Below are 52,008 nucleotides of genomic sequence, written 5' to 3' on the forward strand. Positions count from 1 at the left end.
ATATAATATGTCTGGTGGCGATAGCGAAGAGGTCACACCCGTTCCCATACCGAACACGGAAGTTAAGCTCTTTAGCGCCAATGGTAGTTGGGACTTTGTCCCTGTGAGAGTAGGACGTTGCCAGGCTATTATTATTCCACAGTAGCTCAGTGGTAGAGCTATCGGCTGTTAACCGATCGGTCGTAGGTTCGAGTCCTACCTGTGGAGCCAACTGGCCCGTTGGTCAAGCGGTTAAGACACCGCCCTTTCACGGCGGTAACACGGGTTCGAATCCCGTACGGGTCACCATTTATTTTTATCTACATAATAGCGGAGGATTAGCTCAGCTGGGAGAGCACCTGCCTTACAAGCAGGGGGTCGGCGGTTCGATCCCGTCATCCTCCACCACCGTGCCGGTGTAGCTCAACTGGTAGAGCAACTGACTTGTAATCAGTAGGTTGGGGGTTCAAGTCCTCTTGCCGGCACCATTTATATCGGAGGGGTAGCGAAGTGGCTAAACGCGGCGGACTGTAAATCCGCTCCTTCGGGTTCGGCAGTTCGAATCTGCCCCCCTCCACCATTTTTATTGGGCTATCGCCAAGCGGTAAGGCAACGGATTTTGATTCCGTCATGCGTTGGTTCGAATCCAGCTAGCCCAGCCATAGAGAGCCATTAGCTCAGTTGGTAGAGCATCTGACTTTTAATCAGAGGGTCGAAGGTTCGAGTCCTTCATGGCTCATTTTAATAAGCGGAAGTAGTTCAGTGGTAGAACACCACCTTGCCAAGGTGGGGGTCGCGAGTTCGAACCTCGTCTTCCGCTCCATTTCTATATAAAAAAAGAGATATTGGGGCCTTAGCTCAGCTGGGAGAGCGCCTGCCTTGCACGCAGGAGGTCAGCGGTTCGATCCCGCTAGGCTCCACCATACATATAAACGTACAACCTTTAAGCAAATTGCTTAAAGGTTTTTTTATGTAGTTTCTACAAATTAGAATTGTATATATATTCAAAAAAGTGTCGAGTTGAGCCATCGCTCATTTAGCCGTTACAATAGGAGAGTAGCAACATTTGTGATGGGGGGACATATTATGAATAAGCTTTCAATTATTGGAGTACCAATGGATTTAGGTCAAACTCGCCGAGGGGTCGATATGGGGCCAAGTGCGATACGATATGCAGGTGTTATTGAACGCATCGAGAATATTGGATATAGTGTAGAAGATAAAGGGAATATTGAAATTGCCTTAGCTGAACGAGTACATAGCGATGAAAATACCAACTTAAAGAATTTAAAAGCTGTAGCTGATGCTAGCGAGCGGCTTGCTCAGACCGTAAGTGATGTTATCACAAATAAAAGGTTTCCTTTAGTGCTAGGGGGAGATCACAGCATTGCTATCGGAACACTAGCAGGAGTAAGTCGTCATTATAAAAACTTGGGCGTGATTTGGTATGATGCACACGGAGATTTGAATACAGCAGATACGTCTCCTTCAGGAAATATTCACGGTATGCCATTGGCGGCAAGTATAGGTATAGGAGACGAAGCATTGACTCGAATCGGTGGTTATACACCTAAAGTTAAGCCTGAAAATATTGTGATTATCGGAGCACGTTCTTTAGATGAAGGAGAAAAAGAGCTAATAAAGGAAAAAGGGATTAAAGTGTATACGATGCATGAGATAGATCGAATGGGTATGACAAAAGTAATGGAAGAAACAATTTTATATTTGCGTGATAAAACAGATGGCGTTCATCTATCACTCGATTTAGATGGACTGGATCCACATGATGCACCTGGAGTAGGAACGCCAGTTATCGGTGGAATAAGCTATAGAGAAAGTCATTTAGCTATGGAGATGTTGGCAGAATCTCAGCTAATCACTTCTGCCGAGTTTGTGGAAGTGAATCCTATTTTAGATGAACGGAATAAAACAGCTACCGTAGCTGTTGCATTAATGGGCTCACTTTTAGGAGAAAAATTAGTATAAAACATTAGTACCTACCAAAAGGCACATCAAACATATATGAAGATAAAAAAAAGAAGCTCTTAGTTCGGATTCGAGAGCTTCTTTATATAGAGAAAAACTTTTCATATTCATTTAATAAACCATCTAGCTCTGAACTTACTCTCACCACTGTTAGTGATGATAAAGGGTTTTCTGCTGCAAGAGTGACCATGTTATTTCTACATTCTTCAATTTGATTCAAAAGGTTCTCTTTTGTATGAGTCAAGCTTTCCACTCCTCTTCTTTTCATCTATACTAATTACATAACCTACGTACGATCTTTTTAAACGTATTTGACAAATTTTTGTTAAAATAATTAAGCATAAGTGAAACTTTATGATAAAGTACACGTATATATACTATCCCGCAATGGGCGGAGGTAACCGTTACATGGATTTATTATTAAAAAGGAAAATAAAAAAAGTAAAAAAAGGTGACCAGGATGCGTTTGCTGACATAGTAGAATATCACAAGGATAAACTTTTTCATCTATGTTATCGAATGTTAGGAAACCGGGAAGAAGCGCAAGACGCTGCCCAAGAAGCGTTTATTCGAGCCTATGTAAATATTCATAGCTATGACACGAGTAAAAAGTTTTCCACCTGGTTATATCGAATTGCTACAAATCTTTGTATTGATCGAATTCGTAAAAAAAAGCCAGACTATTATTTAGATGCAGAAGTAGCCGGGACCGACGGGTTAAATATGTACTCTCAAATAGCTGCCGATCAGGCCTTACCAGAAGAAGAACTAGAGCAAGTAGAATTGCAAGAATTCATTCAGTCGGAAATATTAAAGCTACCTGAGAAATATCGAACTGTCATTGTCCTAAAATATATAGATGAGCTGTCGTTAAAAGAAATCAGCGATATTTTAGACCTGCCTCTTGGTACGGTAAAGACTAGAATTCACAGAGGACGTGAAGCTTTAAGAAATCGACTTCGCCACTTGTAAGGAGTGAACTAAGAATGAAATGTCCAAAAATGTATGTAAATCTCATTCATGAGCATTTAGATGGAGATATTACAAAAGAAAATGAACTGTTATTAAAAGAGCATTTGCATCAATGCAAAGGTTGTCAGCAGCATATGCATCAGTTAAAAAGAACCATTGCATTTGTGCAAAGCACTTCTCATATAGAATTACCTATGAACTTTACAGCAGGTGTCATGGCTGGGTTACCACGTGAGAAGAATCGAATTCGAATGAATAGATGGTTTACAAACCACCCGATTCTTAGTGCAGCTGCTGTATTTGTGCTGTTAATGTCCGGCACCGTGTTTTCAGCTTGGGAAACGGATGAAGACTTTTCTGTTTCAAAGCAGCCGAACTTGGTCATTCACGATAAAACAGTCGTTGTACCAAAAGGTGAGACCGTCAAAGGTGATATTACTGTGAGAAATGGCGATATTAAAATTGAAGGAAAAGTAGATGGAAACGTTACTGTTATACATGGTGATAAGTATCTAGCTTCTGCAGGAGAAGTGACAGGCAATATTGAAGAGTTAGACAAGATTTTTGACTGGGTATGGTATAACGTCAAAACTCATGCCAAACAAGCTGTTGACTTTTAATAGTTGAAACATAAAACCGTCCGCTTATCTTGTTAGAGAGGAACAGTGGACGGTTTTATTTATTTAAAAAGAAGGCTACATTATATAGGAACAAGGATTTAAAAATAAGATGTAATTTACAGTGTAATTTTGTTTTATGGTATAATAAAACGGTTATGTTATCTTTATTACATATATAGAGGAAGTGAGAAGATGCCTATTGGAGACCTGCCAATCCTCTCATATTTAGGAAAAATTGTTGATGTTCTCCTGGTATGGTTCGTCATATATAAATTAATTATGGTCATAAGAGGTACAAAAGCAGTACAGCTTTTAAAAGGAATCACGGTGATTTTAGTTGTCCGCTTTATAAGTAACTTCCTTGGACTAAATACGCTGCAATGGTTAATGGACCAAGCGTTAACGTATGGGTTTTTAGCTATCATTATTATCTTCCAGCCAGAGCTGCGCCGAGCGCTTGAACAGCTTGGGAGAGGACGTTTGTTTTCACGCAGTAATTTGCCTGAAGAAGATGAACGTACCGTTACGATTGAGGCGATTATAAAAGCAACGCATTATATGGCTAAAAGACGCATAGGTGCATTGATCTCAATCGAAAGAGAGACGGGTATGGGTGATTATATTGAAACAGGTATACCGCTCAACTCTAATATTTCTTCTGAATTATTAATCAACTTATTTATACCAAATACACCACTTCATGATGGAGCGGTTATTTTACAGCGGGATCAAGTAGCCGCTGCAGCATGTTACTTACCTTTATCTGAAAGTCCTTTTATTTCAAAAGAATTAGGTACTCGCCATCGTGCTGCTGTAGGAATAAGTGAAGTAACAGATAGTGTGACTGTTATTGTATCTGAAGAAACTGGAGGCATTTCCGTTACCAAAAATGGTGAATTGTATCGTGAATTGACAATTGATACATTGAGAGAAATGCTAGAAAAAGAATTAGTCACAACTTCTAAAGCAACTTCTTCCACTCGTTGGCAATGGAGGTTGAAGAAGAATGGATAAATTGATGAATCGATCGTGGGTTATGAAAATTATCGCGTTGCTGTTAGCCTTCATGTTATATTTATCTGTTAATTTAGATGATGGTGCCAGTTCATCAAATAAGATTCTGAACCGAAGCAGTTCTGCCAACACTGGAGTAGAAACATTAACAGATGTTCCGGTTCAAGTATCCTATAATGAGAAGAACAGAATTGTAAGAGGTGTTCCGGATACGGTTATTATGACACTGGAAGGTCCTAAAAATATTTTGGCTCAAACAAAGTTACAAAAAGATTATCAAGCTTATATTGACCTTGATAATTTAAGCTTAGGGCAGCATAGAGTCAAGGTTCAGTATCGAAATATCTCTGATAATTTAAACGTAGTGGTTAAGCCTGATATTGTAAACGTAACAATTGAAGAACGCGATTCAAAACAGTTTTCAGTAGAGGCAAGCTATGATAAAAACAAGGTCAAGAATGGATATGAAGCAGGGGAAGCAACCGTTAGTCCAAGAGCCGTCACGGTAACGGGCGCATCAAGTCAATTGGATCAAGTTGCTTATGTGAAAGCTATTATTGATTTAGATAATGCTTCAAAAACAGTGACGAAACAAGCAACTGTTGTCGCACTAGACAAGAATTTAAATAAATTGAATGTAACAGTTCAACCAGAAACGGTCAATGTAACAATCCCAGTGAGAAATATTAGTAAAAAAGTGCCGATCGATGTGATTCAAGAAGGCACGCCAGGCGACGGTGTCAACATTACGAAGCTAGAGCCTAAAACAGATACAGTAAAAATTATCGGTCCATCTGATTCTTTAGAAAAAATCGATAAAATTGATAATATTCCAGTCGATGTTACCGGTATTACGAAATCTAAAGATATTAAGGTGAACGTCCCTGTTCCAGACGGAATAGATAGTGTAAGTCCTAAACAAATTACCGTTCATGTGGAAGTAGACAAACAAGGTGATGAGAAAGACGCAGAAGAAACGGATGCAAGTACAGCTGAGACTAAGTCATTTAAGAATTTACCGGTTTCTTTAACTGGTCAATCCTCAAAGTACACGTATGAACTGCTTTCTCCTACTTCAGTAGATGCGGATGTAAAAGGACCCAAATCTGATTTAGATAAGTTGACGAAAAGCGGCATTAGCTTGTCAGCGAATGTAGGGAATTTATCTGCCGGGGAGCACACGGTTCCTATTATAATAAATAGTCCCGACTCCGTTACATCAACTCTATCGACTAAACAGGCAAAAGTTCGTGTAACAGCGAAAAAACAATCAGGGACAAATGATGAGCAAACAGATAAAGAAACAAGTGGAAGCACGAGCGATAAAGAAACAAAGCCAGACACGGGAACTGGATCAGGAACAAATCCTGGGACGGGAAATTCAGGTGATTCAGGTGATTCAGGTGATTCAGGTGATTCAGGTGATAAACCAAGCGAAGAGACTGATACACCTGAAGACAATACAGATAAACCAACAGATAGTACAGAAACTGGTGACGACAGTAGTAATCAAAGTGATGAAAATTCTACACCCGTAGATGGACAGACAGATAATACATCAGGAAACTAAATGTTTTGACATGAAGGAGAGAAAATTAATGGGTAAGTATTTTGGAACAGACGGAGTACGAGGGGTTGCCAATAGTGAATTAACTCCTGAGCTTGCTTTTAAAATTGGACGCTTAGGTGGTTACGTTCTAACAAAAGATTCAGAGCGACCAAAAGTATTAATCGGACGCGATACACGCGTTTCTGGTCATATGTTAGAAGGAGCGCTTGTTGCAGGATTGCTTTCAATTGGAGCAGAAGTTATGCGACTAGGCGTTATTTCAACTCCAGGGGTAGCGTATTTAACAAAAGCACTTGGCGCACAAGCAGGAGTCATGATCTCTGCTTCGCATAACCCAGTTCAAGATAACGGAATTAAATTCTTTGGTCCAGATGGATTTAAACTTTCAGATGCCCAAGAGAATGAAATTGAAGCGTTAATGGATAGTGACACAGATCAATTACCAAGACCTGTTGGGGGAGACTTAGGTCAGGTAAATGACTACTTCGAAGGTGGACAAAAATATCTTCAATACTTAAAACAAACGGTGGATGAAGACTTCTCAGGTATTCATGTGGCATTAGACTGTGCGCACGGGGCAACGTCATCTTTAGCGGCACATTTATTTGCAGATCTAGATGCAGATATCTCTACAATGGGGGCATCTCCAAACGGATTAAACATCAATGACGGTGTAGGATCTACACATCCGGAAGCATTAAGTGCCTTCTTAAAAGAAAAAGGAGCGGATGTTGGGTTAGCATTTGATGGAGACGGAGATCGTTTAATCGCAATCGATGAAAAAGGCGAGATTGTAGACGGTGATCAAATCATGTTCATTTGTGCAAAATACTTGTATGAACAAGGACGTTTAAAGAAAAACACGCTTGTTTCTACCGTTATGAGTAACTTAGGCTTCTATAAAGCACTAGAAGCTAGCGGGATTGAAAGTGCACAAACTGGTGTAGGCGACCGTTATGTAGTGGAAGAAATGAAAGCTAATCGATATAACCTAGGTGGAGAACAGTCAGGTCATATTATTTTCTTAGATTACAACACAACAGGTGACGGTATGCTTTCAGCTATTCAGCTTGTAAACATTATGCAAGCAACGAAAAAGCCTTTATCAGAATTAGCAGCTGAAATGAAGAAATATCCTCAGCTTCTTGTAAATGTAAAAGTAACAGATAAGCATCATGTTACAGACAACGAGAAGGTAAAAGTGGTTATTGAAGAAGTGGAAAAAGAAATGAACGGTAATGGCCGAGTACTTGTACGCCCTTCAGGAACAGAGCCGTTAGTACGTGTAATGGTTGAAGCACAAACACAAGAAGAATGTGAAACTTATGTAACGCGTATCGTAGAAGTAGTAAAAGAAGAAATGGGCTTAGAGTAATTCATTAATTATATGCATAAGCGGTGACGTTTCAAGCCGTTTATGCATATTTTTATATTGTTGAGAAAAATTCTTGGAAATTATCTGATGCTAAAGGCTGTTTTTGCAGATAGTAAAGAAGATAATTGACGTTTTCTCACTTCTTATTGTAATATTAAATCTGTTCGTCTCTTAATTTATGTAAAGGAGTGAACAATCTAGTTTAAAAGTGAATACAAAGCGCCTGAACTAAGTAAAGGGACGGAAACGACTTAGTTGACGAGGAGGAGGTTTATCGAAGTATCGGCGGATGCCTCCCGGTTGTTGATTATCACGGCCGAAAACTTGATGTGAAAAACAATGAGGTGACTTATTGGACAAAAGCATTGAGATGATAATCATTGATGATGAAAAGAGACTCTCTTTTCATACATGAAGGAGGATTTTATCTATGTGCGGAATTGTAGGATATATTGGAACAGAAGATTCGAAAGAAATTTTATTACGTGGTCTTGAAAAGTTAGAATATCGTGGCTATGACTCAGCAGGTATTGCAGTTGTTAACAATGAAGGCGTACACGTTTTCAAAGAAAAAGGCCGTATTGCAGAATTGCGTCAGGCAGTAGATAACAGTGTTGTAGCACCAGCAGGTATCGGTCATACGCGCTGGGCAACTCATGGTGTACCAAGCCAAGAAAATGCTCATCCGCATCAAAGTACATCTGGACGCTTCACACTTGTGCATAACGGTGTAATTGAAAACTATGCTATTTTGAAACGTGAATATTTACAAGATGTAACGTTCAAAAGCGAAACGGATACAGAAGTAATCGTTCAGTTAATTGAAAAAATCGCAGCAGAAGGCTTAAATGTAGAAGAAGCGTTCCGTAAGACAGTGAGCTTGCTTCACGGTTCTTATGCACTAGCTCTTGTTGATAACGAAGATAAAAATACAATCTACGTAGCTAAAAACAAAAGCCCGCTTCTTGTAGGTGTTGGCGAAGGATTTAACGTTGTAGCGAGCGATGCTATGGCAATGCTTCAAGTAACAGATCAGTACGTAGAATTAATGGATAAAGAAACAGTAATTGTTACAAAAGAAGGCGTAACAATTAAAACGCTTGATGGTGAAGTGGTAGAAAGAGCACCTTATACAGCAGAGCTTGATGCAAGTGATATTGAAAAAGGTACGTACCCTCACTATATGTTAAAAGAAATTGACGAACAGCCTTTAGTTGTTCGTAAAATCATTCAAGAGTATCAAAATGAGAACAATGAACTGCACATTGATGCAGACATTTTAGGAGCAATGGATGAAGCAGACCGCATCTATATCGTAGCATGTGGAACAAGCTATCATGCAGGCCTAGTAGGTAAACAATTCATTGAAACGTGGGCGAAGGTTCCGGTAGAAGTGCACGTAGCAAGTGAATTCTCTTACAACATGCCGCTTTTATCTGAAAAGCCATTGTTTATCTTTATCTCTCAAAGTGGAGAAACAGCTGACAGCCGTGCAGTATTAGTTCAAATTAAAGAACTAGGTTACAAAGCGTTAACAATCACAAACGTTCCGGGATCAACATTATCTCGTGAATCTGATTATACGTTATTACTTCATGCAGGTCCGGAAATTGCTGTAGCATCAACAAAAGCTTATACAGCTCAATTAGCAGTGCTATCAATTCTAGCGGCTGTAACAGCAAAAACACGCGGCATTGAATTAGAATTTGATTTAGTTCAAGAGTTAGCAATCGTAGCAAACACAATGGAAGTACTTTGCGACGACAAAGAAGAAATGGAAAGCATTGCTCTTCAATTCTTAGCAACAACTCGCAACGCATTCTTTATTGGACGTTCTGTCGATTATTATGTAGGTTTAGAAGGTGCGTTAAAACTAAAAGAAATTTCTTACATCCAAGCAGAAGGATTTGCTGGAGGAGAGCTTAAGCACGGAACAATTGCTTTAATTGAAAACAATACGCCAATTATTGCATTAGCAACACAAGAGCATGTAAACTTAAGCATCCGCGGTAACGTAAAAGAAGTAGTAGCACGTGGAGCTAATCCTTGTATCATTTCAATGAAAGGATTAGAAACAGAAGAAGATCGCTACGTGATTCCGAAAGTTCATGAAACACTTTCACCACTAGCAGCGGTTATTCCTTTACAATTAATCTCTTACTACGCTGCATTGCACCGCGATTGCGATGTAGATAAACCACGTAACTTAGCTAAATCAGTTACTGTAGAATAATAAGGCTCTAGACACCCTTCTACTATAGAAGGGTGTTTTTGTATATCCGAGAAAGAGAACAAACACTTTTTTTATCATAAGTTTCATTGAGCTAAAAACATATTTGCTTGCTGCATTTATTTTATATAATGAAATAGGTAAAGGAACGAACCTCAGCTATTAAGAAGGATGTGGAAAGCATTAGTGGATTGGCTCAAAGTATAAAGTACGTGTTGCGAGGCATCTTTTTTGTCTTGTATTTTCCCTTTTATTTTGTATTTCAAGTCTTTTGTAAAGTATGGATATATTTCATCGCTCAGCCCCTCATGTGGATAGGGCAAAGAATCATTCAACCTGTCATTTATTTCATTTGGATATACATCATACGTTTTCTGTTCGTCTACCCTATTTCTTGGCTATGGAATGAGATAATATACCCTTTTATTCTCTTTGTTTGGAAACGATGTTTTTTGCCTATAACTAGATTTATATGGAGATATGCCGTCTATCCTGTTTTGTATCTAATTTGCTACCCCTGTTATCTGTTATGGAAATATCTTGTGCTGCCTTTTTACAATGAAATTATTCTTCCTGTGCTTTCATTCTGTCAGCGTATCTTTTTCTGTTTCTGGAAGGGATTTAAGTGGATTGGAATTCATATAATCTATTACCCTTTACGCTGGTTTTGGGTGACATGTATATATAAACCGCTTAAAAAAGTATATATCAAAATCATTCAGCCTGTTCTCAAATGGTTTTCTCGTTTATTTAGTTAACGAAATATACCAAGAGATTGCTTTTCTTTTTTAAGTATTAAACTCGAAAGATAAGAGGGAATTGATGTATAATAAAAACGGATATATCATTGCCTATTTATTTTATTAGATTCAATTTTGAAAGAGAGTGAAACAATATGGGCCGTAAGTGGAACAATATTAAAGAAAAGAAAGCGTCAAAAGATGCTAATACAAGTCGTATATATGCCAAGTTTGGTCGTGAGATTTATGTGGCTGCGAAACAAGGCGAGCCAGATCCAGAATCAAACCAAGCGTTAAAAGTTGTATTAGAACGCGCGAAAACATACAATGTGCCAAAAGCAATTATTGACCGTGCGATTGAAAAAGCAAAAGGCGGATCAGAAGAAAATTACGATAATCTTCGTTACGAAGGTTTTGGACCAAATGGATCAATGGTTATCGTAGATGCTCTTACGAATAACGTAAACAGAACAGCTTCAGACGTACGTGCTGCCTTTGGTAAAAACGGCGGTAATATGGGAGTGAGCGGATCAGTAGCATATATGTTTGATCCAACAGCTGTTATTGGTGTAGAAGGTAAGGATGAAGAAGAGACGCTAGAACTGTTAATGGAAGCAGATGTAGACGTGCGTGACATTTTAGAAGAAGAAGATTCTGTAATTGTTTATGCTGATCCTGATCAATTCCATGCGGTACAAAAAGCGTTCAACGATGCTGGTATTACGGAATTTACAGTAGCTGAGCAAACGATGCTTGCTCAAAATGATGTAACTCTTCCTGAAGATGCACAAGCTCAGTTTGAAAAAATGATTGATGCATTAGAGGACCTAGAAGATGTGCAGCAAGTATATCACAACGTTGATTTAGGATAATAGTGAAAGAGGCAGACCTATCAAAGAGGTCTGTCTTTTTTTATAGGCCATGTGAAAAGCATCTATTGACCCTTTCCCTTCGTTTGGAATATGGTAAGATAATGAATTAAGAATAGAAAATAGTAGAATTTTATAAGAGATAAATGGAGGGAAAGAAGTTGAAAAAATTAATGGTGGGGATGGCGTTAACAGCTACACTTGCAACGGCTGTAACGCCTGGCTTTGGCTCAATTGGGGGAAATCAAGAAAAGGCATATGCAACGACAGTTACATATAAAGTAACGGCAAGCAAGCTAAATGTGAGAAGCGGAGCAGGAACGACGTACGGGATTATCGGCAGCGTAGTGAAAGGTCAAACGCTATCTGTGGTGAGTAAAAGCGGAAGTTGGTACAAAATTAATTACAGCGGTCGCACGGGCTATGTAAGCAGCGATTATGTACAAGCATCAGGAACAACTCCACCAGCAGAAAGTACAACGTACACAGTAACGGCAAGCAAGCTGAATGTAAGAAGCGGAGCGGGCACTAACTATGCATCTATAGGAAGTGTGACAAAAGGCCAGAAGCTGTCCGTGGTGAGCAAAAGCGGAAGCTGGTACAAAATTAACTATAACGGCCGCATGGGCTACGTAAGCAGCGATTATGTACAAGCATCAGGAGCAACAACTCCACCAGCAGAAAGCACAACGTACACAGTAACGGCAAGCAAGCTGAATGTAAGAAGCGGAGCGGGCACTAGCTATGCATCCATAGGAAGTGTGACAAAAGGCCAGAAGCTGTCCGTGGTGAGCAAAAGCGGAGATTGGTACAAAATTAACTATAACGGCCGCATGGGCTACGTAAGCAGCGATTATGTACAAGCATCAGGAACAACAACGCCACCAGCAGAAAGCACAACGTACACAGTAACGGCAAGCAAGCTGAATGTAAGAAGCGGAGCGGGCACTAACTATGCATCTATAGGAAGTGTGACAAAAGGCCAGAAGCTGTCTGTGGTGAGCAAAAGCGGAAGCTGGTACAAAATTAATTACAACGGACGCACAGGCTATGTAAGCAGTGACTATGTACAGGCTTCAGCTACAGCGTCTCCAAAGCTCGTAGTTGATTCTTTTAAAACGTTAGGTAACGCTCAGCAAGTCATCTTGGTTACAGCAGATAACTACGATACGAAGTCTGCTAAAATTCAAACGTTTGAAAAAGTTGATGGGAAATGGAAGCAAGTTTTAACTGCGAACGGTGTACTTGGGCAAAAAGGATTCGCTTTATCGAAAAAAGAAGGAGATATGGAATCTCCGACAGGGAAATATACAATTGGCACAGCATTCGGACGCTATGCAAATCCTGGAACTAAGCTTCCATATCGAAAGATTACAGCAAATGATGTGTGGGTAGACGATTCAAAAAGCTCTCTATATAATACGTGGCAGCAAAAGCCGGCTAATGGCCGCTGGACGAGCGCTGAGAACATGGACATCCCGGCTTACGACTATGGGTTTGTCATTAATTATAATGAATCTAGAACGCCAGGAAAGGGAAGTGCAATCTTCTTCCACGTAGGAACAAATTATACCGCAGGATGTACGGCTACTTCTAAAGAACAAGTTGTCTCTATTTTAAAATGGTTAAATCCAGAGAAAAATCCGGTTATTATTCAATCTCCTGTAAGTGAATTAGATAAATATTAAGTTAGAAAGCAGCTGAACTTTTACAGTTCAGCTGCTTTTTTATGTAATTAAAAGCTTTGTCTGTCTATGGTACGACAAAGTTAGTTTTCCTATTCATTGAATGAAAGCGTTTAATCTCTTACGATTAAAGTATCATCACGTAGAGAAAGGAAGAGAGCAAATGGCTCAATCTAATATAAAAGTAGCTGTACAAAAGTTTGGGAACTTTCTAAGTTCAATGGTTATGCCAAATATCGGAGCATTTATTGCATGGGGACTTATTACTGCTTTATTTATTCCCACAGGCTTTTTTCCAAATGAAAGCCTTGCCAAACTAGTGGATCCAATGGTCAAGTATTTGCTTCCGCTGCTAATCGGCTACACAGGAGGAAAGCTTGTACACGATCAGCGCGGAGGCGTTGTAGGTGCTATCGCGACCATGGGCGTCATCGTTGGATCTGATATTCCGATGTTTCTAGGCGCTATGATTATGGGACCGCTTGGCGGTTATATCATCAAGAAGTTTGATCGGTTTATTGAAGGTAAAGTCAAAACAGGATTCGAGATGTTAATTAATAATTTCTCAGCAGGTATTCTTGGAGGAATTCTAGCAATTCTAGCCTTTTTAGGAGTTAGTCCAGCCGTGGACGGATTTACAGGTGCGCTTGTAGTGGGTGTAGATTGGATGGTTGCACATGGCCTTCTTCCACTTACAAGTATTCTAATTGAACCAGCTAAAATTTTATTCTTAAACAATGCTATTAATCACGGTATCTTATCTCCGATCGGAGCAGAACAAATTCGAACAAATGGACAGTCCATTCTATTGTTATTAGAAACAAACCCTGGTCCGGGGTTAGGAATTCTGTTAGCGTATTGCTTCTTTGGAAAAGGAACAGCAAAACAGTCAGCGCCGGGAGCGGCCATCATTCATTTTATTGGCGGAATTCACGAAATTTACTTCCCTTACGTTTTAATGCGTCCGCTTCTAATCATTGCGGCTATTTTAGGAGGAATGAGTGGCGTATTTACATTTGTTCTTTTAGGCGGAGGCTTACAAGCAGTTGCCTCACCAGGAAGTATTTTGGCTATTTTAGCTGCTACACCAGGTAATGCAGGCAGCTATGTTGCAAATATCTCAGGTATTCTCGTTGCAGCCGTCGTATCGTTTATTGTAGGTTCGTTAATTTTAAAAACAGGCAAGCAAACAGAAGATTTGGACGAAGCAGCTCGCAAAATGCAAGAGATGAAGGGCAAGAAGAGTTCTGTAGCAGGAAGCTTTACAAAACAGCAAGGCGAAGTACCAGCAAGCGTTCAGAAAATTGTTTTTGCCTGTGACGCAGGTATGGGATCGAGTGCGATGGGCGCCTCTCTTCTTCGCAAGAAAGTTAAACAAGCAGATTTAAATATTTCGGTAACGAATACAGCTATCAGTAATATTCCAAGTGATGCTCAAATCGTTATTACACAGGAAGAACTAACGCCAAGAGCTCAAAACAAAGTTCCAGATGCGTATCATATCTCGGTTGATAATTTTCTATCTAGTCCGGAATATGACAAACTAATTGATCAACTAAAAAATGATCATACTACTTCTAAAGCGGAAGAAGAAAAGAGAGTATCTGCAGAAAATAATACAGATAGTAATGATGGTTTATTAAAAGAAGAAAACGTTTTCTTGAATCAGCACTTTTCTTCTAAGGAAGAAGCAATTCGATTTGCAGGAAGTGTGTTAGTAAAAGGCGGATATGTAGAAGAAAACTACGTTGAAGCGATGATTGAGCGCGACAATATGACTTCTACTTATATGGGAAATGACGTGGCGATTCCGCACGGTACGGAAGAAGCGAAAAAGAACGTTTTAAGATCGGGTTTTACAGTGATTCAAGTGCCAGAAGGCGTTGATTTTGATGGTGAGAAAGTTCGTTTGATTTTTGGAATTGCCGGAAAAGACGGCACCCATTTAGAAATTTTATCTGGTATCGCGATTACATGTTCCGATATGGACAATATTGAAAAGATGGTTCATGCCAAATCAGCTAAAGAACTAATGGCTATTATTCAAAGTAACTAACGGGATAGAAAGGCATGAAGATGCCTTTTTATCCTTTGTTTATAAATAAGAAAAGAGTTGATGTTCTTGTTTATTACTTCAAGAGAAAAATCAATCATTGAGTTAATTATTAAAACGGCAGGAAAGCATACAGCACTTACACTTGCTACTTTTTTGAATGTAAGTGTAAGAACCGTTCACCGAGATTTGAAGTCAATTGAATCAATACTTGAAAAATTTGATTTGAAGCTGATTCGTACACAAGATGAAGGACTAATGATTGAAGGTAAAAATGAACAAATTTTTCGTCTTATCCAAGAGCTGATGAAGATTAAAACGACGGATCAATCTCCACAGGAAAGAAAATTAATTCTTTTAATTCTTCTTCTAGAAGAAGGAGATTCATTTAAATTACAAATGCTGGCTAAAGACTTAGAAGTAAGTATTACTACACTAACTGCTTATTTAGATGAATTAACAGAGTGGTTAACAACATTTGACGTTTTCCTTCATCGAAAGAGAGGGGTGGGAGTAGAGGTTCAAGCTACTGAAGCCAATAAACGAAAAGCATTAGCTAATTATTTTCTTGTTTACTTTAATGAAGAGTTAATTGAGTGCTTGTTTTTAGCAGAAAATCAGCAGCATACGGATGAAACGATTTTGCATTATTTTTATCCGGATTATTTAGCAGAAGTAGACCGAATTGTACATCAAGCGATTAATCAGCATCATTCTAAGCTGGCTGACAGCGATTATATAGGGCTCATTGTTCATATTTGCATTATGATACAGCGAACGAAAAAGCAAATGTATCTAGAAGACGACGGCGGCCAAACGGAAGAACTGGCGAGTGAAATGTTCTTAATGAAGGATATTTGCCGCGAAATTGAACGGGTATTTTCTCTTTCTTTTAGAGAAAAAGATATTCATTTCTTAGCAGTGCGGCTGCGTGCAGCAAAGTTCCAAACTACTAGAGACGTATATTACGACAGCGTAGTGGTTGGGCAGATTATTAAGAATATGATTGCTCACGTTTCTGTTCAGCTTAACACCGACTTAACCGGTGATTTTTCCCTTTACCAAGGGCTGCTTGCTCATATGGAACCGGCAATTTTTCGTCTTAAGCAAAAAATGGAGCTTTTTAATCCATTAACAGAAGAGATTAAGAAAAAGTACCCGGTTTTATTTATGGCTGTGAGAAACAGTATCGATCAAGAGCTACCGGATTTAGTTTTTCCAGATGATGAAGTAGCATATCTTGTTTTGCATTTTGGTTCAACGCTAGTGCTAAAAGAAGAAGTCATGGAAATTCAGGCACTGATTGTCTGTCCAACTGGAATTGGCACCTCGAAAATGTTAGCTAGCCGTATTCGTAAAGAGATTCCGGAGATTAATTCAGTTGTCATTAAATCGGTAAAAGAAATCAAAGAAGCCGCGCTTGAAGGGTATGACGTAGTGATTTCAACAGTAAGACTGCCTTTTTTAAATGTCGATTACATTTTAGTCAATCCACTCTTAACCGAAGAGGATATTCAATCCGTCCAGAATTTTTTACAGAAAAACATTCAAAAGTTAACCAAAGATAAGGACTATCGTTCGTTCCAATATAAAAATAAGACCGTTTCTACAGAAAAACCGTCTTTTGAGGAAACGATGAAGCAAATTAAAGATGTGCATGCAAGTATCGAATCAATTCTTCAAAACCTTAGAATGTATCGATTTTCGGATGCAGTGAGTCACGATCAAGTGATTTCACACGTAGTACGCGCCGCTGAAAAAGAACGTTTAATAACCAATGCCAGCTGCGTTATTCATCAGCTTAAGGAACGAGAAAACAAAGGCGGTTTAGGCATTCCGCAAACGAGTATGGCACTGTTCCATTGCCGTGAACATCACGTGAAAGAGCTGATTTTTCAAGTTTCACATTTAGAACAGCCTTGCACAGTTAAAGGTATGGACGGAACAAACATGCAGGCGCGTAACCTTCTATTAATGCTCGCACCTGAAGAGTTGAGTGAAGCACAGCAAGAAATTTTAAGTTTAATTAGTACCAGTTTAATTGAAGACCATGAAGCAATGATGATTTTTTCGTCTTCGAACGAAGAGATAATTCGCAAAAAGCTAGAGGATACGTTTCATGAGTACCTTCGAAATAATTTGATAAAGGAATGATTTTTGTGAAGCAAGCAGTTCATTTTGGAGCAGGCAATATTGGTCGAGGATTCATTGGGGCATTGTTTTCTCAAAGCAACTATCACGTCACATTCGTCGATATTGCTGAAAAGATTATCAATCAGTTAAACACAGATGAAGGGTATAAGGTAATAACAGCCGCAGAGCACCCCGAGACATTAGCTGTTCAAAACGTATCTGGTTTAAATAATCTGACACAAGAACAAGTAGTCATTAAAGCGATTAAAGAAGCAACATACATTACGACGGCCATCGGACCGAACGTTCTGCCCCGCATTGCTCCTTTAATTGCTAAAGGTTTGGCTGAACGTGTAAAAACAAGCGACGAAAATGTATATGTGATTGCATGTGAAAATCAAATCTCTGCAACAGATTTATTAAAAGGCTATATTTTTGACGCGCTGGATGAAGAGACAAAAGCTCATGTGATAAATAAGGTCTTTTTCTTTAATTCAGCTGTAGATCGTATCGTGCCTATTCAGCATAACCAAGGTTCGCTTGATGTTTTAGTAGAATCCTATTATGAATGGGTAGTAGAGGCACCTGAAGATATTCCTTTTGTAGAAGGAATGACGATTGTGCCTGACCTTGCTCCTTTTATTGAAAGAAAGTTATTTACAGTGAATACGGGGCACGCGGTAATTGCATATTTTGGTTATTTAAAAGGAAAAGAAACGATTGATCAAACGTTAAGAGATTCAGATATTTACGAACAAGTACAGCAAACGCTACAAGAGACAGGAAACTATCTAATTAAAAGATATGACTTAGATAGAGAGGAACACGAAGCCTATATTACTAAAATCATTGAACGCTTTAAAAATCCTCATTTAAATGATTCAGTTAAAAGAGTAGGAAGAGCGCCAATTCGCAAGCTTGGACCTCAGGATCGCTTGATTCGTCCAGCGCTAGAAGCAAAAAAAGCGGGCCTTTCTTACACCTGCTTGGCAAAGGCTATCGCCGCTGCGCTTTTATTTGACCCGCAAGAAGATAAAGAGGCTATGAAGCTTCAAGCGAATATTCATGAGTATGGTATTGAGTACGTGTTAAAAGAGGTTAGTGGGTTAGAGGCAAGTGATGATTTAACAAAAGAAATCATTGCTCAATATAATGCTTTAAAGTCGTGAATGAATTTAGTGCGTGTAAACAGTCCATTTTAAATGAGCTGTTTTTCTTTTAGCAGAAAGGGAATGTTTGTGTATAGGAGGATGATAAAATGGTAGCTATTACACACGTTGGGTTAGCTGTGCCTGATGTAGAAGAAGCCGTGCAGTGGTATGAAAAAGTTTTAGGTTTTAAGCTGATTGCTGGTCCCTATACGTTTAATGCGGAGGAAGAACAAGCTGAAAATATGACTCAAGATTTACTGGGGTCTCATATCAAAAAAATGAAAAATGCTCACATGACAGCTGACAACCAGGTAGGCATTGAACTGTTTGAATTTAATAAGCCGCAAATGCCGCTTGTATTAAAAGCCAGCGATGAGCAGTATCAAAGTTATTTTCACATGTGTTTAATAGCCGATGACGTGGGAAAATTAGCGGATAAAATTGAACAATCAGGCGGTAAAAAGCGCAGCCAAGTATGGAATACAAGACCTGGAAAACCTTATTACTTAATTTATTGCGAAGATCCGTTTGGGAATATTATTGAGCTATATTCACACAGTACGGAGCTGATGTATGGGAATAGAGAAGAATAAAAGCTTATCCAGATTTCTTGGATAAGCTTTTATTCTTTCATGGCTGCCCGTAGCCGTATACCTTCGCCAGCTCTTCGAAGGTTTTTGATGAATAGGTAATAGTTACAGATGTTCCTACTGCCACTTTATCAAATAATTCTTCGACATCCGCATTATGCATTCGTACGCAGCCGTGGCTTACATATTTGCCGATGCTATCTTCTGAGTTATTGCCGTGAATAGCGTATGTGTCGCCGGTTGTGCCGTTTGCATTAAGCCCTAGCCAGCGAGAGCCAAGAGGATTATTAGAAGCGCCTCCTGCAATATGCCCTGTATAGTAAGGGCGATTTTTAATTTTGTTAACAATCTTGAAAAAGCCTACCGGCGTATCGCTCCATGTTTTTCCCGTAGCTACTGAATACGTCTTTTCTAACTTTCTATTATGAAAATAAGCAAGCTGATTTGTTTTTTTATTAATAATAATTAAATCTCCACTTGCTGCGTTTTCACTTGCATTCGCCGCACTTGCTGTATAAGAAATGCTGATAATAGCTGCGAGGCATAAAGCAGCTGCTCGCAGTATAATTTTTCTCACGTTCTAGCCATCTCCTCTATTGTTCGTTTACATATTTGATGAATTACATGCTATTAGTGTATAAAAGGAAAATGGACTGAATATGAATCTTTCCTGAATAAAAACTGAAAATGCATTTTATTTATAAGCGAATATAAAGTAAAAATCTGGGCAGAAATACAACTAAAGGTCTGGTACATATCTCATGAAAAAGAGAAAAGTGAAAATGCACCTTGTATGTTTAATTTAGGATGTATTATCATGAAAGTTTGAAATGAAGGGCAGGAGGTGGAAGAAACAGATGCTTAAAGAATTTAAAGAGTTTGCTTTGCGAGGAAATGTATTGGATTTAGCTGTCGGTGTTATTATTGGAGCGGCATTTGGGAAAATTGTAACGTCTCTTGTAAATGATATTATTATGCCGCTGATTGGTTTGTTGTTAGCAGGGATAGACTTTAAAGATTTATCCTTCACGGTTGGAGATGCTACGGTATTATATGGATCTTTTATTCAAACAATTGTTGATTTCTTAATTGTCGCATTCTCGATTTTCTTATTTGTTCGTTTCTTTAATCGTTTTAAGAGAAAAGAAGAAGAGAAAGTAGAGGAAGAAGTGGCTGTTCTGTCAAAAGAAGAAGAGATTTTAACAGAAATTCGTGATCTGCTAAAAGCAGAAGCAGTGAAAGAGCGTTCATAACAGCAATTTTTACATACGTATCAAACGGCTAAGAGGCCCGTCTTTTCATAAGAAAAGTGGGCTTTTTTCGTGTGAAATTTCTCGGGGAATGTTAGTGGTATAATCATGGGAAAATTAGGCGTGAAAGCGAGAGAGATAGGAATGTTAAAATCATATTAAAAGTGTTAAGATATTGTAAATAGGAGGCTTAAGGTTATGTTTAAACATTTGTATCGTTCTTTGCCAATGCTGGCAGCGTATGGCCTGCTTAGCGTTTTTTTATACAGTGTTGTTATGTTTAATGTATCAAATGACACAAAAATGTTGTTTGACTGGGCCCAAATCCATACAGCTGAGTTCGTAGTATTAATAGGGGGATGCTCACTTGTCTTATGGGCGTTCACTTTCTATTTGCTACTTCGATTTAATCAGATAGAGAGAATACAAGGTTCGCAGTGGTATGCCATTTTTACGGCAATTGTGTTTTCAATTGCGGTAGCAGCCGTTTCTGCTATGGTTTTTGTTATATATCATATTGATATACATAATCCAGGCAAAACAATAGAGTGGATGCAAGCATATCCCGAACGCTATCTTTTTACGGTATTTTTACTTTCGCTGTTAACACTAGCGATCATTATGCTAGTAGGGGAAGCTTATTTAGGGGCTGGGATTACCTTTGTTCTGTATTTTATTTTAGCTCTTGTAAACTATTATAAAAAAATCTTTCGAAATGAACCATTGTTCCCGAACGATTTTATACAGGCCAGTCAGTTAAAAGAAGTTATTCCGATGATTAAAGATTCGATTTCAATTCCTATTGTAATAGGAGTCATTGGATCTATTGTCGTACTGATCGCTCTTTGGTTTTTCTTGCCGAAAATTAAAATTCAATGGTTTCTTCGAATTATTATGATTCTGCCGCTCATCTTTTTAATGAAATCATTTTTATTCTTTGAACACTCGTTTGCTCAAAAATATTATGATCAATATGCTGCGCTGATGCCTTGGAATCAGCAAAATAATTATTACTATAATGGACCTGTTATTGGCATGATTTCAAATGTTAAAACAGATGTGCTGCAAGAGCCGGATGACTACTCACAAGAAGTAATGGCCAAAGTGGCAAAGCGCATTCAGTCAAAGGAAGAGAAAACACAAGAAAGCAAGGCTGAAGTCAAACCAAACGTCGTGTTTGTGATGAACGAAACGTTTTGGGACCCAACAAAGCTTAACGTGACGTTCTCTGAAGATCCAATGAAAAATACAAGAGAACTTCAAAAGAAATATCCTTCTGGGTGGTCTTTAAGCCCTTCATTTGGCGGGGAGACAGCTAATGTGGAGTTTGAAGCGCTGACGAGCTACTCTTTGTCTTTCTTTAACCCTGGAGGCCTTCCTTATCAGCATGTATTAAGTAAAAAAGAATATCCGTCTTTTGTTTCTTATTTAGAAAAACAAGGCTATGCTACAACAGCTATGCATCCAAACAGCGGTATGCTTTATATGAGGCAAAATGTGTATCCAAATTTGGGATTTGATCAAGTGAAGTTTATTGATCAAATGAAGCATACGCAAAAAGATAACAAAGAATTTGTTTCCGATGAAGCGGTAGTTGATGAAGTACTCGATACGCTTAAGCAGTCGAAAAAGCCTGCGTTTGTGCATGCTGTAACGATTGCAAATCATCTTCCTTATTCAGCGGATAAGTATAATGGTCAGGAAACCATTAAAGTAACCGGTAAAGGGTTATCACCGGAAATGCAAAAGGAAATTGAAATTTATGCTGAAGGAATTAAACGTTCAGATGCTGCTTTAAAACGATTGAACGATGAAATTCAAAAGCTGGACGAGCCGACCGTTGTAGTATTTTGGGGAGATCATTTGCCAGCACTTGGACAAAACCTTCAAGCTTACAAAGAAACTGGTTTTGGAAACGAGAAAACGCAGCAAACATCTCAAAAATTTTATGAGACGCCGCTCTTATTTTTATCTAATTACGATACGAAAATAGATAAAAATCTCGGTACGATGAGTCCTATTTATATTGCTCCGACGCTTGTTCAATCTCTTGGTTACAAAAGTAATCTGTTCTACGATCAGTTGAATCAAATGAAAACAGAAGTGCCGGCTTTTCGTTCAAATATGTATATAGATTCAAAAGGAAAGCTAGTGGATGATCCGGCAGCGCTCTCTAAAAAAGCTGCAAAAGACCTTCAAGATTACCATGAAGTTGAGTTTGATACATTATCCGGGAAACAGTACGAAACGCATAAGTTGTATAAATAAAAATAAAAACTCCTTTTAAATAAAAGGAGTTTTTATTTTTTAAGTGTTTAAGGTTGTACTAAAAAATAATTCATGTATAATATTTTAAGGTTAAAAGTAAACTTTAAGTTAAGTAAAACAAAACTTGAGTTTGAAACAGCATGAACAATCATTCATGCTGTTTGCTAATTTTAAATACAGTTGAGGATCGAGAGTATGGAAATAGGAAAGAAAATTAAAAATTTACGATTAAAAAAAGGTTTAACACAAGAAGAGCTAGGAGAACGTACTGATTTAAGCAAAGGCTATATTTCGCAGCTAGAGCGGGATTTAAGTTCGCCGTCTTTAGAAACGTTTTTTAGTATTTTAGAAGTGCTAGGGTGCGAACCGAAAGAATTCTTCGAAATTGATACGCATGTTCAAAAGGTTGTATACAGAGAGGAAGACTACACAAGTTATTGCGAAGATGAAAAAGGTTACCATATTCAGTGGCTTGTACATGAATCAAATGAAAAAGAAATGGAGCCAATTCGTCTTATTCTTCATGAAAAAGGTGCATTTAAGAGATTTGAGCCTTCCCTTTCAGAAACGTTTGGCTACATTTTGCGCGGGTGTGTGAAGGTGAAGCTTGGAGGCAGAATATATGAAGCCAAACAAGGAGAAACCATCTATTTTCAAGCTTCTGAAGAACATCAGATTTTAAATGCTCATGACGGAATAACAGAGTTAATTATCGTGGCGACAGAGTCTTATTTATAGAACAAAAGAGGTGAAGTGAAATGACATCTACGAATACAATTATTCAATTTGAAAATGTGACCAAGCAATATGATAATGATTCAGTTGTATTGGATCATGTAAGCTTTGAAATTGAAAAAGGGAAGTTTTATACTCTCTTAGGTCCATCGGGATGTGGAAAGACAACGATTTTACGATTAATTGCAGGCTTTACGGAAGCCTCAAGCGGAACGATTTATTTTAATGGGAAAAGAATTAATGATGTCCCAGCTAACAAACGTCAAGTTAATACGGTTTTTCAAGACTACGCGCTTTTCCCCCATTTAAATGTATTTGAAAATGTAGCATTTGGTCTTCGAATCAAGAAGATGAAAAATGCTGATATTACAATAAAAGTTAAAGAAGCCCTTCGTTTTGTTAACTTAGAAGGATATGAAAACAGAGAAATAAAGGAAATGTCGGGCGGCCAAAGACAGCGCGTAGCAATTGCACGAGCAATTGTAAACCAGCCCGAAGTCATTTTGCTGGACGAGCCGCTTTCAGCTCTTGATCTAAAATTGCGTACGGAAATGCAATACGAGTTAAGAGAATTACAGCGTCGTCTAGGTATTACGTTCATTTTTGTTACGCACGATCAAGAAGAAGCGCTTGCGATGTCCGATGAAATCTTTGTTTTGAATAAAGGAAGAATTCAGCAGAGCGGGGAACCTACAGATATTTATGATGAGCCAATTAATCGTTTTGTTGCCGATTTTATTGGTGAATCAAATATTGTACCAGGTAAAATGATTGCTGACTTTTTAGTGGAGTTTGGCGGCCAGCAATTTGAATGTGTCGATCAAGGATTAAACCAAAATGAGCAGGTTGAAATTGTCATTCGCCCTGAAGATTTAGCCATTACAAGCTCCGATCAAGGAAAGCTGCAGGTTCGTGTAGATTCACAGCTGTTCAGAGGAGTCCATTATGAAATTTTAGGCTATGACCATGCAGGGAATGAGTGGCTCGTTCACTCTACGAAAAAGGCAACGGTTGGCGAAGAAATTGGTTTATATTTTGAACCTGAAGCTATTCATGTTATGCGATTTAATGAAACGGAAGAAGAATTCGATAAGAGACTCGAAGGTTATGAAGAGGATTACGATGCAAACTAAATCAAGAAATATTTACTTAGTTCCGTACGTGTTGTGGATTTTGCTTTTTGTAGTTGCTCCCATTGTATTAGTTGTCTATTATTCTTTTTTCAGCATCGATAATGAGCTGACGCTTGAAAATTATAAGAAATTTTTTACCCCAGTTTATTTACAGATGACGCTGAGTTCATTTTGGTATGCCTTTTTAATTACGTTATTTTCCTTGGTTTTTTCTTATCCTACAGCTTATTTACTAACGAAGCTTAAGCACAAGCAGCTTTGGCTTCTACTGATTATTTTACCGACGTGGATTAACCTATTATTAAAAGCTTATGCTTTTTTAGGTATATTTGGAACGTATGGTACAGTTAATAAGTTTACTGAATTTCTGGGACTTGGTACTCATCAAATTTTATTTACTGACTTTAGTTTTGTATTTGTATCGGTGTATATTTTTATCCCCTTTATGATTTTGCCGATCTTTAACTCTTTAGAAGAACTTAATCCCTCGCTTATTTACGCTTCGCGAGACTTGGGGGCATCTTCATGGGTGACATTTAAGCGCGTGGTATTTCCGCTAACGCTAGAAGGGGTTAAATCAGGTTGTCAGGCTGTTTTTATTCCAGCACTATCACTCTTTATGATTACGCGTCTAATTGCTGGAAACCGCGTCATTACACTGGGGACAGCTATTGAACAACATTTTTTAGTGACGCAGGATTGGGGCATGGGCGCCACAATAGCCGTCTTTTTAATTATTGCGATGGCCGTTATGATGCTCATAACAGGCACTGGAAAGAGAGGTGTGTAAAATGAAGAGAAAGTGGAAGTTCAGCCACCTTTATTTATTTTTTGTATTTTTCATTTTATACGCGCCCATTTTTTATTTAATGTATTACTCTTTTAACAGCGGAGGAAACATGCGTGAATTTGAAGGGTTTACGTTAGATTGGTACAAAGAAGTGTTTCAAGACACACGTTTGCTTATTATTGTCTTGGATACCCTTATTATTGCTCTATTGTCTTCGGTTATTTCAACTATTATTGGCGTGATAGGGGCACTTGCTATCGTATACGTGAAGCGGAGACGTGTTCAAAATACGCTGCTAACATTTAATAATGTGTTAATTGTGAGTCCAGATGTTATTATTGGCGCATCTTTTTTAATTTTATTTACCATTATCGGTGTAAAGCTCGGATTTATATCGGTATTATTAGCGCATATTGCATTCAGTGTACCGATTGTGGTCATCATGGTTCTGCCTAAGCTGCAGGAAATGAGTCCGACACTGCTCGATGCAGCCCGTGATTTGGGTGCAAGCCGCTTTGAAGTACTTTCGAAAGTGGTATTGCCATTTATTCGTCCGGGTATCTTTGCAGGCTTTTTTATGGCTTTAACTTACTCTTTGGATGACTTTGCGGTTACGTTCTTTGTGACGGGGAACGGTTTTTCCACGCTTTCAGTAGAAATTTATTCGTTAGCAAGAAGAGGGGTCTCGCTAAAAATCAATGCTCTTTCTACTCTTATTTTCATGTTTACCGTGCTGATTGTAATTGGTTATTACTTTATCAGTCAGCGATATAGCAATAAAGTGAAAGGGGTGGCGACTGGAAAATGAAGCAATTAGCAAAGCCGTTTATCTTCATCGTCATCCTTTCTTTCGTTCTTATGTATGTGGTTCATCATTTGAACAATGCCGAAGGATATTCTGGAGGAGATACGCTGACGGTCTATAATTGGGGAGATTATATTGATCCTGATTTAGTGAATCAGTTTGAAAAAGAAACCGGAATTAAAGTTATTTATCAGACCTTTGATTCAAATGAAGCAATGATGACCAAAATTGAACAAGGCGGTACGACATTTGATATTGCTATGCCTTCTGAGTACGCGATTAGCAAGATGCGTGAAGAAAATTTACTATTGCCAATTGATCATTCGAAGCTGCCTAATTTAAAATACATTAATTCGCGTTTTTTAGACTTATCCTTTGATCCTGGCAATAAGTACTCTATTCCTTATTTTTGGGGAACTGTGGGTATTGTGTATAACTCTGATATGATTCATGGTAAGAAGATAAAAAGCTGGAATGATTTATGGGATCCTAAGCTGAAAAATCAAATTTTACTTGCAGATGGCGCTAGAGAAGTGATGGGAATGGGGCTAAACAGCTTAAATTATTCATTAAATGATACGAATAAAGCCCATCTTCAGGAAGCAAAAAGAAAGCTTGATACATTAACACCAAATGTCAAAGCCATTGTAGGAGACGAGATTAAGATGCTCCTAGCAAATGAAGAAGCGGCAATTGGCGTTGTTTGGTCAGGTGATGCTTCTGAAATTATGAGTGAAAACGATAAGCTGAATTACGTTGTTCCAGAAGAAGGTTCGAATTTATGGTTTGATAACATGGTTATTCCCAAAACGGCTAAAAACGTAGAAGGCGCACATAAATTTATGAACTTTATGCTAGATCCTAAACACGCTGCTCAAAATGCGGACTATGTAGGATATTCTACGCCTAATAAACAAGCATTAGATTATTTGCCGAAAGAAGTAGCGGAAGATGAACGGTTTTATCCGGATGAAGAACTAACCAATAAGCTTGAAGTATATAATAACTTAGGCAAACGAATGCTTGCTTATTACAACGAATTATTTTTAGAATTTAAAATGCACCGTAAATAAAAGGTATTTAATTAGGTCTTTGTATTTAAGTTCTTTATTGTTTTTGTAAATTCAGTTGCGTGATAGCAAGAGGAAAGATAAAATACAAACGAGTAAAGCTAATAACATTTATTTTATGTTATTAGCTTTTTTATTTGTAAAACGGGAAAGATAAGAAAAAATTGAATGTTCTATTATTCATCTAGAATTTATATTTCACATTATATAGGAGAGAAAAAGTGAAGCAAAAACAAAAGCAGCATATTCAATCCATTTATTTTTTACGATTATTCGCTATGATGATGGTTGTGCTCGTACATGTAACAGCAGCATATGGAACGGTACTGCCATTTGCAAGCGAAGCTTATCAGAAATATCATTTTCTTAACCGAATTGTTCGAATTGAAGCAGGGATCTTTATTGTGATCACAGGTTTGGTTTTCTTTTATAGTTATATTAACAAGCCTTTAACAAAGACTTTATGGAAATCGTATTATGCTCGAAGAGTGACATATATTTTGGTTCCCTATATTATTTGGGCACTTATTTATGAATTTTATTCGTACTATGTAGGAGCAACAGAATTAAATGCAGCTGATATTGTGAAACGTATTTTACGCGGAGAGTCCTACTATCAGCTTCATTTTATCTTTTTAATTGTACAGGTTTATCTCGTGCTGCCGGTTTTTGTATGGCTAGCACAAAAAGTAACCATTTTTAAAAAATACATGTGGCTGTTTGGCATTATCAGTCAGCTTGGTTATTTAATGCTTAACAATACGTATCATATCACTTCATTTAATTTATTTTTAAATACAATGGCTACGTTTTTACTCGGCGGTTGGATTGGCATTTATTATCGCGAGCAAGTGGATAAAAAGTACAGTCGTTCGAATATTATATTATTTCTAGTGACGCTCGGATCGGGAATAGCTATTTCACTGTTAAATTATCACTTATACACAATGAAGACAATCCACATTTCAGGCTTTACGTATGAGGCTGTTAATACGCTTTATTTGGTCGCTGGAAGTTATTTCTTCTTCCGAATTGCAGAGATATTAGCTGAAAAGCTTTCTGTAAAGTCCGTGACGGTTGTTAAAAATATTGCCATGTACTCGTTTGGATTTTACTTGATTCACCCAATGGTTTTAAACTTTGTGGCAAAAGCAGTACCAATACAAGGCAACTACATGTTTCACGTTGAAATCTTGGCACGCTATATTTTAACATTAGCGGGCTGTTACCTCATCATTTGGGGATGTCATCGTCTTTTACCGTTTGCTAGCTTTTTGTTTGGTAAACTGCCAAAAGAAGCGGTGTTCATTTACCGACGTCCTGATCATAAATAGCGTTTAGTTAAAAGTTATGTCTGCTTGCAGGCATAACTTTTTTTATAAAGTATAAGAGATGAGAACACGCTGGTTTTAAAATATTTTTAAAAGTGACATGCTAAGATAATGCTTACTTAGGTACTCACAAAAGGGGGAATTTGATATGCGTGTACTTGTGGTAGAAGATGATGCTTCATTATTACACGGTATCATAGAAGGCTTAAAAGAAGAAGGATATGAAGTTGATTGTGTGTCTGAAGGAGATGAAGGTTTGTTTTTAGCAGAGCAGAATATTTATGATGCCTTGATTTTAGATATTATGCTGCCGGGTATGACAGAGCTTGACATACTAAAAAAGCTAAGAAAACAAAAGGTGCTGACGAAAGTTATTTTTCTTACTGCAAAAGATAGTGTAGCAGATCGAGTGAAAGGGCTCGATTATGGAGCTGATGATTATTTGGTTAAGCCTTTTGCCATGGCTGAACTTTTTGCAAGGTTAAGGGTGATGCTCAGAGACTTGCAGGCAGAAGAAGGCATGATTTCATATGGCCCCATTTCGATACGAGAAGCCAATCATGAAGTTATGATAAATGGGAGTGCCCTAACGTTAACGATTAAAGAATTTCAGCTTTTGGAATACTTTATTCGAAATAAAGAACAAATCCTTATTCGAGATCAAATTTTTAATCGGGTATGGGGGTTTACATCTGACGTAGGAGTGGGTGTAATAGATGTCTATGTTCACCATTTAAGAAAGAAGCTTCAGCCTTTTAATTGTGACGGTTATGTACGTACAGTGAGAGGCGTACGCTTTATGTTAAAAGGGGAAGAGCATGTTTAAAAAGACGAGAATCAGACTTGTGTTATTTAACACAATCGTGCTGATGGTTATTTTGAGCATTTTTAGTTTAGTTTTATATGTTTATATGCAGCATGTTGTTTTTTAAAATCCAGACAATCGGTTAAGTGAGATGAGGGAGCAAGTAAAAAAAAGAAACTTACATGAAATCCAGGAAAACAATGAGAGAGAAACAGAAAGACGGGTTGCGTTTTTACGTTGGAGCAGTGATAAAAAACTAATCAAAATCACACCTAAAAAAGGGTTATATACAAACGATATTGACGACTTTAAGCCTGCGCTCTCAGAAGGAAAAGCCCAAACGTCGCAAGAGGTAAACGGTCATGCTTATCGAGTGATGAATGTGAAAAACGAAGGGTATATAAAAGACCAAGACGTTTCAACGATTCAACTTGTCTTAAACGTAGATCCAGAAACTCAAACCTTAGAGCGCCTTGCTTTTCTTCTTATCATTTCAGCGTTTATTGGACTGCTTCTTTCGCTTGTAGCTGGCTTGTTTTTAGCTAATCGAGCGCTTGTACCTATACAAAAGTCGTGGAACAAACAGGTCGAATTTATTGCAGATGCTTCCCATGAGTTGAGAACGCCTCTTTCCGTGATGCAAACGCATCTCGAGCTATTGTTTAGACGACCAAATCATACTATTGAGCAAGAAAGCGAAAATATTTATCAAAGCTTAAACGAAGTGAAGTGGATGACGAAGCTGGTGGGTAACTTACTAACACTGGCTAGATCTGATTCAAGTGCACAGCTGCTAAATAAAACGGTCTTTAATATGGGCGAGCTGGTTGATAAAGTAGCTAATCAATTTGAGCCCATATTTGAACTAAAGGAGCTGCACTTCACAAGGGAAATTGAATCGTTAATGTGCGGAGGAGATCGAGAACGACTTCATCAGCTATGTATGATTTTATTAGATAACGCTTTTAAATACACCTCATCTAGAGAAAGCATTCACATCAGTCTAAAGAAACATCATCACTCTATGACGTTAATCGTTAGGGACACAGGCGTTGGAATTGAAGCGAAAGACCTTCCATACGTGTTTGATCGCTTTTATCGAAGTGATAAGAGCCGAGCACGTGCCGAAGGAGGGTCAGGTTTAGGTCTCGCGATTGCCAAATGGATTGTACAAGCTCATGACGGAGAAATTAAGGTTTTTAGCCAAAAAAACGTGGGCACGGAATTTCATGTGAAAATTCCGCTATGAAAAAAGCTGCCTATCATCAGGCAGCTTTTTTTATCACTTTTTTGTTGGCAGTCTTCCACGCTTTCCATGCATTAGCGATTAACAGGCCAATTAATAAATAGGCAAGGCCGCCAAAAGCTAAGTAATCTACGGCGCTAATCGCCCCCGCAAGCAGTCCAAATTTTATTTGGTCTTTATACTTGGCAGGAGAAGTTGGTGGATCCGTCACCATGAAGAAGGCTAAAAATAAAGCGGAATTAACAAAAGGAGCTCGTAAAGCATCCGCTACATCGCCTACTCCTATTAATGACATAAGCGTAAAAATAGCAAAATACACGTCCAAAAAAGCAAATACTTGAGGGAATTTATTTACTTTGCTCGTCACAAGGTACCCCGTCACAAACACGAATACAATGAGCCATACGGGTAGTAAAGGTAAGCTTCCCCACCAGCTTTGGCCGCTTGAAAAGACAATAAGTGAAAAGAGAAGACCAAAAGCGGCAGGGTTAAAAATAGGCTTCTTTTTTACTTTTACTAAGTGCTTCGATAAAATCGCAACAGCTACAGTGCAAAATGTGACCCAAGCCGGTGTAGATGTGCTGAGCACTAAGGCAATAATTAATCCAGTAATAATTCCGCCGTCAGGAAGCTGAATTTTCCTTTTATAAGCAAAAGAAAATCCTAAATCTAAGGCGGCCGTTGAGCATCCGGCAAGCAGTAGGTGTCCTAATCCTTGAAAGGCAGAAGAGTTGAATTCACCTAATAAGGTTAACAGCAGCAGCATAGCCATCACGTATCTTTTAGGTGTTTTAACTAGCTGCGCCCAAGGACTTATTTCTTTTGGTTTGTTTTCATCTACAATAATATAACCTTTTGGTGTACTAATATATTTAACGCCGCTTCTTCGTTCAGAACGTGTGGTCATAATTCATTAATTCCTCCATATCTGATGTAAAAAAAGGAGTGAAACTAGAATCGAAGAGTACGCCGCCTATGTCGGCATCATTCAATAAATTTACTCCTTTTTCCGCTCCTAAAATAAAAGCTGACGTAGATAATGCATCGGCCAGCATGGCAGAAGGAGCAATAGCTGTACAACTCATTAGACTGCTTCGAGTGGATGGAGATAAGGGATTAACCAAATGATGCATGGATGGTTGCGTCTTATTTTTTCTAGCATAATTTCCTGATGTGCAGACAGCCGTATCTGTTACACGTAAAGTCAGTAATGACTGCGTTTGAATCCCAGGGTGCTGAATCCCAACTTTCCATAACTCTCCGTGTTGATTGCGTCCTTTAACTAGGATGTCTCCTCCTGCATTAATCATAAAATGCTGATAAGGAAGGGAGCGGGCAGCCAAATCAATCGCCAACCCTTTGGCGACCGCTCCAAGATCTATAATCATCGGTTTTTGTAAACAAACCGTTTTTTTATGTGTATCCAATACGATATCTTTATAACTTCCAGAATCGACTGCTTCGTCCACTTGTACGGGCTTTCCATATAGGTAGTGTTCGTTAAAACCGTGGTTTTCTAATTGTTTTCCTACCGTTGGGTCAAAGATTCCATTTGTTTCATTTGCTACTAGGACAGTGAAATGAAGTGCTTCAAATAAGAGAGGACTGACAGAAACGGGTTCTTTGACATGTCTAATTAGTTTCATAACTTCGCTTTTTGCATCAAATCGACTGCACGTCGTTTCAACGGTTTTAAAAATAGTAAATGCCTTTGAAATATGGTGAAGGACATTTGCTTCTTCTGATTGCGGAGCAATTACTTGAAGTGACACGGTTGTTCCCATACATAATACAGAGCGGCTATACGTTTTTATGGACATCGTTCGTTTCTCCTTTATGCATTCATTGCTTGCTGAAGTGCGTCATCCACGGCATTTTGAAAATCTTCTGTACTAAGTGTTGCTCCGCTCACGACGTCGACGTCTGAGCTTTGTCTTTGTACGACTTGAGACGGAAGGTCCTCAATGTAACTTTGAGAATAGTGAGTGTCCGCTTCTGTAATTTCAACTGTATCAATTCGGTCGTTTTTAATGGTCACGGATACGTAGACGGTTCCGATACGGTTGCTTCCTTGGCCAGAATACGTTCCATCTTTGTATTTTGTTTTAGGAGCAGAACTTTCGGCACTCGCTGATGACTGTTTCTTATGAGAGGAAGCAATATCTTCTCCCCAGCTGTCATTGACAATCGTTTGATTGTCTGTCTAATCCGTCGTTTTCTTCTGATGATGAGCCGGTGTGACTTGAACAGCTTGTGCATCAGATAGAGTGTTTATATAACCAGTTGCATAAATACTTCCAATGGCTACGCTGCATGCAGCAATCATCTTCTTTCCCATTTTATTCATGTTTGTTGAACCTCCTGATTTGTACCAGAACTATAGTTTCGATTATTGATAGTTGTCTTTAGCATAAATAAACTTTTAAAAAAGATTTAAAATCAAGAAAGTTTTTTCAAAAATAAATGAGCCAAAGGAAAAGATGATTCTAAATAATAAAGGTAGGCGATGGAATTTCTTTCACAAGCCTAGCTATTTTGACATACGTAATAATAGTTAATATTTCTGTTTACTATCTAAACGTGCATGATAAAATAGAAAAGATGAATATGTGTTAGGAGGAACATCAGTGAAAATTAAGCTTGGCCTTTTATACGGAGGAAAATCCGCTGAACATAAAGTATCTTTACAAACAGCTCTAGCAGTTTCAAAAGCAATTAATCACGATAAATATGAAGTGCATCCAATTTACATTACAGAAACAGGAAAGTGGATTCGCGGCACACAGCTGACTGGTCCGCTTGAAACAGTTGCTCAATTAGAAATTCAAGATAACGGAACTGCTATTTCACCAGTTTCATTGAATACGGAAATGTTTGCATTAACAGATTCAAAAACAGATGATCAGCTAGATGTTATTTTCCCACTTCTTCATGGTCCAAATGGAGAAGATGGTACGGTACAAGGATTATTAGAATTACTAAATATCCCTTATGTTGGAAACGGTGTATTAGCTTCAGCAGCTGGTATGGATAAAGTTGTAATGAAGCAGCTGTTTGCACAGGCAGGTCTCCCTCAAGTAGAGTACGTATCATTTATCCGCCGCGAGTGGGAAGCAGATCGAACGGCTGCTTATGAAAAAGTAGAAACACTTGGATACCCTTGCTTTGTTAAACCGGCAAACTTAGGTTCAAGCGTTGGGATTAGCAAATGTGATAACCGCGAAGAGCTAGAAGCGGCATTTGTTGAAGCTTTCTTATTCGATCGGAAAATCATTGTAGAAGCAGCAGCAGTTGGTCGTGAAGTTGAAATTGGTGTGTTAGGGAATGATGAAGCAGCTTGTTCAGTAGTTGGAGAAATCTTACCTAAAAAAGCGTTTTACGATTACAAAGCCAAATATGAAGACGGCGATACAGGTCTTATTATTCCAGCTGAAATTACAGAAGAACAGCACCAAGAAATGTCAGCACTAGCAATCAAAGCATTTAAAGCAATTGATGGATCTGGTCTTGTACGTGCAGATTTCTTCTTAACATCAGAAGGTAAATTCATTATTAATGAAGTGAATACGATGCCTGGTTTTACACCTTTCAGTATGTTCCCGTTATTGTGGAAACACGCAGGTGTTGAATATCCAGATTTAATCGAAAAACTTGTATCACTAGCAATTGAACGTCATACCGAAAAGCAGCAAATTAAACACACAATGTAATTCACACAACACTATTCATCATGAATAGTGTTTCTGTGTTTAGTTTCAATTAATGTTATCCATAGTTTACTTTATATCGAGAGGAGCAAACCAACAATGATTAAACGTACGCTTAAACAGCTAGCTACAATGATTCCAGGAAGTGTATTTCATAGCGGGAACGAAGCAGCTGTAATTGAGGGAGTCTCAATTGATACGAGAACCATTCAGCAAGGTAATTTATATATCCCAATTAAAGGGGAACGCTTTAACGGGCATGCATTTGTTCATAAAGCAATTGAAAACGGAGCGGTCGCTACATTGTGGAACAAAGATGAAGAAAATCTACCGACAGACATTAGTGTTATTTTAGTCGATGATACGCTAGAAGCTCTTCAGCAATTAGCGAAATCCTATCGTCACGAATTGGATATTAAAGTAGTGGGCATTACAGGAAGTAACGGAAAAACAACGGCAAAAGACATGGTGAAAGCTGTGCTCGATACAACTTACCGTGTTCTGAAAACAGATGGAAACTTTAATAATCATATTGGCATGCCGCTTACTATTTTGCGTTTAGATGAAACTCATGATATTGCAGTTTTAGAAATGGGCATGAGCAGCCGAGGGGAAATTGAGTTTCTTTCTAATTTAGCGGAGCCTGATGTGGCCATTATTACAAATATCGGAGAATCGCACCTCCAAGACTTAGGAAGCCGTGATGGAATTGCGGAGGCAAAATTAGAAATTACAAGCGGCTTAGCGCCAACAGGTCAGCTTGTCTATAATGGTGATGAGCCACTTTTAACATCACGCGTAGTTAATCCAGTATTTGAAACGGTGACATTTGGCAGCTCAGAACAAAACGATTTGTATCCAAGTGCTATTTCAGCTGAAGAGTTAGGCACAACATTCACTGTTTCACGTGAAACAACATATTCGTTCTTTATCCCGGTATTAGGTAAACATAATGTTCACAATGCGCTTTCTGCTATTGCGGTAGGTCATTATTTTGGACTAGACAATGAAACAATCGCTAAGGGATTAAAAGAATTAAAGCTAACCAATATGCGTATGGAGCTCGTGAAACGAACAGATGGCCTGACCTTCATTAATGACGCATATAACGCAAGCCCAACGTCTGTTAAAGCTGCTATCACGTTGATGCATGATTTAGAAGGCTATAAGCAAAAAATTCTTGTTCTCGGCGATATGCTTGAATTAGGCGATCAGGAAAAAGAGTTCCACAAAGAAGTGGGAGAGTTTATTCAAGCAGAAAAAATTGATTATGTTCTAACATACGGCCCCTTATCTGTTGAAATTGAGCAAGGAGCAAAAAATAATTTTGCAGAAGATAAGGTAATGCACTTTGAGGAGAAAGATGAGCTTGTTAAAAAATTAACAGCGATTACAACAAGAGAAGATGTGGTTTTAGTGAAAGCATCTCGAGGGATGAAGCTTGAGGAAGTTATCTCAAAAATGATGCATAAATTACCGTGATATTAAAAAGAGTATAAGTAAGCTCTATTGCAAACGGAAAGCCATAGTGTTATGATGTAGTCTGAGTGTCTTGAGGCGCTTATACTCTAAACGTTGAATTTATTGAAGTAGTCGTTTAGAGCATTTTCCGTTTCCTCGGAGAATGCTTTTTTTTGTAAAATATAGATAGTCTAAATATAAAAGGAGTTTGAAAAACTTGGCATTATTTCAAGATTTAGGATTAAGTCAACAGCTTAATAAAGCTGTGAGTAAAATGGGTTTTGAAGAAGCAACACCAATTCAATCAGAAACTATCCCATTAGCACTAGAAGGTCACGATTTGATCGGACAAGCACAAACAGGAACAGGGAAAACAGCGGCATTTGGTATTCCTCTTATCGAAAAAGTTGATGTAAACGTAGATGCAATTCAAGGGTTAATTATTGCTCCTACTCGTGAACTTGCTGTACAGGTATCTGAAGAACTTTACAAAATTGGTCAAACAAAGCGCGTACGCGTGCTATCAATTTACGGTGGTCAAGATATCAGTCGTCAAATTCGTGCATTGAAAAAGCACCCTCATATCATCGTAGGAACACCAGGACGTATGCTAGATCATATTAATCGTCGTACACTTCGTCTACAAGATGTTCATACAGTTATTTTAGATGAAGCAGATGAAATGTTAAACATGGGATTCATCGAAGACATTGAAAAAATCTTATCAAACGTACCTGAGAACCACCAAACACTTTTATTCTCAGCAACAATGCCTACTCCAATCCGTCGCATTGCTGAAAAATTCATGAACGAACCAAAAGTGGTAAAAGTAAAAGCAAAAGAAGTAACGATGCCAAACATTACGCAGTATTATTTAGAAGTACAAGAAAAGCGTAAATTTGATATCCTTACTCGTCTTTTAGATATGCAATCACCTGAATTAGCTATCATCTTTGGTCGTACAAAGCGCCGTGTTGATGAGTTATCAGAAGCATTAAATATGCGTGGTTATTCTGCACAAGGTATCCATGGTGACTTGACGCAATCGAAACGTCTATCTGTACTACGTCAATTTAAAGAAGGTTCTATTGATGTATTAGTTGCGACGGACGTAGCTGCACGCGGACTTGATATTTCTGGTGTTACTCATGTATACAACTTTGATATCCCTCAAGATCCAGAGAGCTATGTACACCGTATCGGACGTACAGGACGTGCTGGTAAAATGGGTGCTGCTATGACATTTGTAACGCCAAGAGAAACTGGACAGTTACACAATATTGAGCGTACAACAAAACGTAAAATGGAGCGTCTTACTCCTCCAACGCTTGATGAAGCAATGGAAGGTCAACAGCGTATTGCAGCTGACAAATTAACAGAATCTGTGACACAAGGCAACTTATCTTACTACAAACAGTTGGCAGAAGAGTTACTTGAAGAGCACGATTCAGTTTCATTAGTGGCAGCAGCAATCAAATTATTTACAAAAGAACCAAACGAATCACCAATTCAATTAACTGCTGAACCACCGGTAATTGCAAAAGGTGATAAAAACAAACGTGGAAATGGCGGAGGTCGTTCACGTTCTAACTCTAAAAACTACTCACAGCAAAATCGTCGTGGAAACTCAAAGCGTTTTGGTGACAAGCGTCGCGGTGGAAGCAACGGCAGTGATAATAGAAATCGTAATAGCAGCAGTAATCGTAAAGATTCTCGCAGCAAAGCGTAAAATAAAAACGAGCCTTAACAGGCTCGTTTTTTTATGTGTTAATTGCTATTTTATTGGTGCACACTATGAGTAAAATAAAATGAGGTGTTCACTGATGTCGACCATTGTTCGGTTAGGTTATGTGGCGATGAGCGTTCATTTGGAAAATAGTTCTCCTTCTCAAACAATGACTTTTGCACAATTTCAGCGTGTGAAAGACCATGAAGCGGCCATTCGCAAGCTCGAACGCATTGCAATATCCAACTTAGAAAACTGCTTACGGTTATTAAAACATAATGCGTGGAGTGAAATTGAGTTTTTTCGATTCAGTTCTAAGTTAATTCCATTAGCTAACCATGAGGCCCTAAAAGAGTGGAACTATATAGCTCCTTTAAAGGATGCTCTTCAGCGTATTTCTGTATTTTTGAAGGAACATCCAATGAGAGTAGATTTTCACCCGGATCATTTTGTTGTTTTAAACTCAACGGATAAAGAGGTTTTTAAGCATTCTATCCAAACTCTTCGCATGCATCAAAAGTTGCTGAAAGGAATGGATATTCCGCTTCAAAATCGCTGTGTTTTACATGTTGGAGGAGCTTATAATGATAAAGAAAAAGCACTGGAGCAGTTTATTCATAATTGGGGGCTTGTACCTCAATCCCTTCAGCAAATGATTATGTTAGAAAACGACGATACAACCTTTCATATAAAGGACGTCTTATATTTATGTGAAAAACTAAATGTCCCAATCATTTTTGATCTTCATCATCATCAGGCAAACAACGATGAAACTTCATGGCAAGAGCATTGGGACCGTATCGTTAGAACATGGGAACATGAAACGCTGCCTTTAAAAATGCATATATCCAGTCCTAAAAGTGATAAAGAATTTAGAGCCCATGCGGATTATATCGATGTTAATGGGTTTTACAGCTTTTTAAAAGAAGTAAATGGAACGATACCACAAATTGATTGCATGATTGAAGCTAAGAAAAAAGATGAAGCGCTCTTTCAGTTAGTAAGAGACTTCAAGTCTTATGAAGATGTGGAATTTATTAACTCATCCACTTTTTATATTAAATCTTAAAGCAGGCCTCATATCTGTGGCTTGTTTTTCTGTTTGAACGCAAGAAAAGCGAGAAGAAATCCAGCAATACCTCCAACGAAATGAGCTGTGTTGTTGGTTCCTGGCGTTAGCAGACCTGAAAGTAATCCAATAATTAAAAAGACGACAATGATTTGCTGGTTACTTTTAGAAAGCATATGCTTTTGTTTTATTACAAGGTAGAGGTAAAACCCGAGCAGCCCGAAAATGGCACCGGATGCACCCACATGGCTGTAGAAAGAAGATTGGATTAGAAATGTAACGATATTTCCAAGCAATCCACACGTAAGGTAGAATAGAAGAAACTTATAAGAAGAAAGAATACGCTCAGCACCTGGCCCTAACAAGAACAAGGAAAATGAGTTGAAAAGAAGGTGTGAAAAGCTTAGATGCAAAAAGATAGGTGTGAAAAGTCGCCAGTAGTCTCCTTGAGAAATTAAGCTATTCACACCAATAAGCTGATGTATAAAAGATTCTGCAAGGTGTGAGGGAAGAGCGGCAAGTAACCATAGCGCAATGTGGATGCAGATAAGCGTGAAGGTAACAGGATAAAAACGTTTAAATTCAGCTGCATTTTCTGTGCGTACGAACATATTTGTCACTCCTTTTTATAAAGGCATTTTTATATACTATTCTGTAAGAGAGGATTAAATGAAAATGATTATAGGAACTGGAATTGATATTACAGAGTTAGAGCGGATTGAAAAAATGGTGCAGCGTCAAAGCGCTTTTATTACTCGGATTTTAACAAAAAATGAAAAAGAACGCTATGAAAAGCTATCAAGCCGACGTAAGGTCGAATTTTTAGCAGGAAGATTTGCTGTGAAGGAAGCATATTCGAAAGCCCTTGGAACAGGAATAGGAAAAGATTTTAGCTTCCAAGATATCGAAATCGTGAATGATGAAAGAGGAAAACCCCACATTGTTACAAAACAACCACTGGACGCGTCCGTACACGTATCTATTTCCCACAGTGCGCACTATGCGATTGCTCAAGTAATTATTGAACGCTTGTCAAGCTAGTCTGCATATTCACTATTTCTTGTTCATATATTCATAGTGTGGATAGGGGAGACAAGATATGTTCTTGCTTCTCCGTTTAGCTGTGAATATACGAAATAAAGGAGTTGGGGAAATGCATAAAAAATGGATTGGCTTATTTGTTTGCGCCTTTTTTCTCTTAGCCTTATCAGCATGCGGTGAAAAAAGTCAGCAGGATGTAACAGATGCATTGGATGCCAAGGTACAAGAAATGGCGGGGTATAAATCAGATGCTAAGATGACATTGAATACAGGGAAAGATGCTCAAGTATACGATGTGGAGATTTGGCATAGTAAGCCTATGTATTATCGAGTGAATTTGAAAAATACAAAGAAAGATCAAAGCCAAATGATTTTGCGTAATGATGAAGGAGTTTTTGTTTTAACGCCTGCTTTAAATAAAAGCTTTCGTTTTCAAAGTGACTGGCCGCAAAATAGCAGTCAAGCTTATTTGTATGAATCCCTTGTCCAAGATATTATGAAGGATGAAAAGGCAAGTTTTAAATCAACGGATAAGCATTATATTTTTGAAACAAAAACCAACTATCAAAATAGCACGATGCTTCCTAAACAAGAAATTACGCTGAACAAAAGTGATTTAGCGCCTGTTTCGGTTAAAATTATGGATACGGATAATAAAGTGTTAATAAAAGTTGATTTCTCTAAGGTCAAATTCGATTCTAAGTTTGATAAAGGGGCTTTTGATACAAAAAGAAACATGACAAGTGCAAAGATTGACGTTCCGACATTAGCTCAGCAAAAATCATTTAGCGTCCTTTATCCTAAAGATGTTCCAAAAGGTACAAAGCTGTCCAAGGAAAAGAAAATTGAGACGGAAAATGGCGAGAGAGTCGTTTTAATGTACAAAGGAGAAAAGCCGTTTACGCTTGTACAAGAAAAAGCGCAAGTAGCTAAAACAGCAACATCTACAGTTACTGCCGGAGAGCCATTTGATTTAGGTTTTACTGTGGGAGCTTTGACCGATAAAAGTCTATCTTGGACATATAATGGAGTAGACTTTATGCTGGCTTCTGATCAGCTAACACCAGATGAATTGAGTACAGTTGCTAGATCTGTACAAAGTCAGATGGGAAAATAAGAGAAGCTTACAAGCCTGCATATATGTAGGCTTGTTCTTGCTTAATTTGAATAAAGATCGAGATGAAGTTTAGCTATAGATGTATTATACTAACAGAGGAAAGTACGTTTAGAATGGTTCTGAAAAAAGGAAGTGTCGTAGTAATGGATGCATTTTATAGAGAAACATGGGCAGAAATTGATGTAGAAGCCATTTTTCAAAATGTGAATCATGTAAGAGAACTGATACCGGGGCATAAAACGTTAATGGCCGTAGTGAAGGCGAATGCGTACGGGCATGGAGATAAAGAAGTAGCAAAGATTGCGCTTCAAGCTGGTGCTGATATGCTAGCTGTAGCTTTTTTGGATGAAGCTATTGCTCTTCGGAAAAAAGGAATAAAGGAATCCATTTTAGTATTAGGCGCCGTGCCTACCCTACACATTCAAACTGCATTGGAGTGGGATGTAACGGTCACTGCTTATAGCACAGCTTGGATTGAAGAGGCGGCGTCCATTCTAGATGAAAACAGTCAGCTGCATATGCATTTAAAAATAGATACAGGCATGGGTCGCTTGGGAGTTAGAACAAAAGAAGAATTACACGAAACGATGAAGATCATCGCTTCTCATTCGGGATTCGTGCTGGATGGAGTGTTTACACACTTTGCAACAGCAGACGAGCTAAACTCGTCTTATTTTGAAGAACAATACACATTCTTTGAAGAAATGGTTCGAATTGTGAAAGAATATAATTTTACACCTCCGATGATTCACTGTGCAAATAGCGCAGCCTTGCTTCGTCGTCCGAAAGATATCTTTAATGGCGTACGCTTAGGTATCTCTATGTATGGCTTGAGTCCTTCTGAGGAATTAAAAGAAGTCTTGCCAATTCCGTTAAAACAAGCTTTTTCGCTGCACAGCCGTATTGTGCATGTTAAAAAAGTCAAAAAAGGGAGTCATATCAGTTACGGAGCTACTTATGAAGCTAAAGAAGATGAATGGATTGCTACTATTCCAGTAGGATACGCAGACGGCTGGATTCGTAAATTAAGTAATTTTGAAGTATTAGTAGATGGAGTTAAAGTGCCAATTGTTGGTAGAATCTGCATGGATCAATTGATGATTAAATTACCTAAAATGTATAAAATGGGTACAAAAGTCACATTTATTGGAAAACAAAAAGGTGCTGAAATTACAATTGATGAAGTAGCGAATCATCTTGAAACAATTAATTATGAAATCCCTTGCATGATTGCAGCAAGGGTTCCGAGGGTTTATACAAGAGATTTGCAGCATATTGATGTTAATAATTATATCTTGCGCTGAATATACATCTTCCTGAGTCAACATAAAAAGTCTGCGAACAAAAGACAATAAAATAATAACTTCCATGCATAAAAGAGGGTATCAATTGACGATAATAGTGTAGAAATTGACAGAATTAACTTTCCATTAAAGCTAATCAATGTTATGATAAGGAAAGATGAGACTATTGGTGTGTGTATTGATGTTGGAGGTGTATGTTTGTGTCTGAAGCGAGCGCAACTACAGAAATCCTAGTAAGATTACCGAAAAATTTAGTATCGGAGCTCGATCTTATGGTTAAACAAGAAAATGGCAACCGAAGTGATTTTATTCACCAAGCAACAAAATTGTACCTTCGTGAGCGGAAAAAACGCCATATTCGCGAATCAATGAGACGTGGATATATGGAGATGGCAAAGATAAACTTAAATATTGCTTCCGAGGCTTTTCTAGCAGAGTATGAAGCTGATCATACTGTGGATCGTTTAGTAAGCGGGGGGTAATGACTTGGTAGTCAAACGTGGCGACGTTTATTTTGCTGACCTATCTCCTGTTGTTGGCTCAGAACAAGGAGGCGTTCGCCCTGTACTTGTCATTCAAAATGATATAGGCAATCGTTTTAGCCCAACTGTTATTGTAGCTGCGATCACTGCTCAAATTCAAAAGGCAAAGTTACCTACGCATGTTGAAATTGATGCAAAGCGCTATGGATTTGAGCGAGATTCAGTTATTTTACTAGAACAAATTCGTACTATTGATAAACAGAGGCTAACAGACAAGATTACCCATTTAGATGATGAAATGATGGACAGAGTGGATGAAGCCTTGCAAATCAGTGTAGGACTTATCGACTTTTAGAATTATACTTCCATTTATGCTAAGTTGCTCCTTTATGAGCAACTTTTTTAATTTGACTAGGAATAATCAGTAAACGTATATTGTAATAAGAAACGTTTTAAAAATGATAATATATATAGATATAAATGAGTGTATTGACTCACAAGGAGGACCTCATGAATCAAGATTTATTCAATTATATACAAAATCATAAATCAGAAATTTTTGATCGATGGCTAGTGTTAATGAATGATGTGGAAACAGAGCGGATTAAAAACATTGTATCCGAGCAAGTGTACGTAAATGTAAGCTCTGATTTTGTAAATTTACTTTTGGCAAAAGCATTCCGTGATCAGGAAAATTTTGCAGAGGAACTAGAGGAAGTAGTAGGACGAGTTGTGAGTTTAGGATGGCCTCTTGCTTATTTGACACAGGGTGTACGTAACTTGGGTCACGTAGTGGTTGAAGGGTATGTAAACAGTGAACATGTAAAGGCTGACCAAACTCATTCTGAATTATTCTATCGGTTTGACAAGTGGTTAAGCCCTATTTATAACAAAATAGTAGAACAATACTCCAACTCGTGGGAAAATACAGTTATGTTGCAAAAAGTTGCACTTCAAGAATTGTCTGCTCCATTAATACCGGTATTTGATAAAATTACAGTAATGCCGCTTGTAGGAACAATTGACACTGATCGCGCAAAGAAAATTATGGAAAACTTACTGCAAGGTGTCGTAAAGCACCGATCAGAGGTCGTATTAATAGATATTACCGGAGTACCAGTAGTGGATACGATGGTTGCCCATCATATCATTCAAGCTGCTGAAGCCGTACGTTTGGTTGGAGCCAAGTGTTTGTTAGTAGGAATTCGTCCGGAAATTGCTCAGACTATTGTGAACTTAGGTATTAACTTAAACGAAATTATTACGAAAAACTCATTAAAAAAAGGCGTAGAGTTTGCGTTAGAAATGACTGAGCGGAAAATAGTTGATATAGAATCGGAGGAATAAACGTGAGAATACCCATTTTGAAATTGTACGACTATTTATTGGTATCCATTCAATGGGAGCTGGATGATCAAACGGCTATTCAATTCCAAGAAGATTTGCTAAGTAAAATTCATCAAACTGGAGCAAAAGGAGTGGTAATCGATTTAACTTCAATTGATATGATCGATTCATTCATCGCAAAAGTGTTAGGTGACGTGGTTAGCATGTCTAATTTGATGGGGGCTAGAGTAGTATTAACAGGTATCCAGCCTGCAGTAGCGATTACACTTGTTGAGTTAGGGATTGGCCTAAATGATGTTCTTACTGCACTCGATTTAGAAAAAGGTCTTGAGAAACTCCAATCGGAATTGGGGGATTAGTATATGGAATTCCAATCCAGCGTAAAAATCGTAACAGAATGGGACATCGTAGCGGCACGCCAATTAGGTAGAAATGTGTCGAAAGAGCTAGGGTTTGGAACAGTTGACCAAGCTCGTATTACAACCGCCATTTCTGAATTAGCTCGTAATATTTACCTATATGCGGGTAAGGGTCAAATCTATATTGAGAAATTAAATCGTGGAGGAAAAAACGGTCTTCTTGTCGTAGCAACAGATGAAGGGCCAGGTATCCCCGACGTTCGCAAAGTAATGGAAGACGGATACTCAACATCGGGTGGACTAGGAGCTGGGCTTCCTGGGGTAAAACGATTGATGGATGAGTTTGACATCGAAACAAATGTCGGAGAAGGTACTGAGATTAAAGCAGTTAAGTGGCTCCGGTAGGAGGAAATAGATAATGTCTTTTGATAAAGAGATGAGAGATTTATACAAAGATATTTTGGGGAACTATATCCAAACACAAAATGAACAAATTTTGTATCAAGGACAAAAACTAAGTAGAAAATCTTTAGAGAATGAAATATCGCCAGAAGATATTGTGAGCATTCATAAAGAAGTGATTGAAGAAATTTATTCTGATATTCCAGAAAAAGTGCTGCATTCTCTGGACTTTTTACTTGAGGTAATGATTAGCTACGGTCTTGCTCTTCGTGAGCATCAAACATTAAAAAATAAGCAGCGGGAACTTCGTTCTGAAATTGAAGTTGCCGCTAACGTCCAGCAGACGCTGTTGGGGACAAAGGTTCCGGCTAGTTCAACTTTAGAAATTGGTGCGATTAGTGTACCGGCTAAACAGATGAACGGAGATTATTTTCACTTTGTAGAAGAAGAGCACGGTGGGTTAAGTATTGCCATTGCCGATGTGATCGGAAAAGGAATTCCAGCTGCAATGTGTATGTCTATGATCAAGTATGCAATGGACAGCTTACCGGACTCAAGAAAAAATCCAAGTTATGTATTAGAGAACTTGAATAATATTGTGGAGCGAAACGTAGATCCAAGTATGTTTATTACGATGTTCTACGGAAGCTATAATCCCGAGACAAACTTATTTGATTATGCATCTGCAGGGCATGAACCAGGTTTTTATTATGATGCCAAAGCTGATTCATTTGAAGATTTGGAAGCAAAAGGACTCGTGCTAGGAGTCGATCGCCATGTGAAATATCTTCAGTACGAGCAGCAGCTTTCAAAAGGCGATATGATTGTTCTGTTAACAGATGGCGTAACAGAATGCAGAACTGAAGAAGGATTTATTGAAAGATTGGACATCATAAAATTAATTCGAAAATACATGCATTTGTCTCCTCAAGAAATTGTAGAATCTGTATATAAAGAGCTGGAAAAATTACAGCATTTTCAATTGAGGGATGACTTTACATTGATTATTTTGAAGAGTTTAGTTTAAGTATTCTAAATAAGGGTATAGAAAAGATAGCACAAAATTAGAGGGGGTCTACTAATACGATGAATTTAAAAATAGATATACAAAAGGACGGTCAAGCATATCGTATTAAGCTGGCTGGAGAGATTGACGCATATACAGCACCTAAGCTAAAAGAAAAGTTCATGGAAATTACTGAACATACCGAACCAGAAATTATAGTCGATTTAACCGATGTATCATACATGGATAGTACAGGACTAGGTGTATTTATTGCATTGTTAAAAGCCAATAAGAAAAATAACGGCTCTTTGAAATTTGTTGGTGTATCAGAGCGCATCAAGCGCTTATTTGATATTACGGGCCTCACAGACATTTTAAACGTGAATTCACAAGTAGAAGGTGGCGTAAAATGAAACAGCCTTATGACTTTGTTGAGATGAAGATTCCTGCTAAGCCAGACTACGTAGCGATTATTCGACTGACGCTGTCTGGTGTAGCGAACCGGATGGGTTTTTCTTATGATGAAATTGAAGATATGAAAATTGCTGTGAGTGAGGCATGTACAAATGCCGTACAGCATGCTTACAAGAATGAAGAAAATGGTGAAGTGAGAGTAGGTTTTGGGTTATTTGATGACCGTTTAGAAATCATGGTGGTCGATAAAGGTGAAAGCTTTAATTTTGAAGAGCTTAAGGAACATATAGGACCTTATGAAACATCAAAAGAAGTTGAATTTCTTCCTGAAGGTGGACTTGGTTTATATTTAATTGAAACACTAATGGACGAAGTGAAAATGGTCAATTCAAAAGGTGTAACGCTAATGATGACTAAGTATGTGCAAAGAGAGCAGGTGGAGAGTGATGAAAACACAGTCTCAACCTATGAAATTAACTAAAGAACAGGTTCAGGAACGAATTGAGCGCTTTCAAAAAACGCAGGATGAAGAAGCACAAAGTGATCTAGTAGTACATTACAAGAACCTTGTTGAATCTATTGCACGTCGTTATTCAAAAGGCAGAAGCTTACATGAAGATATTGTGCAGGTAGGGATGCTAGGACTGTTAGGAGCTATTAGAAGGTATGATGCTTCATTTGGAAGAAGCTTTGAATCGTTTGCTGTTCCTACAATCATTGGAGAGATTAAGCGATTTTTACGCGATAAAACGTGGAGTGTTCACGTACCGCGCCGCATCAAAGAATTAGGTCCTAAAATTAAAGCAGCTGTCGAAGAGCTAACAACCCGTTTACAGCGATCTCCTCAAGTGAAAGAAATTGCTGATCATATCGGAGTGACAGAGGAAGAAATTTTAGAAACGATGGAGATGGGGCAAAGTTATCAAGCGTTGTCTGTTGATCATTCCATTGAAGCAGACTCTGATGGAAGTACTGTTACAATCCTTGATTTAGTAGGTGAACAAGAGTCGGGTTATGAGAAAACTGATCAGCGCTTAGTGTTAGAAAAGATTCTTCATGTATTAAGCGATAGAGAAAAAGAAGTGATTCGCTATACATTTATTGAAAATCTGAGTCAAAAAGATGCCGGTGAGAAGTTAGGGATTTCTCAAATGCATGTATCTCGACTGCAAAGAAGAGCTCTTGATAAGCTAAGGACTGCAGCTCGCTCAGATTCTAACGATTCGGAGTATATGTCGTGATGACAGTAGACCCTAATACAAAGTTGATTCAAACTCATATATACCAAGAGCCAAAGCAAGGGAACGTATGTTGTGGAGATAGTTACTATGTCAAAGAAACGGATGACTATTTTCTATGTGCAGTGGCAGATGGATTAGGAAGCGGTGAACAAGCTAGAGCCGCTTCTGTAGCTGTTACGGATGTAGCGAAAGCTCATCATCATCTAGATGTGGATGAGATCATTTCTAAGTGCAACAAAGCTACTCGACATACAAGAGGCGCGGCAGTAGCTATTTTGAAAATTGATAAAAAACATAACGAATTTCATTATACAAATGTAGGTAATATCCGCTTTTATCTGTATTCTCCGGAGGGGAAATTAACGTACCCTCTGCCAATTCAAGGTTTTTTATCAGGGAAAATTCAAAAGTTCCGCACACAAACCTTCCCATATGACTCCGGTTCTAAATTTTTGATTCATACAGATGGCTTAGAATTAAAAGAGATTAAATCTGTTTTTGCTAACTCGATGAATGTAGATCAATTGTCGACACGGCTACAGGCAGCAATTCGATCTCATAATGACGATATTACGTATATCGCTGGTCATCTTCCAACTGCATAGCCTTTCTTTTTAGCTCACATGTGTTATTGCATGTGAGTTTTGTTACAATAGAGACAAAGTTTCATTTAGGTAGGAGGATAAGCTGTGTCTGTTGCAACGAAATTAGATAATCAAATTGTTCAACGTGTAAGTAAAGAGGTGGAGATTTCACAAAAGCAAGTACAAAACGTAATTGCTTTAGTAGAAGACGGTAATACAGTTCCCTTTATTGCTCGATATAGAAAAGAACAAACTGGTGCTTTGGATGAAGTCCAAATCCGGAATATTTTAGATTCCTGGAACTACTTAATGAATTTAGAGGAGCGTAAAGAGGAAGTTCTTCGATTAATTGAAGAGCAAGGGAAATTAACTGAGGAACTGGCTGCTCAAATTCATCAAGCGAAGAAATTGCAGCAAGTAGAAGATTTATACCGCCCTTTTAAGCAAAAACGACGTACAAAAGCAACTGTAGCAAAAGAAAAAGGTCTTGAACCATTAGCACAGTGGATACTAAGTTTTCCACGTTCTGACGTGAAGAACGAAGCGCAAACATACATAAATGAAGAAGCGGGAGTTCAATCTTCTGAAGAAGCTATTCAGGGAGCCCTAGACATTGTAGCGGAACAAATTTCTGACGAACCATCTTACCGTCAATGGATTCGTACGACCACTGTAAAAGATGGCATAATTGTTACTTCAGTCAAAGATCCGGAAAAAGATGAAAAAAATATCTATGAAATGTATTATGAATATACAGAAGCGGTAAAGCGAATCGTTCCTCATCGTATCTTAGCTATGAATAGAGGAGAAAAAGACGGTATTTTAAAAGTGAGTATTGATGCGCCTACAGATCGTATTCTTTCATATTTACATAAACAAGTAATCAAAAAAAGGGATTCTTCAGCTGAAAGTTATATCATCTCAGCTATAGAAGATGCTTATAAACGCTTAATAGAACCATCTATTGAACGCGAAATCCGTAAAGAGCTATCAGAAAAAGCGGAAGAAAGAGCCATTCACATTTTTTCTGAAAACTTACGAAAACTTCTTCTCCAACCTCCATTGAAAGGGAAAGTGGTATTAGGAGTAGATCCAGCTTTTCGAACAGGCTGCAAATTAGCTGTAGTAGATGAAACAGGCAAGGTATTAAAAATTGATGTTATTTATCCACATCCTCCTGTGAGAAAAGCAGCTGAAGCGCAAAATAAATTAAAGAAAATGTTCGCTGAATACCCTATTGAAGTAGTAGCCATTGGAAACGGAACGGCATCTCGCGAAACGGAGCAATTTGTAGCGGATGTTCTTAAAGAAATTGAAAACCCAGTTTATTATTTGATTGTGAATGAAGCGGGAGCAAGCGTGTATTCGGCTTCTGATGTTGCTAGAGAGGAATTTCCTGATTTTCAAGTAGAAGAGCGAAGCGCTGTATCGATTGCCAGAAGGCTGCAAGATCCGCTGGCTGAACTTGTGAAAATCGATCCTAAGTCGGTAGGAGTAGGGCAGTATCAGCATGATGTGTCTCAAAAGCAATTAAATGATTCACTGACTTTTATTGTAGAGACAGTAGTAAATCAGGTAGGAGTAAATGCAAATACGGCTTCTGCTTCGCTTCTACAATACGTTGCTGGTCTAAATAAGACAGTTGCTCAAAACATTGTAAAATATCGGGATGAAAACGGAAAATTCTCTAACCGAAAACAGTTGAAGAAAATTCCGCGTCTAGGTGCTAAAACGTATGAGCAGTGTATTGGGTTTTTACGTATTATAGAAGGTGAAGAACCTTTAGACAGAACGGGGATTCATCCTGAAACATATGGAGACGTTAAAAAGCTTTTAAAGAAAGCGGAAGTGAAAGAGACTGAGCTTGGAACGGAGAAAGTAAAAGAAGCATTAAAACATATTTCTTTACCCGAAATATCAGAAGAACTAAGTATAGGGGAACTTACTTTAAAAGACATTATAGAAGCGCTCGTAAGGCCGGAAAGAGATCCTCGTGATGAACTGCCAAAACCTTTGCTCCGTCAGGATATTTTGAAGCTAGAGGATCTTGCCAAAGGTATTCAGCTTGAAGGTACGGTGCGAAACGTCGTAGACTTCGGAGCGTTCATCGATATAGGAGTTAAGCAAGACGGTCTAGTCCATCTTTCTAAATTAACGAATCGGTACGTTAAGCACCCCCTCGATGTCGTTTCAGTAGGAGATTTGGTGAATGTGTGGGTAGAAGACGTAGATATGAAAAAAGGAAGAGTCGCACTGACGATGATTCCGCCTCATCAATAATAAAATTGCCTTTTCAGATTTTCTGAAAAGGCAATTTTATTTGTAAAAAGAAGTGATTTAAGAAGCGGAATTATTTTTTTGATAAAAAAACCAACATTGATTGAGCAATTTTATTTGTGCACGGTCTTTTTCAGAATAAGCGCGCCTCATTTGTTTTTGTAGCCACATTGGCATGAGGACAATCACTCCTTTTCATTTATGATAAGGTAAATAGTGAGTATGTAATGAAGTGTATGCCCAAAGAGCTAGTCAGGTGATTTCATACAGTAGAGGAGTATATAAGATGAATGATAAGGATTTACAAATACTTGTAGAAAAAATTTCATTGAAGCTGTTTCACAAACCATTTCGTCATAAAGCCACTTTTAATTCTCGTTTACGTACGACAGGTGGAAGGTATTTATTACGTACATCTAATATAGAAGTAAACTACAAATACTTTGAACAATATGGCAGACAAGAAATAGTAGAAATCATTAAACATGAGCTCTGTCACTATCATTTGCATATTGAGGGGAAAGGGTATAAGCATGGAGATCAAGACTTTAAAAGGCTAATGAAAGAAGTAGGCGCCCCCCGCTTTTGTCAGGCATTGAAAAAAGAAAGTGATGGAAAGAAAAAAGAGCACATATATGTATGTATGCAGTGTGATCAAAAATATGTTCGAAAAAGAAAAGTGAACACGGTTAAATATGTTTGTGGCAAGTGTAAAGGTAAATTAAAAAAAATGTAGAAGATGCTTGACTAAAATAGATTGATTATGATAAATTAATAAAGCCGTCTCAAATAAACGGCAAAGAAATCACAAAAACTTATTGACATTACATATAATGTCGATTACAATGTAAGAAGTCTGATAAATATTATTCCACAGTAGCTCAGTGGTAGAGCTATCGGCTGTTAACCGATCGGTCGTAGGTTCGAGTCCTACCTGTGGAGCCATATGGAGAAGTACTCAAGTGGCTGAAGAGGCGCCCCTGCTAAGGGTGTAGGTCGTGTAAGCGGCGCGAGGGTTCAAATCCCTCCTTCTCCGCCATTTTATAATGGCCCGTTGGTCAAGCGGTTAAGACACCGCCCTTTCACGGCGGTAACACGGGTTCGAATCCCGTACGGGTCACCATTGATTTTTATTTACATATTCTGTGGAGGATTAGCTCAGCTGGGAGAGCACCTGCCTTACAAGCAGGGGGTCGGCGGTTCGATCCCGTCATCCTCCACCATTTGACTGTTTTATACATAATTTTGGATGGTCCCGTGGTGTAGCGGTTAACATGCCTGCCTGTCACGCAGGAGATCGCGGGTTCGATTCCCGTCGGGACCGCCATTTTAAATTATTGGGCTATCGCCAAGCGGTAAGGCAACGGATTTTGATTCCGTCATGCGTTGGTTCGAATCCAGCTAGCCCAGCCATAAAGAGCCATTAGCTCAGTTGGTAGAGCATCTGACTTTTAATCAGAGGGTCGAAGGTTCGAGTCCTTCATGGCTCATTTTCATTTCTTGCGGGTGTGGCGGAATTGGCAGACGCGCTAGACTTAGGATCTAGTGTCTTTACGACGTGGGGGTTCAAGTCCCTTCACCCGCATCTTATTCATTTTATGTATTTAGCGGTCGTGGCGGAATGGCAGACGCGCTAGGTTGAGGGCCTAGTGGGGGCGACCCCGTGGAGGTTCAAGTCCTCTCGGCCGCACCAAAAAAACTTTTAAAAAAAGTGTTGACATAAGAAGATGGAAATGATACTATAATAAAGTCGCCAAAACAAAGGCGGTAAACATCATAAGAAGCGCCCGTAGCTCAATTGGATAGAGCGTTTGACTACGGATCAAAAGGTTAGGGGTTCGACTCCTCTCGGGCGCGCCATATTGCGGGTGTAGTTTAGTGGTAAAACCTCAGCCTTCCAAGCTGATGTCGTGAGTTCGATTCTCATCACCCGCTCCAAACATATTGAACTTTGAAAACTGAACAAAGCGACAAACGTCAACGTTAATTTTTTTATTTTATATGAGCAAGTCAAACATTTCTTCGGAGAGTTTGATCCTGGCTCAGGATGAACGCTGGCGGCGTGCCTAAT

General features: G+C 38.4%; 50 protein-coding genes, 20 tRNA genes and 1 rRNA gene. 63 read left to right on the forward strand and 8 right to left on the reverse strand.

The window, feature by feature from the left end:
• The first annotated feature begins 10 nt into the window (after positions 1-10).
• The 11 genes from rrf to rocF all read left to right on the forward strand — a co-directional run bounded on the left by rrf (position 11) and on the right by rocF (position 1,965).
• A 5S ribosomal RNA gene (rrf, locus tag ACN6NE_RS11805) occupies positions 11-126 on the forward strand.
• A gap of 9 nt (positions 127-135) precedes the next feature.
• Positions 136-210: transfer RNA gene (locus tag ACN6NE_RS11810), tRNA-Asn, on the forward strand.
• Between the two features lie 3 nt (positions 211-213).
• Positions 214-288: transfer RNA gene (locus ACN6NE_RS11815), tRNA-Glu, on the forward strand.
• A gap of 23 nt (positions 289-311) precedes the next feature.
• Positions 312-387: transfer RNA gene (locus ACN6NE_RS11820), tRNA-Val, on the forward strand.
• A gap of 4 nt (positions 388-391) precedes the next feature.
• Positions 392-467, forward strand: a tRNA-Thr gene (locus ACN6NE_RS11825).
• Positions 468-475: 8 nt separating this feature from the next.
• Positions 476-559 (forward strand) — tRNA-Tyr (locus ACN6NE_RS11830).
• 7 nt (positions 560-566) lie between these two features.
• Positions 567-641, forward strand: a tRNA-Gln gene (locus tag ACN6NE_RS11835).
• 4 nt (positions 642-645) lie between these two features.
• Positions 646-718 (forward strand) — tRNA-Lys (locus ACN6NE_RS11840).
• Positions 719-727: 9 nt separating this feature from the next.
• Positions 728-802: transfer RNA gene (locus ACN6NE_RS11845), tRNA-Gly, on the forward strand.
• Between the two features lie 24 nt (positions 803-826).
• A tRNA-Ala gene (locus tag ACN6NE_RS11850) sits at positions 827-902 on the forward strand.
• A gap of 163 nt (positions 903-1,065) precedes the next feature.
• Entirely contained in the window at positions 1,066-1,965 is a 900-nt protein-coding gene (gene rocF / locus ACN6NE_RS11855; RefSeq protein WP_098621638.1) for an arginase, read from the forward strand.
• An 82-nt stretch (positions 1,966-2,047) separates the two neighbouring features.
• On the opposite strand, the gene ACN6NE_RS11860 is transcribed toward rocF, so the two are convergent.
• The gene (locus ACN6NE_RS11860) at positions 2,048-2,209 is read right to left on the reverse strand and encodes an aspartyl-phosphate phosphatase Spo0E family protein (RefSeq protein ID WP_013054968.1); all 162 of its coding nucleotides are present in this window, start codon (positions 2,207-2,209) and stop codon (positions 2,048-2,050) included.
• 164 nt (positions 2,210-2,373) lie between these two features.
• Here ACN6NE_RS11860 and sigW point away from each other — a divergent pair, with 164 nt between their 5' ends.
• The 12 genes from sigW to ACN6NE_RS11920 all read left to right on the forward strand — a co-directional run bounded on the left by sigW (position 2,374) and on the right by ACN6NE_RS11920 (position 18,970).
• Positions 2,374-2,937, forward strand: a complete 564-nt coding sequence (gene sigW / locus ACN6NE_RS11865; RefSeq protein WP_013054969.1) for an RNA polymerase sigma factor SigW — start codon at positions 2,374-2,376, stop codon at positions 2,935-2,937.
• A gap of 14 nt (positions 2,938-2,951) precedes the next feature.
• Positions 2,952-3,557 carry an anti-sigma factor family protein gene (locus ACN6NE_RS11870; RefSeq protein ID WP_013081391.1) on the forward strand — a complete coding sequence of 202 codons (606 nt, stop codon included), beginning with the start codon at positions 2,952-2,954 and terminating at the stop codon, positions 3,555-3,557.
• Between the two features lie 192 nt (positions 3,558-3,749).
• Positions 3,750-4,571, forward strand: coding sequence for a diadenylate cyclase CdaA (gene cdaA, locus ACN6NE_RS11875; RefSeq protein ID WP_013054971.1), 822 nt, complete (start codon positions 3,750-3,752; stop codon positions 4,569-4,571).
• Positions 4,564-6,141: a CdaR family protein gene (locus tag ACN6NE_RS11880; RefSeq protein ID WP_129705691.1), complete on the forward strand. Its 1,578-nt coding sequence runs from the start codon at positions 4,564-4,566 to the stop codon at positions 6,139-6,141. The genes cdaA and ACN6NE_RS11880 overlap by 8 nt, the downstream gene beginning before the upstream one ends.
• A gap of 28 nt (positions 6,142-6,169) precedes the next feature.
• Positions 6,170-7,516: a phosphoglucosamine mutase gene (glmM, locus tag ACN6NE_RS11885; protein ID WP_129705692.1), complete on the forward strand. Its 1,347-nt coding sequence runs from the start codon at positions 6,170-6,172 to the stop codon at positions 7,514-7,516.
• Between the two features lie 430 nt (positions 7,517-7,946).
• Positions 7,947-9,749: a glutamine--fructose-6-phosphate transaminase (isomerizing) gene (gene glmS, locus ACN6NE_RS11890; RefSeq protein ID WP_129705693.1), complete on the forward strand. Its 1,803-nt coding sequence runs from the start codon at positions 7,947-7,949 to the stop codon at positions 9,747-9,749.
• Positions 9,750-10,641: 892 nt separating this feature from the next.
• Entirely contained in the window at positions 10,642-11,358 is a 717-nt protein-coding gene (locus ACN6NE_RS11895; protein ID WP_013054976.1) for a YebC/PmpR family DNA-binding transcriptional regulator, read from the forward strand.
• A gap of 158 nt (positions 11,359-11,516) precedes the next feature.
• Complete coding sequence (locus ACN6NE_RS11900; protein WP_474325352.1) at positions 11,517-13,043, forward strand: SH3 domain-containing protein; 1,527 nt, start codon at positions 11,517-11,519, stop codon at positions 13,041-13,043.
• A gap of 160 nt (positions 13,044-13,203) precedes the next feature.
• Positions 13,204-15,096, forward strand: coding sequence for a PTS mannitol transporter subunit IICBA (locus ACN6NE_RS11905; protein WP_474325354.1), 1,893 nt, complete (start codon positions 13,204-13,206; stop codon positions 15,094-15,096).
• 60 nt (positions 15,097-15,156) lie between these two features.
• The gene (locus ACN6NE_RS11910) at positions 15,157-17,247 is read left to right on the forward strand and encodes a BglG family transcription antiterminator (RefSeq protein WP_474325356.1); all 2,091 of its coding nucleotides are present in this window, start codon (positions 15,157-15,159) and stop codon (positions 17,245-17,247) included.
• A gap of 5 nt (positions 17,248-17,252) precedes the next feature.
• Positions 17,253-18,395 carry a mannitol-1-phosphate 5-dehydrogenase gene (locus tag ACN6NE_RS11915; RefSeq protein ID WP_129705703.1) on the forward strand — a complete coding sequence of 381 codons (1,143 nt, stop codon included), beginning with the start codon at positions 17,253-17,255 and terminating at the stop codon, positions 18,393-18,395.
• An 89-nt stretch (positions 18,396-18,484) separates the two neighbouring features.
• Entirely contained in the window at positions 18,485-18,970 is a 486-nt protein-coding gene (locus ACN6NE_RS11920) for a VOC family protein (RefSeq protein WP_474325358.1), read from the forward strand.
• A 37-nt stretch (positions 18,971-19,007) separates the two neighbouring features.
• Here ACN6NE_RS11920 and ACN6NE_RS11925 read toward each other — a convergent pair whose 3' ends face one another.
• Positions 19,008-19,544, reverse strand: a complete 537-nt coding sequence (locus tag ACN6NE_RS11925) for a L,D-transpeptidase (protein ID WP_129705706.1) — start codon at positions 19,542-19,544, stop codon at positions 19,008-19,010.
• 280 nt (positions 19,545-19,824) lie between these two features.
• On the opposite strand from ACN6NE_RS11925, the gene mscL reads away from it, so the two are divergent.
• The 10 genes from mscL (at position 19,825) to ACN6NE_RS11975 (ending at position 30,403) form a co-directional block, all read left to right on the forward strand.
• Positions 19,825-20,220, forward strand: a complete 396-nt coding sequence (gene mscL / locus ACN6NE_RS11930) for a large conductance mechanosensitive channel protein MscL (RefSeq protein ID WP_192998209.1) — start codon at positions 19,825-19,827, stop codon at positions 20,218-20,220.
• A gap of 195 nt (positions 20,221-20,415) precedes the next feature.
• Positions 20,416-22,485 carry an LTA synthase family protein gene (locus tag ACN6NE_RS11935; RefSeq protein ID WP_129705710.1) on the forward strand — a complete coding sequence of 690 codons (2,070 nt, stop codon included), beginning with the start codon at positions 20,416-20,418 and terminating at the stop codon, positions 22,483-22,485.
• Positions 22,486-22,680: 195 nt separating this feature from the next.
• Positions 22,681-23,223, forward strand: coding sequence for a helix-turn-helix domain-containing protein (locus ACN6NE_RS11940; protein WP_013054985.1), 543 nt, complete (start codon positions 22,681-22,683; stop codon positions 23,221-23,223).
• A gap of 20 nt (positions 23,224-23,243) precedes the next feature.
• Complete coding sequence (locus ACN6NE_RS11945; protein ID WP_025601794.1) at positions 23,244-24,353, forward strand: ABC transporter ATP-binding protein; 1,110 nt, start codon at positions 23,244-23,246, stop codon at positions 24,351-24,353.
• Positions 24,343-25,143, forward strand: a complete 801-nt coding sequence (locus tag ACN6NE_RS11950; RefSeq protein ID WP_013054987.1) for an ABC transporter permease — start codon at positions 24,343-24,345, stop codon at positions 25,141-25,143. The genes ACN6NE_RS11945 and ACN6NE_RS11950 overlap by 11 nt, the downstream gene beginning before the upstream one ends.
• A 1-nt stretch (position 25,144) precedes the next feature.
• A complete protein-coding gene (locus ACN6NE_RS11955; RefSeq protein WP_061860280.1) occupies positions 25,145-25,951 on the forward strand; it encodes an ABC transporter permease in 807 nt (268 codons plus the stop codon).
• Complete coding sequence (locus tag ACN6NE_RS11960; protein WP_474325361.1) at positions 25,948-27,021, forward strand: ABC transporter substrate-binding protein; 1,074 nt, start codon at positions 25,948-25,950, stop codon at positions 27,019-27,021. The genes ACN6NE_RS11955 and ACN6NE_RS11960 overlap by 4 nt, the downstream gene beginning before the upstream one ends.
• A gap of 218 nt (positions 27,022-27,239) precedes the next feature.
• Positions 27,240-28,352: an acyltransferase gene (locus tag ACN6NE_RS11965; RefSeq protein WP_474325362.1), complete on the forward strand. Its 1,113-nt coding sequence runs from the start codon at positions 27,240-27,242 to the stop codon at positions 28,350-28,352.
• A gap of 145 nt (positions 28,353-28,497) precedes the next feature.
• Positions 28,498-29,175 carry a response regulator transcription factor gene (locus ACN6NE_RS11970; protein WP_129705719.1) on the forward strand — a complete coding sequence of 226 codons (678 nt, stop codon included), beginning with the start codon at positions 28,498-28,500 and terminating at the stop codon, positions 29,173-29,175.
• A gap of 130 nt (positions 29,176-29,305) precedes the next feature.
• Positions 29,306-30,403 carry a sensor histidine kinase gene (locus ACN6NE_RS11975; RefSeq protein ID WP_474325363.1) on the forward strand — a complete coding sequence of 366 codons (1,098 nt, stop codon included), beginning with the start codon at positions 29,306-29,308 and terminating at the stop codon, positions 30,401-30,403.
• 16 nt (positions 30,404-30,419) lie between these two features.
• Here the strand turns inward: ACN6NE_RS11975 and ACN6NE_RS11980 are convergent, their stop codons facing one another.
• From ACN6NE_RS11980 to ACN6NE_RS11995, 4 genes are read right to left on the reverse strand one after another with little or no spacing between them, the layout of a single operon-like run.
• A complete protein-coding gene (locus ACN6NE_RS11980) occupies positions 30,420-31,307 on the reverse strand; it encodes an RnfABCDGE type electron transport complex subunit D (protein ID WP_474325364.1) in 888 nt (295 codons plus the stop codon).
• The gene (locus ACN6NE_RS11985) at positions 31,291-32,220 is read right to left on the reverse strand and encodes an FAD:protein FMN transferase (protein ID WP_474325365.1); all 930 of its coding nucleotides are present in this window, start codon (positions 32,218-32,220) and stop codon (positions 31,291-31,293) included. Before ACN6NE_RS11985 ends, ACN6NE_RS11980 begins: the two co-directional genes overlap by 17 nt.
• Before the next feature lie 14 nt (positions 32,221-32,234).
• Positions 32,235-32,588 (reverse strand): FMN-binding protein, encoded by a 354-nt coding sequence (locus tag ACN6NE_RS11990; RefSeq protein ID WP_474325378.1) that lies wholly within the window; start codon positions 32,586-32,588, stop codon positions 32,235-32,237.
• Positions 32,589-32,603: 15 nt separating this feature from the next.
• Positions 32,604-32,747 (reverse strand): hypothetical protein, encoded by a 144-nt coding sequence (locus tag ACN6NE_RS11995; protein ID WP_474325366.1) that lies wholly within the window; start codon positions 32,745-32,747, stop codon positions 32,604-32,606.
• A gap of 280 nt (positions 32,748-33,027) precedes the next feature.
• On the opposite strand from ACN6NE_RS11995, the gene ACN6NE_RS12000 reads away from it, so the two are divergent.
• The 4 genes from ACN6NE_RS12000 (at position 33,028) to uvsE (ending at position 38,363) form a co-directional block, all read left to right on the forward strand.
• A complete protein-coding gene (locus tag ACN6NE_RS12000; RefSeq protein ID WP_013054995.1) occupies positions 33,028-34,110 on the forward strand; it encodes a D-alanine--D-alanine ligase in 1,083 nt (360 codons plus the stop codon).
• A gap of 96 nt (positions 34,111-34,206) precedes the next feature.
• Positions 34,207-35,589 (forward strand): UDP-N-acetylmuramoyl-tripeptide--D-alanyl-D-alanine ligase, encoded by a 1,383-nt coding sequence (locus ACN6NE_RS12005; protein ID WP_474325367.1) that lies wholly within the window; start codon positions 34,207-34,209, stop codon positions 35,587-35,589.
• A gap of 196 nt (positions 35,590-35,785) precedes the next feature.
• Complete coding sequence (gene cshA, locus ACN6NE_RS12010; RefSeq protein WP_013054997.1) at positions 35,786-37,297, forward strand: degradosome RNA helicase CshA; 1,512 nt, start codon at positions 35,786-35,788, stop codon at positions 37,295-37,297.
• A gap of 94 nt (positions 37,298-37,391) precedes the next feature.
• Positions 37,392-38,363 carry a UV DNA damage repair endonuclease UvsE gene (uvsE, locus tag ACN6NE_RS12015; protein WP_474325369.1) on the forward strand — a complete coding sequence of 324 codons (972 nt, stop codon included), beginning with the start codon at positions 37,392-37,394 and terminating at the stop codon, positions 38,361-38,363.
• Between the two features lie 8 nt (positions 38,364-38,371).
• Here the strand turns inward: uvsE and ACN6NE_RS12020 are convergent, their stop codons facing one another.
• Positions 38,372-38,974 carry a rhomboid family intramembrane serine protease gene (locus ACN6NE_RS12020; RefSeq protein WP_098250182.1) on the reverse strand — a complete coding sequence of 201 codons (603 nt, stop codon included), beginning with the start codon at positions 38,972-38,974 and terminating at the stop codon, positions 38,372-38,374.
• 64 nt (positions 38,975-39,038) lie between these two features.
• Between ACN6NE_RS12020 and acpS the strand changes: the two genes are divergently transcribed.
• The 14 genes from acpS to ACN6NE_RS12090 all read left to right on the forward strand — a co-directional run bounded on the left by acpS (position 39,039) and on the right by ACN6NE_RS12090 (position 49,940).
• Positions 39,039-39,404, forward strand: a complete 366-nt coding sequence (gene acpS, locus ACN6NE_RS12025) for a holo-ACP synthase (RefSeq protein WP_153252861.1) — start codon at positions 39,039-39,041, stop codon at positions 39,402-39,404.
• Positions 39,405-39,462: 58 nt separating this feature from the next.
• Positions 39,463-40,521: a LolA family protein gene (locus ACN6NE_RS12030; RefSeq protein ID WP_129705725.1), complete on the forward strand. Its 1,059-nt coding sequence runs from the start codon at positions 39,463-39,465 to the stop codon at positions 40,519-40,521.
• 143 nt (positions 40,522-40,664) lie between these two features.
• Positions 40,665-41,825: an alanine racemase gene (gene alr / locus ACN6NE_RS12035; protein ID WP_474325370.1), complete on the forward strand. Its 1,161-nt coding sequence runs from the start codon at positions 40,665-40,667 to the stop codon at positions 41,823-41,825.
• Positions 41,826-42,025: 200 nt separating this feature from the next.
• Positions 42,026-42,307 carry a CopG family ribbon-helix-helix protein gene (locus tag ACN6NE_RS12040; protein ID WP_013055003.1) on the forward strand — a complete coding sequence of 94 codons (282 nt, stop codon included), beginning with the start codon at positions 42,026-42,028 and terminating at the stop codon, positions 42,305-42,307.
• A gap of 4 nt (positions 42,308-42,311) precedes the next feature.
• Complete coding sequence (gene ndoA, locus ACN6NE_RS12045) at positions 42,312-42,662, forward strand: type II toxin-antitoxin system endoribonuclease NdoA (protein WP_013055004.1); 351 nt, start codon at positions 42,312-42,314, stop codon at positions 42,660-42,662.
• 155 nt (positions 42,663-42,817) lie between these two features.
• Positions 42,818-43,654, forward strand: coding sequence for an RsbT co-antagonist protein RsbRA (locus ACN6NE_RS12050; RefSeq protein WP_013055005.1), 837 nt, complete (start codon positions 42,818-42,820; stop codon positions 43,652-43,654).
• Between the two features lie 2 nt (positions 43,655-43,656).
• Complete coding sequence (locus ACN6NE_RS12055; protein WP_013055006.1) at positions 43,657-44,013, forward strand: STAS domain-containing protein; 357 nt, start codon at positions 43,657-43,659, stop codon at positions 44,011-44,013.
• Between the two features lie 3 nt (positions 44,014-44,016).
• Positions 44,017-44,418, forward strand: coding sequence for an anti-sigma regulatory factor (locus tag ACN6NE_RS12060; RefSeq protein WP_013055007.1), 402 nt, complete (start codon positions 44,017-44,019; stop codon positions 44,416-44,418).
• Positions 44,419-44,431: 13 nt separating this feature from the next.
• Positions 44,432-45,442 carry a PP2C family protein-serine/threonine phosphatase gene (locus tag ACN6NE_RS12065; RefSeq protein WP_013055008.1) on the forward strand — a complete coding sequence of 337 codons (1,011 nt, stop codon included), beginning with the start codon at positions 44,432-44,434 and terminating at the stop codon, positions 45,440-45,442.
• Between the two features lie 59 nt (positions 45,443-45,501).
• A complete protein-coding gene (locus ACN6NE_RS12070; protein ID WP_013055009.1) occupies positions 45,502-45,834 on the forward strand; it encodes an anti-sigma factor antagonist in 333 nt (110 codons plus the stop codon).
• Positions 45,831-46,316 (forward strand): anti-sigma B factor RsbW, encoded by a 486-nt coding sequence (rsbW, locus tag ACN6NE_RS12075; RefSeq protein WP_013055010.1) that lies wholly within the window; start codon positions 45,831-45,833, stop codon positions 46,314-46,316. Before ACN6NE_RS12070 ends, rsbW begins: the two co-directional genes overlap by 4 nt.
• Positions 46,282-47,076 carry an RNA polymerase sigma factor SigB gene (sigB, locus tag ACN6NE_RS12080; protein ID WP_013055011.1) on the forward strand — a complete coding sequence of 265 codons (795 nt, stop codon included), beginning with the start codon at positions 46,282-46,284 and terminating at the stop codon, positions 47,074-47,076. Before rsbW ends, sigB begins: the two co-directional genes overlap by 35 nt.
• Positions 47,076-47,681, forward strand: a complete 606-nt coding sequence (locus tag ACN6NE_RS12085) for a PP2C family serine/threonine-protein phosphatase (RefSeq protein WP_013081423.1) — start codon at positions 47,076-47,078, stop codon at positions 47,679-47,681. The genes sigB and ACN6NE_RS12085 overlap by 1 nt, the downstream gene beginning before the upstream one ends.
• Positions 47,682-47,765: 84 nt before the next feature.
• On the forward strand, positions 47,766-49,940 hold the full coding sequence (locus ACN6NE_RS12090; protein ID WP_474325374.1) for a Tex family protein: 2,175 nt from the start codon (positions 47,766-47,768) through the stop codon (positions 49,938-49,940).
• A gap of 57 nt (positions 49,941-49,997) precedes the next feature.
• On the opposite strand, the gene cmpA is transcribed toward ACN6NE_RS12090, so the two are convergent.
• Positions 49,998-50,114 (reverse strand): cortex morphogenetic protein CmpA, encoded by a 117-nt coding sequence (gene cmpA, locus ACN6NE_RS12095; RefSeq protein ID WP_013055014.1) that lies wholly within the window; start codon positions 50,112-50,114, stop codon positions 49,998-50,000.
• A 109-nt stretch (positions 50,115-50,223) separates the two neighbouring features.
• On the opposite strand from cmpA, the gene ACN6NE_RS12100 reads away from it, so the two are divergent.
• The 12 genes from ACN6NE_RS12100 (at position 50,224) to ACN6NE_RS12155 (ending at position 51,875) form a co-directional block, all read left to right on the forward strand.
• A complete protein-coding gene (locus ACN6NE_RS12100) occupies positions 50,224-50,673 on the forward strand; it encodes a SprT family protein (protein ID WP_474325376.1) in 450 nt (149 codons plus the stop codon).
• Between the two features lie 134 nt (positions 50,674-50,807).
• Positions 50,808-50,882 (forward strand) — tRNA-Asn (locus ACN6NE_RS12105).
• 3 nt (positions 50,883-50,885) lie between these two features.
• Positions 50,886-50,976 (forward strand) — tRNA-Ser (locus ACN6NE_RS12110).
• Between the two features lie 9 nt (positions 50,977-50,985).
• Positions 50,986-51,060: transfer RNA gene (locus ACN6NE_RS12115), tRNA-Glu, on the forward strand.
• 24 nt (positions 51,061-51,084) lie between these two features.
• A tRNA-Val gene (locus tag ACN6NE_RS12120) sits at positions 51,085-51,160 on the forward strand.
• Between the two features lie 28 nt (positions 51,161-51,188).
• Positions 51,189-51,264: transfer RNA gene (locus ACN6NE_RS12125), tRNA-Asp, on the forward strand.
• A gap of 11 nt (positions 51,265-51,275) precedes the next feature.
• Positions 51,276-51,350: transfer RNA gene (locus tag ACN6NE_RS12130), tRNA-Gln, on the forward strand.
• 4 nt (positions 51,351-51,354) lie between these two features.
• Positions 51,355-51,427 (forward strand) — tRNA-Lys (locus tag ACN6NE_RS12135).
• Positions 51,428-51,439: 12 nt separating this feature from the next.
• Positions 51,440-51,522 (forward strand) — tRNA-Leu (locus ACN6NE_RS12140).
• Positions 51,523-51,544: 22 nt separating this feature from the next.
• A tRNA-Leu gene (locus tag ACN6NE_RS12145) sits at positions 51,545-51,630 on the forward strand.
• Positions 51,631-51,720: 90 nt separating this feature from the next.
• Positions 51,721-51,797: transfer RNA gene (locus tag ACN6NE_RS12150), tRNA-Arg, on the forward strand.
• Between the two features lie 4 nt (positions 51,798-51,801).
• Positions 51,802-51,875, forward strand: a tRNA-Gly gene (locus ACN6NE_RS12155).
• Positions 51,876-52,008 lie beyond the last annotated feature (133 nt).

This window comes from Priestia sp. 53B2 (genome assembly GCF_056099005.1).

Excerpts from the sequence above, each read along its gene's own strand:
- rocF (WP_098621638.1), top strand. The coding sequence starts at position 1,066 with ATGAATAAGCTTTCAATTATTGGAGTACCAATGGATTTAGGTCAAACT.
- ACN6NE_RS11870 (WP_013081391.1), top strand. The coding sequence starts at position 2,952 with ATGAAATGTCCAAAAATGTATGTAAATCTCATTCATGAGCATTTAGAT.
- ACN6NE_RS11910 (WP_474325356.1), top strand. The coding sequence starts at position 15,157 with ATGTTCTTGTTTATTACTTCAAGAGAAAAATCAATCATTGAGTTAATT.
- sigB (WP_013055011.1), top strand. The coding sequence starts at position 46,282 with ATGAAAACACAGTCTCAACCTATGAAATTAACTAAAGAACAGGTTCAG.
- ACN6NE_RS11950 (WP_013054987.1), top strand. The coding sequence starts at position 24,343 with ATGCAAACTAAATCAAGAAATATTTACTTAGTTCCGTACGTGTTGTGG.
- uvsE (WP_474325369.1), top strand. The coding sequence starts at position 37,392 with ATGTCGACCATTGTTCGGTTAGGTTATGTGGCGATGAGCGTTCATTTG.
- glmS (WP_129705693.1), top strand. The coding sequence starts at position 7,947 with ATGTGCGGAATTGTAGGATATATTGGAACAGAAGATTCGAAAGAAATT.
- ACN6NE_RS12060 (WP_013055007.1), top strand. The coding sequence starts at position 44,017 with ATGGAATTCCAATCCAGCGTAAAAATCGTAACAGAATGGGACATCGTA.
- ACN6NE_RS11985 (WP_474325365.1), bottom strand. The coding sequence starts at position 32,220 with ATGTCCATAAAAACGTATAGCCGCTCTGTATTATGTATGGGAACAACC.
- ACN6NE_RS11970 (WP_129705719.1), top strand. The coding sequence starts at position 28,498 with ATGCGTGTACTTGTGGTAGAAGATGATGCTTCATTATTACACGGTATC.
- mscL (WP_192998209.1), top strand. The coding sequence starts at position 19,825 with ATGCTTAAAGAATTTAAAGAGTTTGCTTTGCGAGGAAATGTATTGGAT.
- rsbW (WP_013055010.1), top strand. The coding sequence starts at position 45,831 with ATGAAACAGCCTTATGACTTTGTTGAGATGAAGATTCCTGCTAAGCCA.
- alr (WP_474325370.1), top strand. The coding sequence starts at position 40,665 with ATGGATGCATTTTATAGAGAAACATGGGCAGAAATTGATGTAGAAGCC.
- ACN6NE_RS11960 (WP_474325361.1), top strand. The coding sequence starts at position 25,948 with ATGAAGCAATTAGCAAAGCCGTTTATCTTCATCGTCATCCTTTCTTTC.
- ACN6NE_RS12100 (WP_474325376.1), top strand. The coding sequence starts at position 50,224 with ATGAATGATAAGGATTTACAAATACTTGTAGAAAAAATTTCATTGAAG.
- ACN6NE_RS12005 (WP_474325367.1), top strand. The coding sequence starts at position 34,207 with ATGATTAAACGTACGCTTAAACAGCTAGCTACAATGATTCCAGGAAGT.
- ACN6NE_RS12085 (WP_013081423.1), top strand. The coding sequence starts at position 47,076 with ATGACAGTAGACCCTAATACAAAGTTGATTCAAACTCATATATACCAA.
- ACN6NE_RS11995 (WP_474325366.1), bottom strand. The coding sequence starts at position 32,747 with ATGAATAAAATGGGAAAGAAGATGATTGCTGCATGCAGCGTAGCCATT.
- ACN6NE_RS11880 (WP_129705691.1), top strand. The coding sequence starts at position 4,564 with ATGGATAAATTGATGAATCGATCGTGGGTTATGAAAATTATCGCGTTG.
- glmM (WP_129705692.1), top strand. The coding sequence starts at position 6,170 with ATGGGTAAGTATTTTGGAACAGACGGAGTACGAGGGGTTGCCAATAGT.
- cdaA (WP_013054971.1), top strand. The coding sequence starts at position 3,750 with ATGCCTATTGGAGACCTGCCAATCCTCTCATATTTAGGAAAAATTGTT.
- ACN6NE_RS11955 (WP_061860280.1), top strand. The coding sequence starts at position 25,145 with ATGAAGAGAAAGTGGAAGTTCAGCCACCTTTATTTATTTTTTGTATTT.
- cmpA (WP_013055014.1), bottom strand. The coding sequence starts at position 50,114 with ATGCCAATGTGGCTACAAAAACAAATGAGGCGCGCTTATTCTGAAAAA.
- ACN6NE_RS12020 (WP_098250182.1), bottom strand. The coding sequence starts at position 38,974 with ATGTTCGTACGCACAGAAAATGCAGCTGAATTTAAACGTTTTTATCCT.
- ACN6NE_RS12030 (WP_129705725.1), top strand. The coding sequence starts at position 39,463 with ATGTTCTTGCTTCTCCGTTTAGCTGTGAATATACGAAATAAAGGAGTT.
- ACN6NE_RS11980 (WP_474325364.1), bottom strand. The coding sequence starts at position 31,307 with ATGACCACACGTTCTGAACGAAGAAGCGGCGTTAAATATATTAGTACA.
- ACN6NE_RS11935 (WP_129705710.1), top strand. The coding sequence starts at position 20,416 with ATGTTTAAACATTTGTATCGTTCTTTGCCAATGCTGGCAGCGTATGGC.
- ACN6NE_RS11895 (WP_013054976.1), top strand. The coding sequence starts at position 10,642 with ATGGGCCGTAAGTGGAACAATATTAAAGAAAAGAAAGCGTCAAAAGAT.
- ACN6NE_RS12050 (WP_013055005.1), top strand. The coding sequence starts at position 42,818 with ATGAATCAAGATTTATTCAATTATATACAAAATCATAAATCAGAAATT.
- acpS (WP_153252861.1), top strand. The coding sequence starts at position 39,039 with ATGATTATAGGAACTGGAATTGATATTACAGAGTTAGAGCGGATTGAA.
- ACN6NE_RS11940 (WP_013054985.1), top strand. The coding sequence starts at position 22,681 with ATGGAAATAGGAAAGAAAATTAAAAATTTACGATTAAAAAAAGGTTTA.
- ACN6NE_RS12065 (WP_013055008.1), top strand. The coding sequence starts at position 44,432 with ATGTCTTTTGATAAAGAGATGAGAGATTTATACAAAGATATTTTGGGG.
- ACN6NE_RS12070 (WP_013055009.1), top strand. The coding sequence starts at position 45,502 with ATGAATTTAAAAATAGATATACAAAAGGACGGTCAAGCATATCGTATT.
- ACN6NE_RS11905 (WP_474325354.1), top strand. The coding sequence starts at position 13,204 with ATGGCTCAATCTAATATAAAAGTAGCTGTACAAAAGTTTGGGAACTTT.
- ACN6NE_RS11975 (WP_474325363.1), top strand. The coding sequence starts at position 29,306 with ATGAGGGAGCAAGTAAAAAAAAGAAACTTACATGAAATCCAGGAAAAC.
- ACN6NE_RS11920 (WP_474325358.1), top strand. The coding sequence starts at position 18,485 with ATGGTAGCTATTACACACGTTGGGTTAGCTGTGCCTGATGTAGAAGAA.
- sigW (WP_013054969.1), top strand. The coding sequence starts at position 2,374 with ATGGATTTATTATTAAAAAGGAAAATAAAAAAAGTAAAAAAAGGTGAC.
- ACN6NE_RS11945 (WP_025601794.1), top strand. The coding sequence starts at position 23,244 with ATGACATCTACGAATACAATTATTCAATTTGAAAATGTGACCAAGCAA.